At 71.8% G+C, this 55,061-nt stretch carries 56 protein-coding genes and 1 tRNA gene (2 of these 57 running past the window's edge); 28 read left to right on the top strand and 29 right to left on the bottom strand.

Annotation, left to right across the window (positions count from 1 at the left end; translation table 11 throughout):
* The 6 genes from ACZ45T_RS21110 to ACZ45T_RS21085 all read left to right on the top strand — a co-directional run.
* Window positions 1–729, top strand: partial view of a SulP family inorganic anion transporter gene (locus ACZ45T_RS21110; RefSeq protein ID WP_468443433.1) — the 3' end only. Its footprint begins 1,695 nt before the window's first position; the window shows 729 of its 2,424 coding nt (coding positions 1,696–2,424); its start codon lies off the left edge, out of view; its stop codon occupies window positions 727–729.
* 176 nt (window positions 730–905) lie between these two features.
* Window positions 906–2,906: an acetate--CoA ligase gene (gene acs, locus ACZ45T_RS21105; protein WP_468443431.1), complete on the top strand. Its 2,001-nt coding sequence runs from the start codon at window positions 906–908 to the stop codon at window positions 2,904–2,906.
* A gap of 222 nt (window positions 2,907–3,128) precedes the next feature.
* Complete coding sequence (nhaA, locus tag ACZ45T_RS21100) at window positions 3,129–4,562, top strand: Na+/H+ antiporter NhaA (protein WP_468443429.1); 1,434 nt, start codon at window positions 3,129–3,131, stop codon at window positions 4,560–4,562.
* Window positions 4,563–4,617: 55 nt separating this feature from the next.
* Window positions 4,618–5,079, top strand: a complete 462-nt coding sequence (locus ACZ45T_RS21095; RefSeq protein ID WP_468443427.1) for a phage holin family protein — start codon at window positions 4,618–4,620, stop codon at window positions 5,077–5,079.
* Window positions 5,076–6,035, top strand: a complete 960-nt coding sequence (locus ACZ45T_RS21090; protein ID WP_468443425.1) for an alpha/beta fold hydrolase — start codon at window positions 5,076–5,078, stop codon at window positions 6,033–6,035. Before ACZ45T_RS21095 ends, ACZ45T_RS21090 begins: the two co-directional genes overlap by 4 nt.
* Before the next feature lie 174 nt (window positions 6,036–6,209).
* Window positions 6,210–6,383 (top strand): hypothetical protein, encoded by a 174-nt coding sequence (locus tag ACZ45T_RS21085; RefSeq protein ID WP_468443423.1) that lies wholly within the window; start codon window positions 6,210–6,212, stop codon window positions 6,381–6,383.
* A 49-nt stretch (window positions 6,384–6,432) separates the two neighbouring features.
* Here the strand turns inward: ACZ45T_RS21085 and ACZ45T_RS21080 are convergent, their stop codons facing one another.
* From ACZ45T_RS21080 to nth, 3 genes are all read right to left on the bottom strand, one after another.
* Entirely contained in the window at window positions 6,433–7,635 is a 1,203-nt protein-coding gene (locus ACZ45T_RS21080) for a MarP family serine protease (RefSeq protein WP_468443421.1), read from the bottom strand.
* A gap of 13 nt (window positions 7,636–7,648) precedes the next feature.
* Complete coding sequence (locus tag ACZ45T_RS21075) at window positions 7,649–8,365, bottom strand: NUDIX hydrolase (RefSeq protein WP_468443419.1); 717 nt, start codon at window positions 8,363–8,365, stop codon at window positions 7,649–7,651.
* Between the two features lie 105 nt (window positions 8,366–8,470).
* Window positions 8,471–9,352 (bottom strand): endonuclease III, encoded by an 882-nt coding sequence (gene nth, locus ACZ45T_RS21070; RefSeq protein WP_468443417.1) that lies wholly within the window; start codon window positions 9,350–9,352, stop codon window positions 8,471–8,473.
* Between the two features lie 251 nt (window positions 9,353–9,603).
* Here nth and ACZ45T_RS21065 point away from each other — a divergent pair, with 251 nt between their 5' ends.
* Window positions 9,604–10,278 (top strand): Crp/Fnr family transcriptional regulator, encoded by a 675-nt coding sequence (locus ACZ45T_RS21065; RefSeq protein WP_003981529.1) that lies wholly within the window; start codon window positions 9,604–9,606, stop codon window positions 10,276–10,278.
* 143 nt (window positions 10,279–10,421) lie between these two features.
* Window positions 10,422–11,222, top strand: a complete 801-nt coding sequence (locus tag ACZ45T_RS21060) for a nucleotidyltransferase domain-containing protein (RefSeq protein ID WP_468443415.1) — start codon at window positions 10,422–10,424, stop codon at window positions 11,220–11,222.
* Window positions 11,223–11,305: 83 nt separating this feature from the next.
* On the opposite strand, the gene ACZ45T_RS21055 is transcribed toward ACZ45T_RS21060, so the two are convergent.
* From ACZ45T_RS21055 to ACZ45T_RS21035, 5 genes are all read right to left on the bottom strand, one after another.
* Window positions 11,306–11,605: a ribosomal protein L7/L12 gene (locus ACZ45T_RS21055; RefSeq protein ID WP_468443413.1), complete on the bottom strand. Its 300-nt coding sequence runs from the start codon at window positions 11,603–11,605 to the stop codon at window positions 11,306–11,308.
* A complete protein-coding gene (locus tag ACZ45T_RS21050) occupies window positions 11,602–12,447 on the bottom strand; it encodes an MBL fold metallo-hydrolase (RefSeq protein ID WP_468443411.1) in 846 nt (281 codons plus the stop codon). Before ACZ45T_RS21050 ends, ACZ45T_RS21055 begins: the two co-directional genes overlap by 4 nt.
* Window positions 12,444–13,352: an NUDIX hydrolase gene (locus ACZ45T_RS21045; protein ID WP_468443409.1), complete on the bottom strand. Its 909-nt coding sequence runs from the start codon at window positions 13,350–13,352 to the stop codon at window positions 12,444–12,446. The genes ACZ45T_RS21050 and ACZ45T_RS21045 overlap by 4 nt, the downstream gene beginning before the upstream one ends.
* 214 nt (window positions 13,353–13,566) lie before the next feature.
* Window positions 13,567–14,040: a RidA family protein gene (locus ACZ45T_RS21040; protein WP_468443407.1), complete on the bottom strand. Its 474-nt coding sequence runs from the start codon at window positions 14,038–14,040 to the stop codon at window positions 13,567–13,569.
* On the bottom strand, window positions 14,037–14,198 hold the full coding sequence (locus ACZ45T_RS21035) for a DUF4177 domain-containing protein (protein WP_007264966.1): 162 nt from the start codon (window positions 14,196–14,198) through the stop codon (window positions 14,037–14,039). Before ACZ45T_RS21035 ends, ACZ45T_RS21040 begins: the two co-directional genes overlap by 4 nt.
* A gap of 72 nt (window positions 14,199–14,270) precedes the next feature.
* Here ACZ45T_RS21035 and bagA point away from each other — a divergent pair, with 72 nt between their 5' ends.
* Together bagA and bagB are read left to right on the top strand one after the other, a co-directional pair.
* The gene (gene bagA, locus ACZ45T_RS21030; RefSeq protein ID WP_468443405.1) at window positions 14,271–15,254 is read left to right on the top strand and encodes an ATPase BagA; all 984 of its coding nucleotides are present in this window, start codon (window positions 14,271–14,273) and stop codon (window positions 15,252–15,254) included.
* Entirely contained in the window at window positions 15,251–16,555 is a 1,305-nt protein-coding gene (gene bagB / locus ACZ45T_RS21025) for an ATPase BagB (protein WP_468443403.1), read from the top strand. The genes bagA and bagB overlap by 4 nt, the downstream gene beginning before the upstream one ends.
* 29 nt (window positions 16,556–16,584) lie before the next feature.
* Here the strand turns inward: bagB and ACZ45T_RS21020 are convergent, their stop codons facing one another.
* Window positions 16,585–16,935, bottom strand: a complete 351-nt coding sequence (locus ACZ45T_RS21020) for a WhiB family transcriptional regulator (RefSeq protein WP_030648100.1) — start codon at window positions 16,933–16,935, stop codon at window positions 16,585–16,587.
* A 385-nt stretch (window positions 16,936–17,320) separates the two neighbouring features.
* Here ACZ45T_RS21020 and ACZ45T_RS21015 point away from each other — a divergent pair, with 385 nt between their 5' ends.
* Window positions 17,321–19,594, top strand: a complete 2,274-nt coding sequence (locus ACZ45T_RS21015; RefSeq protein WP_468443401.1) for a transglycosylase domain-containing protein — start codon at window positions 17,321–17,323, stop codon at window positions 19,592–19,594.
* A gap of 114 nt (window positions 19,595–19,708) precedes the next feature.
* On the opposite strand, the gene ACZ45T_RS21010 is transcribed toward ACZ45T_RS21015, so the two are convergent.
* Window positions 19,709–20,170 (bottom strand): GatB/YqeY domain-containing protein, encoded by a 462-nt coding sequence (locus tag ACZ45T_RS21010; RefSeq protein WP_468443399.1) that lies wholly within the window; start codon window positions 20,168–20,170, stop codon window positions 19,709–19,711.
* A 68-nt stretch (window positions 20,171–20,238) separates the two neighbouring features.
* On the opposite strand from ACZ45T_RS21010, the gene ACZ45T_RS21005 reads away from it, so the two are divergent.
* The 4 genes from ACZ45T_RS21005 to ACZ45T_RS20990 all read left to right on the top strand — a co-directional run bounded on the left by ACZ45T_RS21005 (window position 20,239) and on the right by ACZ45T_RS20990 (window position 25,227).
* Complete coding sequence (locus ACZ45T_RS21005) at window positions 20,239–21,177, top strand: metallophosphoesterase (protein WP_468443397.1); 939 nt, start codon at window positions 20,239–20,241, stop codon at window positions 21,175–21,177.
* 203 nt (window positions 21,178–21,380) lie between these two features.
* Window positions 21,381–21,454: transfer RNA gene (locus ACZ45T_RS21000), tRNA-Pro, on the top strand.
* A gap of 197 nt (window positions 21,455–21,651) precedes the next feature.
* Window positions 21,652–23,169, top strand: coding sequence for a SulP family inorganic anion transporter (locus ACZ45T_RS20995; protein ID WP_468443395.1), 1,518 nt, complete (start codon window positions 21,652–21,654; stop codon window positions 23,167–23,169).
* A gap of 438 nt (window positions 23,170–23,607) precedes the next feature.
* On the top strand, window positions 23,608–25,227 hold the full coding sequence (locus ACZ45T_RS20990; protein WP_468443393.1) for an MFS transporter: 1,620 nt from the start codon (window positions 23,608–23,610) through the stop codon (window positions 25,225–25,227).
* On the opposite strand, the gene ACZ45T_RS20985 is transcribed toward ACZ45T_RS20990, so the two are convergent.
* Window positions 25,187–25,999 carry a helix-turn-helix domain-containing protein gene (locus ACZ45T_RS20985; RefSeq protein WP_468443391.1) on the bottom strand — a complete coding sequence of 271 codons (813 nt, stop codon included), beginning with the start codon at window positions 25,997–25,999 and terminating at the stop codon, window positions 25,187–25,189. The genes ACZ45T_RS20990 and ACZ45T_RS20985 overlap by 41 nt on opposite strands.
* A gap of 190 nt (window positions 26,000–26,189) precedes the next feature.
* On the opposite strand from ACZ45T_RS20985, the gene ACZ45T_RS20980 reads away from it, so the two are divergent.
* On the top strand, window positions 26,190–27,044 hold the full coding sequence (locus tag ACZ45T_RS20980) for a DUF4365 domain-containing protein (RefSeq protein ID WP_468443389.1): 855 nt from the start codon (window positions 26,190–26,192) through the stop codon (window positions 27,042–27,044).
* A 43-nt stretch (window positions 27,045–27,087) separates the two neighbouring features.
* Here ACZ45T_RS20980 and ACZ45T_RS20975 read toward each other — a convergent pair whose 3' ends face one another.
* Window positions 27,088–28,137, bottom strand: a complete 1,050-nt coding sequence (locus tag ACZ45T_RS20975; protein WP_468443387.1) for a M4 family metallopeptidase — start codon at window positions 28,135–28,137, stop codon at window positions 27,088–27,090.
* A 222-nt stretch (window positions 28,138–28,359) separates the two neighbouring features.
* On the opposite strand from ACZ45T_RS20975, the gene ACZ45T_RS20970 reads away from it, so the two are divergent.
* The 4 genes from ACZ45T_RS20970 (at window position 28,360) to ACZ45T_RS20955 (ending at window position 32,935) form a co-directional block, all read left to right on the top strand.
* A complete protein-coding gene (locus ACZ45T_RS20970) occupies window positions 28,360–28,998 on the top strand; it encodes an RNA polymerase sigma factor (RefSeq protein WP_468443496.1) in 639 nt (212 codons plus the stop codon).
* Window positions 28,995–29,867, top strand: a complete 873-nt coding sequence (locus ACZ45T_RS20965) for a hypothetical protein (protein WP_468443385.1) — start codon at window positions 28,995–28,997, stop codon at window positions 29,865–29,867. The genes ACZ45T_RS20970 and ACZ45T_RS20965 overlap by 4 nt, the downstream gene beginning before the upstream one ends.
* A gap of 176 nt (window positions 29,868–30,043) precedes the next feature.
* On the top strand, window positions 30,044–30,622 hold the full coding sequence (locus ACZ45T_RS20960) for a hypothetical protein (RefSeq protein ID WP_468443383.1): 579 nt from the start codon (window positions 30,044–30,046) through the stop codon (window positions 30,620–30,622).
* A 69-nt stretch (window positions 30,623–30,691) separates the two neighbouring features.
* Window positions 30,692–32,935, top strand: coding sequence for a bifunctional polysaccharide deacetylase/glycosyltransferase family 2 protein (locus ACZ45T_RS20955; protein WP_468443381.1), 2,244 nt, complete (start codon window positions 30,692–30,694; stop codon window positions 32,933–32,935).
* Window positions 32,936–32,938: 3 nt separating this feature from the next.
* On the opposite strand, the gene ACZ45T_RS20950 is transcribed toward ACZ45T_RS20955, so the two are convergent.
* The 7 genes from ACZ45T_RS20950 to ACZ45T_RS20920 all read right to left on the bottom strand — a co-directional run bounded on the left by ACZ45T_RS20950 (window position 32,939) and on the right by ACZ45T_RS20920 (window position 37,714).
* Window positions 32,939–33,214, bottom strand: coding sequence for a hypothetical protein (locus tag ACZ45T_RS20950; RefSeq protein ID WP_468443379.1), 276 nt, complete (start codon window positions 33,212–33,214; stop codon window positions 32,939–32,941).
* A gap of 78 nt (window positions 33,215–33,292) precedes the next feature.
* The gene (locus tag ACZ45T_RS20945; protein WP_468443377.1) at window positions 33,293–33,799 is read right to left on the bottom strand and encodes a DUF5956 family protein; all 507 of its coding nucleotides are present in this window, start codon (window positions 33,797–33,799) and stop codon (window positions 33,293–33,295) included.
* Window positions 33,800–33,808: 9 nt separating this feature from the next.
* Window positions 33,809–34,426, bottom strand: coding sequence for a dihydrofolate reductase family protein (locus ACZ45T_RS20940; RefSeq protein WP_468443375.1), 618 nt, complete (start codon window positions 34,424–34,426; stop codon window positions 33,809–33,811).
* A 64-nt stretch (window positions 34,427–34,490) separates the two neighbouring features.
* Window positions 34,491–35,609: a hypothetical protein gene (locus ACZ45T_RS20935; RefSeq protein WP_468443373.1), complete on the bottom strand. Its 1,119-nt coding sequence runs from the start codon at window positions 35,607–35,609 to the stop codon at window positions 34,491–34,493.
* Between the two features lie 26 nt (window positions 35,610–35,635).
* Window positions 35,636–36,220 carry an HD domain-containing protein gene (locus ACZ45T_RS20930; RefSeq protein WP_468443371.1) on the bottom strand — a complete coding sequence of 195 codons (585 nt, stop codon included), beginning with the start codon at window positions 36,218–36,220 and terminating at the stop codon, window positions 35,636–35,638.
* 6 nt (window positions 36,221–36,226) lie between these two features.
* On the bottom strand, window positions 36,227–37,528 hold the full coding sequence (gene codA / locus ACZ45T_RS20925; protein ID WP_468443369.1) for a cytosine deaminase: 1,302 nt from the start codon (window positions 37,526–37,528) through the stop codon (window positions 36,227–36,229).
* Window positions 37,529–37,546: 18 nt separating this feature from the next.
* On the bottom strand, window positions 37,547–37,714 hold the full coding sequence (locus ACZ45T_RS20920; RefSeq protein WP_468443367.1) for a hypothetical protein: 168 nt from the start codon (window positions 37,712–37,714) through the stop codon (window positions 37,547–37,549).
* A gap of 101 nt (window positions 37,715–37,815) precedes the next feature.
* On the opposite strand from ACZ45T_RS20920, the gene ACZ45T_RS20915 reads away from it, so the two are divergent.
* Both ACZ45T_RS20915 and ACZ45T_RS20910 read left to right on the top strand, forming a co-directional pair.
* On the top strand, window positions 37,816–39,621 hold the full coding sequence (locus ACZ45T_RS20915; protein ID WP_468443365.1) for a S9 family peptidase: 1,806 nt from the start codon (window positions 37,816–37,818) through the stop codon (window positions 39,619–39,621).
* Between the two features lie 34 nt (window positions 39,622–39,655).
* Window positions 39,656–40,429, top strand: a complete 774-nt coding sequence (locus tag ACZ45T_RS20910; RefSeq protein WP_468443363.1) for an SURF1 family protein — start codon at window positions 39,656–39,658, stop codon at window positions 40,427–40,429.
* A 7-nt stretch (window positions 40,430–40,436) separates the two neighbouring features.
* Here the strand turns inward: ACZ45T_RS20910 and ACZ45T_RS20905 are convergent, their stop codons facing one another.
* From ACZ45T_RS20905 to ACZ45T_RS20875, 7 genes are all read right to left on the bottom strand, one after another.
* Complete coding sequence (locus tag ACZ45T_RS20905) at window positions 40,437–41,522, bottom strand: hypothetical protein (protein ID WP_468443361.1); 1,086 nt, start codon at window positions 41,520–41,522, stop codon at window positions 40,437–40,439.
* Window positions 41,519–42,253, bottom strand: a complete 735-nt coding sequence (locus tag ACZ45T_RS20900) for a SigE family RNA polymerase sigma factor (protein WP_468443359.1) — start codon at window positions 42,251–42,253, stop codon at window positions 41,519–41,521. Before ACZ45T_RS20900 ends, ACZ45T_RS20905 begins: the two co-directional genes overlap by 4 nt.
* Window positions 42,254–42,423: 170 nt before the next feature.
* Window positions 42,424–43,497, bottom strand: a complete 1,074-nt coding sequence (locus ACZ45T_RS20895; protein WP_468443357.1) for an aspartate-semialdehyde dehydrogenase — start codon at window positions 43,495–43,497, stop codon at window positions 42,424–42,426.
* Window positions 43,494–44,768, bottom strand: a complete 1,275-nt coding sequence (locus ACZ45T_RS20890) for an aspartate kinase (RefSeq protein ID WP_468443355.1) — start codon at window positions 44,766–44,768, stop codon at window positions 43,494–43,496. Before ACZ45T_RS20890 ends, ACZ45T_RS20895 begins: the two co-directional genes overlap by 4 nt.
* A gap of 189 nt (window positions 44,769–44,957) precedes the next feature.
* Window positions 44,958–45,605, bottom strand: coding sequence for a DUF5063 domain-containing protein (locus ACZ45T_RS20885; RefSeq protein ID WP_468443353.1), 648 nt, complete (start codon window positions 45,603–45,605; stop codon window positions 44,958–44,960).
* A complete protein-coding gene (gene recR, locus ACZ45T_RS20880) occupies window positions 45,598–46,197 on the bottom strand; it encodes a recombination mediator RecR (RefSeq protein ID WP_073917308.1) in 600 nt (199 codons plus the stop codon). The genes ACZ45T_RS20885 and recR overlap by 8 nt, the downstream gene beginning before the upstream one ends.
* 71 nt (window positions 46,198–46,268) lie before the next feature.
* Window positions 46,269–46,613 carry a YbaB/EbfC family nucleoid-associated protein gene (locus ACZ45T_RS20875; RefSeq protein ID WP_468443350.1) on the bottom strand — a complete coding sequence of 115 codons (345 nt, stop codon included), beginning with the start codon at window positions 46,611–46,613 and terminating at the stop codon, window positions 46,269–46,271.
* A gap of 255 nt (window positions 46,614–46,868) precedes the next feature.
* Here ACZ45T_RS20875 and ACZ45T_RS20870 point away from each other — a divergent pair, with 255 nt between their 5' ends.
* Window positions 46,869–47,615: an SLATT domain-containing protein gene (locus ACZ45T_RS20870; protein WP_468443348.1), complete on the top strand. Its 747-nt coding sequence runs from the start codon at window positions 46,869–46,871 to the stop codon at window positions 47,613–47,615.
* Window positions 47,616–47,855: 240 nt separating this feature from the next.
* Here the strand turns inward: ACZ45T_RS20870 and ACZ45T_RS20865 are convergent, their stop codons facing one another.
* The 3 genes from ACZ45T_RS20865 to ACZ45T_RS20855 all read right to left on the bottom strand — a co-directional run bounded on the left by ACZ45T_RS20865 (window position 47,856) and on the right by ACZ45T_RS20855 (window position 50,864).
* Entirely contained in the window at window positions 47,856–48,506 is a 651-nt protein-coding gene (locus ACZ45T_RS20865; RefSeq protein WP_468443346.1) for a hypothetical protein, read from the bottom strand.
* A gap of 124 nt (window positions 48,507–48,630) precedes the next feature.
* Window positions 48,631–49,296, bottom strand: a complete 666-nt coding sequence (locus ACZ45T_RS20860; protein ID WP_468443344.1) for a GntR family transcriptional regulator — start codon at window positions 49,294–49,296, stop codon at window positions 48,631–48,633.
* Between the two features lie 206 nt (window positions 49,297–49,502).
* Window positions 49,503–50,864 (bottom strand): aminotransferase class III-fold pyridoxal phosphate-dependent enzyme, encoded by a 1,362-nt coding sequence (locus tag ACZ45T_RS20855; RefSeq protein ID WP_468443342.1) that lies wholly within the window; start codon window positions 50,862–50,864, stop codon window positions 49,503–49,505.
* A gap of 255 nt (window positions 50,865–51,119) precedes the next feature.
* On the opposite strand from ACZ45T_RS20855, the gene ACZ45T_RS20850 reads away from it, so the two are divergent.
* The 5 genes from ACZ45T_RS20850 to ACZ45T_RS20830 all read left to right on the top strand — a co-directional run.
* Entirely contained in the window at window positions 51,120–51,749 is a 630-nt protein-coding gene (locus tag ACZ45T_RS20850; RefSeq protein WP_468443340.1) for a DJ-1/PfpI family protein, read from the top strand.
* The gene (locus ACZ45T_RS20845; protein WP_468443338.1) at window positions 51,742–52,224 is read left to right on the top strand and encodes a MarR family winged helix-turn-helix transcriptional regulator; all 483 of its coding nucleotides are present in this window, start codon (window positions 51,742–51,744) and stop codon (window positions 52,222–52,224) included. The genes ACZ45T_RS20850 and ACZ45T_RS20845 overlap by 8 nt, the downstream gene beginning before the upstream one ends.
* A gap of 575 nt (window positions 52,225–52,799) precedes the next feature.
* A complete protein-coding gene (locus ACZ45T_RS20840) occupies window positions 52,800–54,389 on the top strand; it encodes a serine/threonine-protein kinase (RefSeq protein WP_468443336.1) in 1,590 nt (529 codons plus the stop codon).
* A gap of 80 nt (window positions 54,390–54,469) precedes the next feature.
* Window positions 54,470–54,859, top strand: coding sequence for a nuclear transport factor 2 family protein (locus ACZ45T_RS20835; protein WP_468443334.1), 390 nt, complete (start codon window positions 54,470–54,472; stop codon window positions 54,857–54,859).
* 71 nt (window positions 54,860–54,930) lie between these two features.
* Window positions 54,931–55,061 carry the start of a LysE family translocator gene (locus tag ACZ45T_RS20830; RefSeq protein WP_468443494.1) on the top strand. 451 nt of this gene lie beyond the right edge of the window, so 131 of the gene's 582 nt are visible here — the first part of the coding sequence; it begins with the start codon at window positions 54,931–54,933; the stop codon falls past the right edge of the window.

The following is a 55,061-nucleotide window of genomic DNA, read 5'->3' as shown; positions in this document are numbered from 1 at the left end:
GCAGCCACGGCCATGGACGCCGGCGCGGTGGAGGCCCCCACGGTCACGCCCCGACGGCGGGGCGCCGGCCAACTGGCCAATGGGATCAGCGCCTTCCAGCGCGATACCGCACCCCACGTACGGGACGAGCTGGCCCGGCTGGCCCGCGAGGGGCAGCGGCCCTCCCAGCTCTTCCTCACCTGCGCGGACTCCCGCCTGGTGACCAGCATGATCACGGCCAGTGGCCCGGGCGACCTGTTCACGGTCCGCAATGTCGGCAATCTGGTCCCGCTGCCCGGAGCGGAGTCCACGGACGACTCCGTCGCGGCGGCCATCGAGTACGCCGTGGACGTGCTGAAGGTGGACAGCATCACGGTGTGCGGGCACTCGGGCTGCGGGGCCATGCAGGCCCTGCTCAGCTCCGCGCCCGGGGTCCCGATGACCCCGCTGCGCCGCTGGCTGCGGCACGGGCTGCCCAGCCTTGAGCGGATGGCCAGCCGCCACCACGCCTGGGCCCGGATCTCGGGGCGGCTCCCGGCGGACGCGGTGGAGCAGCTGTGCCTGACCAATGTGGTGCAGCAGCTGGAGCACCTGCGGGCCCACGAGTCGGTGGCCCGGCGGCTCGCCGAGGGCACCCTGGAGCTGCACGGGATGTACTTCCACGTGGGCGAGGCGCAGGCGTATCTCCTGTCCGAGGGCGAGGACTTCTTCGACTGCCGGGTTTTCGACACCGTCGGCCAGAACGCCTGAAGTGCGGCGCGCATGAACCGCTAGCCTCCCGTATCCGTGCAATCGTGTGGCCTCTTCCCGCCCCCCTGCAGCGGGAAGGGGCCCTCGCACGCCGTTCCCGGGTGGCCCGCATCGTGATATAGGTCTAAACCAATTCTCGGCTACCCCTTGTCACCCGGGCCGCCGACTGATGAGCTATGCCCGGGGACACAACGGACACCCTGGGATTGGGAGATGTCGTGAGCAATGAAAGCCTGGCCAATCTGCTCAAGGAGGAGCGGCGGTTCGAACCGCCTGCCGATCTGGCCGCCGCCGCCAACGTGACACAGGCTGCGTACGCACAGGCCGACGCGGACCGGCTGGGCTTCTGGGCCGAGCAGGCCCGGCGGCTGACCTGGGTCACCGAGCCGACGGAGACGCTCGACTGGACGAACCCGCCCTTCGCGAAGTGGTTCGCGGACGGCAAGCTGAACGTCGCCTACAACTGCGTGGACCGCCACGTCGAGGCCGGCAACGGCGACCGCGTCGCCATCCACTTCGAGGGCGAGCCCGGCGACAGCCGCGCGATCACCTACGCCGAACTCAAGGACGAGGTCTCCAAGGCCGCCAACGCCCTGACCGAGCTGGGCGTCCAGGCCGGCGACCGCGTCGCCGTCTACCTGCCGATGATCCCCGAGGCGGTCGTCGCGATGCTCGCGTGCGCCCGCGTCGGCGCCGCGCACTCCGTGGTCTTCGGCGGCTTCTCCGCCGACGCCGTCGCCTCCCGCATCCAGGACGCCGACGCCAAGCTGGTCATCACCGCCGACGGCGGCTACCGCCGCGGCAAGCCGACCGCCCTGAAGCCCGCCATCGACGAGGCCGTCGCCAAGTGTCCGCAGGTCGAGCACGTGCTCGTCGTGCAGCGCACCGGCCAGGACACCGCCTTCACCGAGGGCCGCGACGTCTGGTGGCACGAGGTCGTCGGCCGCCAGTCCGCCGAGCACACCCCGCAGGCCTTCGACGCCGAGCACCCGCTCTTCATCCTCTACACCTCGGGGACGACGGGTAAGCCCAAGGGCATCCTGCACACCTCGGGCGGCTACCTCACGCAGGCCGCGTACACCCACCACGCGGTCTTCGACCTGAAGCCGGAGACCGACGTCTACTGGTGCACCGCCGACATCGGCTGGGTGACCGGGCACTCGTACATCGTCTACGGGCCGCTCGCGAACGGCGCCACCCAGGTGATGTACGAGGGCACGCCGGACACCCCGCACCAGGGCCGGTTCTGGGAGATCGTGCAGAAGTACGGCGTCACCATCCTCTACACGGCGCCCACGGCCATCCGGACGTTCATGAAGTGGGGCGATGACATCCCCGCGAAGTTCGACCTGTCGAGCCTGCGCGTGCTGGGCTCGGTCGGCGAGCCGATCAACCCCGAGGCCTGGATCTGGTACCGCAAGCACATCGGCGGCGACCGCTGCCCGATCGTGGACACCTGGTGGCAGACCGAGACCGGCGCGATGATGATCTCCCCGCTGCCGGGTGTCACGTCCACCAAGCCGGGCTCCGCCCAGCGCGCCCTGCCCGGTATCTCCGCCACCGTCGTCGACGACGAGGCGAACGAGGTCCCGAACGGCGGAGGCGGCTACCTGGTCCTCACCGAGCCGTGGCCGTCGATGCTGCGCACCATCTGGGGCGACGACCAGCGGTTCATCGACACCTACTGGTCGCGCTTCGAGGGCAAGTACTTCGCGGGCGACGGCGCCAAGAAGGACGACGACGGCGACATCTGGCTGCTCGGCCGGGTGGACGACGTGATGCTGGTCTCCGGCCACAACATCTCGACCACCGAGGTCGAGTCGGCGCTCGTCTCGCACCCGTCGGTCGCCGAGGCGGCCGTGGTCGGAGCGGCCGACGAGACCACCGGCCAGGCCATCGTGGCCTTCGTCATCCTGCGGGGCAGCGCCTCCGAGACCGAGAGCCTGGTCGCGGACCTGCGCAACCACGTGGGCGCCACACTGGGCCCGATCGCCAAGCCGAAGCGGATCCTGCCGGTCCAGGAGCTCCCGAAGACCCGTTCGGGCAAGATCATGCGCCGCCTGCTGCGCGACGTGGCGGAGAACCGCGCGGTCGGTGACGTCACCACGCTGGCCGACTCCTCGGTCATGGACCTGATCCAGAGCAAGCTTCCGGCCGCCGCCGGCAGCGAGGACTGATCACGGGCTGAGCAAGGACCGGGCGAGACACCCCCGGAAGGGGCATCCGGCGCGCCGTGCCGGGTGCCCCTTTCGCACATAAAGTGACGATCACCGGATACGTCCTCGCGTGCACCCTGTAAAATATTGAAAGCGTTAATAAAGACCACAGGGTGCGCCGGGAAGTCTGGTCGGCAACGAGCTTCGCCATGCCGTCCATCCGACCCCCGGAGGTGTCCCCTCGTGGCCGCGCCCAGCCCCACCGACCACCAGAGCCGCAAGTTCCTCGGACGGCTCTCGCTGCCCGAGCGCCGCTTCGTCGCCGATGCCCTGCGTGCCGAGACGGTCGGCGGTGTGCTGCTGCTCGTGGCCGCGATCGCCGCCCTGTTGTGGGCGAACATCCCCGGCGTCTCGGGCAGCTTCGACAGCGTCCGGTCCTTCCACATCGGCCCCGCCTCCCTCGGCCTGGACCTCTCGCTCCAGCACTGGGCGGCCGACGGGCTCCTCGCCGTCTTCTTCTTCGTCGCGGGCATCGAGCTCAAGCGCGAGCTCGTCGCGGGCGATCTGCGCGACGCCAAGGCGGCCGCCCTCCCGGTGATCGCCGCCGTGTGCGGCATGGCCGTACCCGCGCTGGTCTACGTACTGGTCAACACCTTCGGCGACGGCTCGATGGCCGGCTGGGCGGTTCCGACCGCCACCGACATCGCCTTCGCGCTGGCCGTCCTCGCCGTCATCGGCACCTCCCTGCCGTCGGCCCTGCGCGCCTTCCTGCTGACCCTCGCGGTGGTCGACGACCTCTTCGCCATCATGATCATCGCGGTGTTCTTCACCAGCGAGATCAACTTCCTGGCGCTCGGCGGCGCGGTCGTGGGCCTGGTCCTCTTCTGGTTCCTGCTCCGCCGGGGCGTCCGCGGCTGGTACGTCTACCTTCCGCTCGCCCTGGCCATCTGGGGCCTGATGTACAACAGCGGCGTCCACGCCACCATCGCCGGTGTCGCCATGGGCCTGATGCTGCGCTGTACCCGCAGGGACGGCGAGCAGCACTCTCCCGGCGAGCGCATCGAGCACCTGGTCCGTCCCGTCTCGGCCGGTCTCGCCGTGCCCCTCTTCGCACTGTTCTCCGCCGGGGTCTCGCTCTCCGACGAGTCCATCAGGCAGGTCTTCACCCGGCCCGAGACGCTCGGTGTGGTCCTCGGCCTGGTCGTCGGCAAGACGGTGGGCATCTTCGGCGGCACCTGGCTGGCCGCCCGCTTCACCAAGGCGGAACTGAACGAGGACCTCGCCTGGCCGGACGTGCTCGCCGTGGCCTCGCTCGCCGGCATCGGCTTCACCGTCTCCCTGCTGATCGGCGAACTCGCCTTCACCGGCGACGCGGTCCTCACCGACGAGGTCAAGGCCGCCGTCCTGATCGGCTCACTCATCGCGGCCGTGATCGCGAGCGTCATGCTCAAGCTCCGCAACCGCAAGTACCGGGCGCTCACCGACGCGGAGGAGCGCGACGAGGACCGCGACGGCATCCCGGACATCTACGAGGAGCACAACCCGGAGTACCACCTGCGGATGGCGAAGATCTACGAGGACAGGGCCGCGGAACACCGCCGCAAGGCCGAGAACACGGGAGCGACGGCCCTCGAAAACACGGCCGGGTCCAACGCCCGGGGCGACCGTCCGGCATGATCTGACTGAGGACGCAGGACAGCCGCCCGGCAGCAGACGACAAAGGGAGAGAGCGATGAGCGCAGTGGACGACGACGCGGCGCGGGGAGCCGAGCGCACGCTCGGCCAACTGGTCGCCTCGGCCACCGCCGAGATGTCCGCCCTGGTGCACGACGAGATCGCCCTCGCCAAGGCGGAGATCCGCCAGGACGTCAAGCGCGTGGGCAGTGGTACCGCCTCCATCGCGGCCGCGGTCGCGCTCGCGCTCTTCTCCCTCCCGGCGCTGACCATCGCCGCGGCCTACGGGATCCACAACCTCGGGCTCGGGCTCGCGTGGTCCTTCCTGATCGTCGGCGGCTCGTTCCTGCTGATCGCGGGCCTGCTGGTGCTGATCGCCGTACGGAAGTTCAAGAAGGTCAAGCCGCCGGAGAAGTCCATCGCCTCCGTCAAGCAGACCGCCGCGCTGGTCGGGACCGTCAAGCCGCACCAGCGGCCGGTGAGTGACAAGGCTGTGGGTGTGGCACGCTCGTCCTCATGACAGCGCCCACGCCGGAACCCAGCATTCCCCCCACAGCTGCCACGGCGGTACGGCTCGACCTCCCCGGCGGGCAAGCGGTCACGCACCGGGATGTCGCCGCCAATGGCGCCCGCTTCCACGTCGCCGAGCTCGGTGACGGGCCGCTGGTGCTGCTGCTCCACGGCTTCCCGCAGTTCTGGTGGACCTGGCGGCACCAGCTGGTCGCGCTCGCCGACGCCGGATACCGGGCGGTCGCGATGGACCTGCGCGGGGTGGGCGGCAGCGACCGCACCCCGCGCGGCTACGACCCGGCCAATCTGGCGCTCGACATCACCGGGGTCGTACGGTCCCTCGGCGAGCCGGACGCCGCCCTGGTCGGGCACGACCTGGGCGGGTACCTCGCCTGGACGGCGGCGGTGATGCGGCCCAAGCTGGTGCGCCGGCTCGTCGTCTCGTCCATGCCGCACCCGCGCCGCTGGCGCTCGGCGATGCTGTCGGACTTCGGACAGACACGGGCGAGTTCACACATCTGGGGCTTCCAGCGGCCGTTCGTGCCCGAGCGTCAGCTCGTCGCCGACGGCGGGGCGCTCGTAGGGGACCTGATCCGGGACTGGTCCGGGCCGCGGCTGCCCGAGGAAGAGGATCTCGCCGTCTACCGGCGGGCCATGTGCATCCCGTCCACCGCGCACTGCTCGATCGAGCCGTACCGCTGGATGATGCGTTCGATGGCGCGGCCCGACGGGCTCCAGTTCAACCGGCGGATGAAGCGCCCGGTGCGGGTGCCCACGCTGCATCTGCACGGCTCGCTCGACCCGGTGATGCGGACGCGGAGTGCGGCCGGATCCGGTGAGTACGTCGAAGCCCCGTACCGGTGGCGGCTGTTCGACGGCCTCGGGCACTTCCCGCACGAGGAGGACCCCGTCGCCTTCTCGACGGAGCTGGTGAACTGGCTGAAGGATCCGGAGCCGGACCGCTGACCGGACCGGCAACCGGGCTGCTGACCGGGCCGCCGACCGGCCGGTGACCAGACCCTGAACGGCGGGCAGTTCGCTCATCCGATCGCCTTACGAGCATTCAATTGCCCGGCGCATAGGCCAATTGGCCGCCGCTGACGGGGTTACCGACCTTGGGGCACGGGCAGAGCTCGGAGTATGAGCTGGACGCACGACCACGGTGACACCGCGCACGAACGCCGCTCGGCAGCCATGCCGGGCCCCCACGAGAGGGCCGGCCGGCACGGCCACGACCTCCGCCTCGGGATTCCGCGCATCCTGCGCCGCCGCGCCCGCTGGGTCTCGGCGCGCCTGCGCCATCCACGGACGTAGAGACCAGGCGGGAGCCGCCGCCCCCCGGCGGCGCCCCCGGCGGCGGCCCTCAGAGCGCGCAGCCCTGGCTCTCGACCCGTCGTTCGGCGACCTTGCCGATCCGGATGTCCTCGCGGATCTCGTCCACCGTCAGCGCGTAACCGGTGTTCGGGTCGTCGAGGGACTTCGCGAAGACGACCCCGTACACCTTGCCGTCGGGCGTCAGCAGCGGGCCGCCGGAGTTGCCCTGACGGACCGTCGCGAAGAGCGAGTAGACGTCGCGCCGGACGGTACCGCGGTGGTAGATGTCCGGGCCGTTGGCGTTGATCCGCCCGCGGACACGGGCCGAGCGGACGTCGTACGCGCCGTTCTCCGGGAAGCCGGCGACGATCGCGTCGCTGCCGCTCACCGCGTCCTTGTCGGTGAACTCCAGCGGCGGGGCCTTCAGCTTGGGCACGTCCAGGACCGCGATGTCGCGCTCCCAGTCGTAGAGCACGACCTTGCCGTCGTACAGCTTGCCCTCGCCGCCGATCTGTACGGTCGGCTCGCCGACCCCGCCGACGACGTGCGCGTTCGTCATCACCTTGCCCGGCGCGAAGACGAAGCCGGTGCCCTCCAGCACCTTGCTGCAGCTGGGAGCGGTGCCGACGACCTTCACGATCGAGCGCTTGGCCACATCGGCGACGGGGCTGGCGGCGAGGTCCGGGTCCGGTGCCTGCACCTCGGTGATGGGCTCGTTCGAGAACGGGGTGAACACCTGCGGGAAGCCGTTGCGCGCGAGGGTGGAGCTGAAGTCGGAGAACCAGGTGTTCGCCTGGTCGGGCAGCACCCGGGACACGCCGAGGAGCACCTTGGAATTGCGGACCTCCTTGCCCAGCGTGGGCAGCGAGGTCCCGGCGAGCGCCGAACCGATCAGCCAGGCCACCAGCAGCATCGCGACCACGTTGACCAGGGCCCCGCCGGTCGCGTCGAGGGCGCGCGCCGGTGACCAGGTGATCTGGCGGCGGACCCGGTTCCCCAAGTGGGTGGTCAGGGCCTGGCCGATCGAGGCGCAGACGATGATCACGACGACGGCGACGACCACGACCGTGGTGGACACCTGGGTGCCGTTGTCCGTCACCCGGTCCCAGATCAGCGGGAGCAGGGACACGGCGACGAGGCCACCGCCGAGGAATCCGATCACCGACAGGATGCCGACGACGAACCCCTGGCGGTAGCCGACGATCGCGAACCACACGGCGGCGAGCAACAACAGGATGTCCAGCACGTTCACGTGGGTCACCGTCTCATGCGCGCCAGTCGAGCGGGACCTGCCGCGAGCGGTCCCAGGGGCGCTCCCAGCCCGCGAAGTGCAGGATCCGGTCGATCACTCCGGCGGTGAAACCCCAGACCAGAGCCGATTCGACGGTGAATCCCGGCCCTTGGTGGCCGCCCGGGTGGACGGCCATGACCCGGTGCTCGGGGTCCGTGAGATCGGCCACGGGAACCGTGAAGACGCGGGCCGTCTCGGCCGGGTCCACGGCGCCGACCGGGCTGGGGGTGCGCCACCAGCCGAGGACCGGGGTCACGACGAACTCGCTGACCGGGATGTACAGCCGTGGCAGCACCCCGAAGAGCTGGACACCGGAGGGGTCGAGTCCGGTCTCCTCCTCGGCCTCGCGCAGGGCGGCGCGCAGCGGGCCGGTGGTGTGCGGATCGCCGTCCTCCGGGTCGAGGGCGCCGCCGGGGAAGGAGGGCTGGCCCGCGTGCGAGCGGAGGGTGCCGGCGCGCTCCATGAGCAGCAGCTCGGGGCCGCGGGGGCCCTCGCCGAACAGGACGAGCACGGCCGACTGCCGCCCGCGGCCGTCCTCGGGCGGCAGGAACCGGCTCAGCTGCTGCGGCTCGACCGTCTGCGCGGCCGCGACGACGGGGTCCAGCCACGCGGGCAGCCCGTCGGTGGTGACGGCGATCTCGCCGGCCTCCTGGGCTCCCGTGGTCGTCTCGTCCCGCGTACCGCGCGTCATAGGCACCCCTGTCCGTGTTCTCCCACACCGCCAACGCGGTCCGGGTACCGATTCGTTCCTACGGCTGCGGCGCCGCTGCCGGGGCTCCGCCCCGGACCCCGCGCCTCAATCGCCGGCGAGGGTTGATCTGGCCGGGGCCGGGAGGCCCGGGTAGTCCGGGGGCGGGGTCAGGCGCTGGCCCGGCTGGCCGCCCTTCTCGTACTTGAGGAGCTTCCGCGCCTTCTCCGGGTCCGTCTCGCCCTCCCCGTACGCCGGGCAGAGCGGGGCGATCGGGCAGGCCCCGCAGGCGGGCCTGCGGGCGTGGCAGATCCGCCGGCCGTGGAAGACGACCCGGTGCGAGAGCATCGTCCACTCGCTCTTCGGGAAGATCGCGCAGATCTCCGCCTCGACCTTCTCCGGGTCCTCCTGCTCGGTCCACTTCCAGCGGCGCACCAGCCGGCCGAAGTGGGTGTCCACCGTGATCCCCGGGACACCGAACGCATTGCCGAGGACCACGTTCGCGGTCTTGCGGCCCACCCCGGGCAGGGTCACCAGGTCCTCGATCCGGCCCGGCACCTCCCCGCCGAAGTTGTCCCGCAGGGCTTGGGAGAGGCCGAGCAGGGACCTGGACTTGGCCCGGAAGAACCCGGTCGGCCGGATGAGCTCCTCCAGATCCTCGGGGGCGGCCGCGGCCATGTCCTCGGGGGTCGGGTAGGCGGCGAAGAGGGCCGGTGTCGTCTGGTTCACCCGCAGGTCGGTGGTCTGCGCGGACAGCACCGTCGCGACGAGCAGCTCGAAGGGATTGCGGAAATCGAGCTCCGGATGGGCGTACGGATAGATCTCGGCCAGCTCGCGGTTGATGCGGCGCGCCCTGCGCACCATGGCCAGGCGGGATTCGGCCCGCTGCGGCGGTCCGGGCTGCGCCGTCTTCGGTTTCTTGGCCGAAACTTTGCCCTGAGGGGTGGCCGCGACCTCCGCGGACGCCTTCAATGGGGCTTGTTCGCCCACGGCTGAATTGTGGGCGTCCGTCACTCCTGCGGACCCCTTGGCCTGTGCTCTCACCGGCTTATTGGACACCCAGCCAGCCTAAGGCCGACCGCTGACACCCGTCCGGACCTCAGGTAACACCACCCCGATTGGCTTCTCGCCGCACAGCACGCCCGTCCGTCCGGCATCCTTGTGATTGATCGCACTGTTTGAGCCGTCCGGCAAAATGGGGAGCACGGTCCCCTGAGCTGGTCGACATAGGAGAGAGACTCGTGGACGACGTTCTGCGGCGCGCCCCGCTCTTCGCGGCGCTCGATGACGAGCAGGCCGCGGAGCTCCGCGCCTCCATGGGCGAGGTGACCCTCGCACGCGGTGACGCCCTGTTCCACGAGGGCGACCCCGGCGACCGGCTGTATGTCGTGACCGAGGGCAAGGTGAAGCTGCACCGCACCTCCCCCGACGGCCGCGAGAACATGCTGGCCGTCCTCGGCCCCGGCGAGCTGATCGGCGAGCTGTCGCTCTTCGACCCGGGCCCGCGCACCGCCACCGCCACCGCGCTGACCGAGGTCAAGCTGCTCGGCCTCGGGCACGGCGACCTCCAGCCCTGGCTCAACGCCCGGCCCGAGGTCGCGACCGCGCTGCTGCGCGCCGTCGCCCGGCGCCTGCGCAAGACCAACGACCAGATGTCCGACCTGGTCTTCTCCGACGTTCCCGGCCGTGTGGCGCGGGCGCTCCTCGACCTGTCGCGCCGGTTCGGCGTGCAGTCGGAGGAGGGCATCCACGTGGTGCACGACCTCACGCAGGAGGAGCTCGCGCAGCTCGTCGGCGCCTCGCGCGAGACCGTGAACAAGGCCCTGGCCGACTTCGCGGGCCGCGGCTGGCTCCGCCTGGAGGCCCGCGCCGTGATCCTGCTGGACGTGGAGCGCCTCGCGAAGCGGTCCCGCTGACGCCCGTCCCAGCCGTTCGAGGGGTCCCGCCCGGTGGGGTGGGGCCCCTTTCGGCGTATCCGGGTGCGGCGCCGTTGCGGGGTGGCTGCCCCGCACCCCCGCGCCTCGAACGCCCACGAGGCCGAGCGCTGCACAGTGGATGCATGGAGCACAGAGGTCTGGACGCGCACGGATACATCGAGCGGGAGGGGTCCCTCGGCCTGGTCCAGAGCGAGTTCAGGGCCGTCGTCGCGGCCGCGCGGGAGCAGATCGCGCAGGCGTACGGGCGCCGGCTGCACAGCGCCTACCTGTACGGGTCCGTGCCGCGCGGAACGGCCCGGCCCGGGCGGTCCGACCTCGACCTGCTGCTCGCCCTGCACCACGAGCCCACCGAGGAGGACCGGGACACCGCCGAGGTGCTGGCGCGCGGGCTCGACGAGGAGTTCCCGGAGGTCGACGGGGTCGCCATCCTGCTTTACGGCAAGGACACCCTGCTGAGCGAGCCCGAGCGGTACGACCTCGGCTGGTTCCTCGCCTGCCTGTGCACCCCGCTGCTGGGCGCGGACCTGGCCGAGCACCTGCCGCGGTACCGCCCGGACGCCGTGCTCGCGCGGGAGACCAACGGCGGCCTGGCCGACGTACTGCCCCGGTGGCGCACGCGGGTACGGGAGGCGTCGACACCGGAGGAGTACCGGAAGCTGAGCCGCGGCTTCGCGCGGCACCTGGTACGCACCGGGTTCACGCTGGTCATGCCGAGGTGGGGCGGCTGGACCAGCGATCTCGCCGAGTCCGCGGAGATCTTCGGCATGTACTACCCGCAGCGCGCGGCCCAGATGGCGGCCGCGGCCTCCGTGGCGCTGGATCCGGTCACGGACCCGGCCGTGCTGCGCACGTACGTCGAGGACCTCGGACCGTGGCTCGCGGACGAGTACACGGCCAGGCACGGCACGAAGACGCCCCGATAGGCCCGCCAGGCCCGCGCCGGCTCAGACCCTGCCCAGTGCCTGCTCGCGGCTGCCCGGGGCCCTCCAAGGGCTTGCTACGGCTGCTACGGCTGCTGGGCGAGCTCGAGGGCCTCCACGGCCAGCTTGGCCTCCGCCAGGCCCGCACCGGTGATGCGGCGGTACTCCTTGATCGCCGAGATCTTCCGGTCGGCCTTGAGCAGGGCGCGTACCTCGTCCATCCCGGCGGGCTCCGGCTCCTCGATGCCGAAGTGGTCCAGCACCAGGGCCAGGCGGCGCTCCGTCCGGTCCGCCTTCTGCTGGAGGCTCTGCACCCGGAGGGTCACCGTAGAGGTGATCCATCCGGCCGTGGCAACCAGCATGACCAGCAGAAACACGGTGTTCATTCGGGCCCTCCAGGGATCAGTCCGTGATCTTGAAGGTACTCCAGCTGCGCCCGGACGGACCATTCCGCGGCCAGCCACAGGGAGCGGTCCACGTCCGCGTAGACCTGGGCGACGACCGCCTCGGGGGTCACGAAGCCGTTCTCGACGGCGGTCTCGACCTGCGCGAGCCGGTGCGCACGGTGGGCCAGGTAGAACTCGACGGCACCCTGGGCGTCCTCCAGGACCGGGCCGTGGCCCGGCAGGACGGTGTGCACCCCGTCGTCCACGGTGAGCGAGCGCAGGCGGCGCAGGGAGTCCAGGTAGTCCCCGAGGCGGCCGTCGGGGTGGGCGACGACGGTGGTGCCACGGCCGAGGATGGTGTCGCCGGTGAGCACGGCCCGGTCGGCGGGCAGGTGGAAGCAGAGCGAGTCGCTGGTGTGGCCGGGGGTGGGCACCACGCGCAGCTCCAGCCCGCCGGTCCGGATCACGTCCCCGGCGGCCAGCCCCTCGTCCCCGAGGCGCAGTGCCGGGTCCAGGGCGCGCACGTGGGTGCCGGTGAGCTCGGCGAAGCGGCCCGCGCCCTCGGCGTGGTCGGGGTGGCCGTGGGTGAGCAGGGTGAGGGCGATCCGCTTGCCGGCCCGTTCGGCGGTGGCGATGACCGCCCGCAGGTGTGCGTCGTCCAGCGGTCCGGGGTCGATCACGACGGCGAGGTCGGAGTCGGGCTCGGAGATCAGCCAGGTGTTGGTGCCGTCCAGGGTCATCGCGGAGGCGTTGGGAGCCAGGATGTTCACCGCGCGGGCGGTCGCGGGCCCGGAGGTGACGACTCCGCGGGGCTGTCCGGGAAGTGCGGCGGCGTCGGTCATGCGGGGCCTCCGGGGCGCCCGAGCCGGACGCGCTTGGTGAACTCGTCGTGGCCCGGCCAGCTGAGCACCAGCTGGCCGTCCTCCAGCGCGGCCTGGGCCAGGACCGGGGTGAGGTCCTGGGCGGCGGCCGCGGTGAGCGCGTCGGCGGCGCTCCCGTACGGCTCCAGGGAGCGCAGGGTGGAGATGGTGGGCGGCATCATCAGCAGCTCGCCCTTGTCATAGCCGGCGGCCGCGTCGGCCGGGCGGATCCAGACGGTCCGGTCGGCCTCGGTGGAGGCGTTGCGGGTGCGCTGACCCTCGGGGAGGGCGGCGACGAAGAACCAGGTGTCGTAGCGCCGCGGCTCGAACTCGGGGGTGATCCAGCGCGCCCACGCCCCCAGCAGATCGGAGCGCAGCCGCAGGCCGCGGCGGTCGAGGAACTCGGCGAAGGACAGCTCCCGCGCCACGAGGGACTCCCGGTCGGCCTCCCAGTCGTCGCCGGTGGTGTCGCCCACGACCGTGTCCGGGGTCGGCCCGGCGAGCAGCACGCCCGCCTCCTCGAAGGTCTCCCGTACGGCGCCGCAGACGATGGCCTGGGCGGTACGGGTGTCCGTGCCGAGGCGATCGGCCCAGTCCTGCCGCGTCGGCCCGGCCCAGCCGACCTGGTGCTCCTCGTCGCGCGGGTCGACCCCGCCGCCCGGATAGGCGTAGGCGCCCCCGGCGAAGGCCATGGAGGCCCGTCTGCGCAGCATGTGCACGGCGGGGCCTTCGGGGGTGTCGCGCAGGAGCATGACGGTGGCGGCGCGCCTCGGTTCCACCGGGGTGAGCGAGCCGTCCGCGAGCGCGCGGATGCGGTCGGGCCACTCCGGCGGGTACCACTGGCCTCCGGCGGGAGGCTGCTGCTGACCGTGCTGACCATTCGGCATGGCCGGATGCTACGGCCATCCGGCCCGATGTTCGAGTGTCTCCCGGTGCCGTGGGCGGCGCGGGCGGGGCTGGACTTGGCCGATGCCGTCCGCCCGGCAAGGCTGGATGCCCGGAGGGCAATTCCAGCCTCGCCGGCGTTTGAGGCGCGGGGGTTCGGGGGCAGGGCCCCCGACCACGGCGCCGGCCCGACCAGCGGAACCCGCCCCGGAGGGGTCAGGCTCCGGGGACCAGCTCGACCTGGAACTCGACCTCGACCGGCGCGTCCAGCGGCAGGACCGCCACGCCGACCGCGCTGCGGGCGTGGACGCCCTTGTCGCCGAGGACGGCGCCCAGGAGCTCACTCGCACCGTTCAGCACGCCCGGCTGGGCCGTGAAGTCCGGGGCCGAGGCGATGAAGCCGACGACCTTGACGACACGCGCGATCTTGTCGAGGTCACCGATGACCGACTTGACGGCGGCCAGGGCGTTCAGCGCGCACGTGGCGGCCAGCTCCTTGGCCTGCTCCGGCGAGACCTCGGCGCCGACCTTGCCGGTGACCGGCAGGTTGCCCTTGATCATCGGGAGCTGGCCCGCGGTGTACACGTACGAGCCCGAGCGCACGGCCGGCTGGTACGTGGCCAGCGGCGGGACCACCTCGGGCAGGGTCAGGCCGAGTTCGGCCAGCTTCGCCTCGACGACGCCGCTCATGCCTTCTCCCGCTTGAGGTAGGCCACGAGCTGCTCGGGGTTGTTCGGGCCGGGCACGACCTGGACGAGCTCCCAGCCGTCCTCGCCCCAGGTGTCCAGGATCTGCTTGGTGGCGTGTACCAGCAGCGGAACCGTCGCGTATTCGAACTTCTTGGTCATGGGAGCGAGGGTAGTGCCTGTGGTGCGGGGCTCATGCGCGCCCCGGAAGTCGAGTGGTTAGGCTCGGACGCTGTGAGCAGGCTCCAGGTGGTCAGCGGCAAGGGCGGCACCGGCAAGACCACGGTCGCCGCGGCACTCGCGCTTGCCCTCGCACGCGAGGGCAAGCGGACTCTTCTGGTGGAGGTCGAGGGCAGGCAGGGGCTCGCGCAGCTCTTCGGCGCCGAGGCGCTCCCCTACGAGGAGCGGAAGATCGCGGTCGCGCCCGGCGGGAGCGGCGAGGTCTTCGCGCTCGCCATCGACGCCGAACGGGCGCTGCTGGACTACCTCCAGATGTTCTACAAGCTCGGCTCGGCCGGCCGCGCGCTCAAGAAGCTCGGCGCGATCGACTTCGCGACGACCATCGCCCCCGGGCTGCGCGACGTGCTGCTGACGGGCAAGGCGTGCGAGGCGGTGCGGCGCAAGGACAAGGCCGGCCGGTACGTCTACGACCACGTGATCATGGACGCGCCACCGACCGGGCGGATCACCCGGTTCCTGAACGTCAACGACGAGGTGGCGGGCCTGGCCCGGTTCGGGCCGATCCACAACCAGGCGCAGGCCGTCATGAAGGTGCTCAAGTCCCCCGAGACGGCCGTGCACCTGGTCACCCTCCTGGAGGAGATGCCCGTCCAGGAGACCGCGGACGGCATCGCCGAGCTCAAGGAGGCCGGGCTGCCCGTCGGCCGGGTCGTCGTCAACATGGTGCGGCCGCACCACCTGGACGAGGACACCCTGCGCACCGCGGCCGGCGACCACCGCGCCGAGGTCGCCCGGGCGCTCTCCCGGGCGGGCCTGGGCGGCGCGCGCCGCGGCGGGCTGGCCGAGCGGCTGGTGGACCCGCTGCTCGCGCAGGCCGCCGAGCACGCGGGCCGGGTGGAGCTGGAGCGCGCGCAGCGCGCCGTACTGGCGGGGCTGGACCTGCCGACGTACGAACTCCCGCTGCTCGGGGCGGGGATGGATCTGGCCGGGTTGTACGAGCTGGCCAAGGAACTGCGCAAGCAGTCGGTGGCCGAATGAGCGAGGGGGTGGACACCGTGGGCCTCGACACTCCGCCGAAGCTGGCGGTCGACGGGCTGCTGGACGACCCGGAGACCCGGATCATCGTGTGCTGCGGCGCGGGCGGGGTCGGCAAGACCACCACGGCCGCGGCGCTCGGCGTGCGGGCGGCCGAGCGCGGGCGCAAGGCGGTCGTGCTGACGATCGACCCGGCGCGGCGGCTCGCGCAGTCGATGGGGATCGACTCGCTGGACAACACCCCGCGCAAGGTGGCGACCGTAGGGGCGGGGGCCGAGGCGGGCGGCGGTGAACTGCACGCCATGATGCTGGACATGAAGCGGACCTTCGACGAGATCGTCGAGGCGCACGCGGACGGCGAGCGGGCCCAGGCCATCCTCGCGAACCCCTTCTACCAGTCGCTGTCGGCCGGCTTCGCGGGCACGCAGGAGTACATGGCGATGGAGAAGCTGGGGCAGTTGCGGGCCCGGGACGACTGGGACCTGATCATCGTGGACACCCCGCCGAGCCGGTCCGCGCTGGACTTCCTGGACGCGCCGACGCGTCTCGGGTCCTTCCTGGACGGGAAGTTCATCCGGGTGCTGATGGCTCCCGCGAAGGTGGGCGGCCGGGCCGGCATGAAGTTCCTGAATGTCGGCATGTCGATGATGACGGGCACGCTCAGCAAGCTGATGGGGGCCTCGCTGCTGAAGGACGTGCAGACCTTCGTGGCCGCGATGGACACGATGTTCGGCGGTTTCCGCACGCGCGCGGACGCGACCTTCCGACTGCTCCAGGCTCCCGGCACGGCCTTCCTCGTGGTCGCTGCGCCCGAACCGGACGCCTTGCGCGAGGCGGCGTACTTCGTGGAGCGGCTGGCCGCGGAGCGCATGCCGCTGGCCGGACTGGTGCTGAACCGGGTGCACGGCAGTGGCGCCGACCAGCTGTCCGCCGAACGGGCGTTGGCCGCCGCAGAGAATCTTGAGGAGGGCGGCATTGTCGATCAGGAGTCCGGGAAAGCTGGACTTCGTGACTCGGCCGACGACTCCCCGGACCACTCACCGGATCACTCGCCCGACCATCCGTCCGACCACTCCCCCGACGATTCACCCGATGTGGACGAGATCACCGCAGGACTGCTGCGTCTGCATGCCGAACGGATGCAGATGATCGCGCGCGAACGGCGCACACGCGATCGCTTCACCTCACTGCACCCCGAGGTGCCGGTGGCCGAAGTGGCCGCCCTGCCCGGCGATGTACACGACCTCGCCGGGCTGCGGGCCATCGGAGAGCGACTCGCGGCCGGGGTTCCGGCCGGAGCGTAGGCGTTCGTACGACGTGGTGGCCGTGTGGTCTACCCGGCTGCCGCGTACGTCTCGTACGGAACGTCGATCTCCGCGTCTGCATCCATGGTGAGGATGCCTGTGCTGCGCTCGTACTCCGTACGTGCGGTTTCGAGCAGCCGTCGCCACGAGGTGACGGTGGGACGCCGGCGCAGCAGCGCACGTCGTTCCCGCTCGGTCATTCCGCCCCACACGCCGAACTCGACACGGTTGTCGAGCGCGTCGGCCAGGCATTCGGTCCGCACCGGACATCCGGTGCACACCGCCTTGGCCCTGTTCTGTGCCGCTCCTTGAACGAACAGTTCATCCGGATCGGTAGTGCGGCAGGCTGCCTGCGCACTCCAGTCGGTAACCCAGCCCATCCCGGCGCCGTCCTCTCCCGAATCGAGGCTCCCCCACGGCGGTAGCGGCATATTCACCGCTGCCAGTTGAGGACGTTACGGAAGGAGGGCACAGTGCAACACCCCCGACGGGCCCAATCTTGAATGGTCCGAACGGACTATGGGTAAGCGGCAGATCACCCGACGGAGTGATCCGGCGACATGCCCGGCCATTCCGGCAATTCGGGTGTAATCGGCGGCTCGACTTCAGCAGAGGGGCGAGATTCGGACATGAGTCCACCCCATTCGGGAAGGGTGAAAATCAAGCCGAGGGGTTGATGTCGCACCACACTGCTGTGACAGTTGGGGACAGCTTAGGCCAAGGCATTCGCGCATGTCCGGCGAATCAGAACGTAGGCTGCCCTCCATGGGAAAGAAGCGCTCGGGCGGCGGGCTCACGGGGAGCCAGCAGGCCGCCAAGTTCCTCGGTGTGTCCGTTCTCTCCGGAGTTGTGCTGGCCGGTATGGCGATCCCGGCCGCGGGCGCCCTGGGGCTGGCCGCCAAGGGCACGGTCGAGGGATTCGATGAGATCCCGGCCAATCTCAAGACTCCGCCACTGAGCCAGCGGACCACGATTCTGGACGCGGAAGGTGGCTTGATCGCCACCATCTATTCACGCGACCGTCAGGTGGTCCCGCTCACGGCGATCTCCCCGTACATGCAGAAGGCGATCGTCGCGATCGAGGACTCCCGTTTCTACGAGCACGGTGCGGTCGACCTCAAGGGCATCCTGCGCGCGGTCAACCGCAACGCGCAGGAGGGCGGCGCGGCGCAGGGCGCCTCCACGCTCACCCAGCAGTACGTGAAGAACGTGTTCGTCGAAGAGGCCGGCGACGACGAGACCAAGGTGCGCGAGGCCCAGGAGAAGAGCCTCGGGCGAAAGATCCGCGAGCTGAAGTACTCGATCCAGGTCGAGGAGGAGCTCGGGAAGAAGAAGATCCTCGAGAACTACCTCAACATCACGTACTTCGGCCAGCAGGCTTACGGAATCGAATCCGCCGCCCAGCGCTACTTCAGCAAGCCGGCCAAGGACCTGACGTTGGAGGAGTCCGCGCTGCTGGCGGGCGTCGTGCAGTCGCCGAGCCGGTACGACCCGGTGAACGACACGCAGGAGGCGACGAAGCGCCGCAACATCGTCCTCCAGCGGATGGCCGACACCAAGGACGTCTCGCAGGCGGAGGCGGACGCGGCGAAGGCGAAGCCGGTCACCCTGAAGGTGACCAAGCCGAAGAACGGCTGCATCACCGCGGTCAAGGGCGCGGGCTTCTTCTGCGACTACGTGCGCAACTCCTTCCTGACCGACCCGGTCTTCGGCAAGACGCGCGAGGAGCGGGCGAAGGTCTGGAACCAGGGCGGCCTGACCGTACGCACCACCCTGGACCCGCAGTCGCAGGACGCGGCCAACGAGTCGATCAAGGACCACGTCTACCAGGAGGACTCGATCGCGACGGCTGTGACCATGGTCCAGCCGGGCACCGGCCGGGTGCTGGCGATGGGTCAGTCCAAGCCGTACGGCTTCGGGAAGAACGAGACGCAGATCAACTACTCCGTGGACAAGCGGATGGGCGGCTCGAACTTCGGCTTCCAGGTCGGCTCGACCTTCAAGCCGTTCATCGCGGCCGCGGCGCTGGAGCGGGGTGTGCCGCCGACGAAGGTGTACGCGGCGCCGAACAAGATGGACTACCCGAGCGGGATCTCCCGCTGCGACGGCACGCAGTACGTCAACAACGCCAAGGAGTCGGCGGAGAACGAGACCGAGGACGAGATCGGCCCCTATGCGCTGAAGACGGCCATGGAGAAGTCGATCAACACCTACTTCGTCGAGATGATCTCCGAGATCGGCCTGTGCCCGGTGTCGGAGATGACGCAGAAGCTCGGTGTGGTCCCGGCGAGCGGGGCGAAGCTGGCCGACGGTCCCGCCATCGCGCTCGGCGCGGAGGAGATGTCCCCGCTGACGATGGCCAACGCGTACGCGACCTTCGCCAACCGCGGGGTCTACTGCACCCCGGTCGCCATCGAGTCGATCACCGACTCGCACGGCAAGGCGCTCTCGGTGCCGAAGAGCAAGTGCGACCGGGCGATGTCGCAGACGACCGCCGACACCATCAACACCCTGCTGAGCGGAGTGGTCGACTCCGGTACCGGTGAGCGGGCCGGTCTGACCGACCGGGACAGCGCGGGCAAGACCGGTACGACGGACTCCCGCTACAACGCCTGGTTCGTCGGCTACACCCCGAACATCTCCGGCGCGGTGTGGGTCGGCTCGGGCGGCGCGAAGAAGATCACGATGGAGAACATCGTGATCGGCGGCAAGCCCTTCGAAAAGGTCTTCGGTGGCGGCCTGCCCGGCCCCATCTGGAAGGACGCGGTCACGGGCGCGCTGTCCGGTCGTGAGGCCCTGCGCTTCACCACGGTCAGCATCCCGGAACCGAACGTCCCCTCCGGCGGCGCCCGCGGCAACAAGCCGCCCACCAACCCGAACAAGCCCGGCAAGCCGGGCGGTGACGGCAAGCCCGGCGGGCGGCCCGGCGGGCAGACCGCCGGAGCCACCGGCGGTACGGGCGGCACCGATCCGGAGACCCCCTTCCCCGGGATCACGATCTCCCCGGGCGGCCTGATCGGCGGCCGCGACGACCAGTAGCGGTCGGCGCGCGCACAGCAGAAAGGGAGGGCCCCGGCCGAAACGGCCGGGGCCCTCCCTTTGGCGCTGCTACGGGCGCTTCTACGGGTGCTTCTCCTCCCGCTGCTACGAGAGCTACGAGAGCTGCTGCTTGACGACGGCGGCGACGCGCCCGCCCTCCGCCAGCCCCGCGACCTTCGGGTTCACGATCTTCATGACGGCGCCCATGGCCCGCGGCCCCTCGGCACCCGCCGCCTTGGCCTCCGCCACGGCCTGCGTCACGATCGCGACGAGCTCGTCGTCGCTGAGCTGCTTGGGCAGGTACGTGTCGAGGAACTCGCCCTCCGCGGTCTCCCGGGCGGCCTGCTCGGGACGGCCGCCCTGGGCGAAGGCCTCCGCCGCCTCGCGGCGCTTCTTCGCCTCCTTGGCGATCACCTTGAGGACTTCCTCGTCGGAGAGCACGCGTGCTTCCTTGCCCGCGACCTCCTGGTTGGTGATGGCGGAGAGGGTCAGTCGGAGCGTGGACGAGTGCAGCTCGTTCCGCTCCCTGATGGCGGTCGTGAGGTCTTCCTGGAGCTTGGCCTTGAGCGTGGTCATGCACCTGAGTCTGCCAGGTGCGGGGCCGGTGGCGCCCATCGGTTTTCCGCGTCTGCGACGATGGGTCCATGCGTGCGCGTTACGGAGTACCCCTGAAGGCGGCTGCCGGAATCGCGGCGGTGGGGGCCGCAGGTGTGGCCTATGCCGCCGGTTTCGAGGCGCGGTCTTTCCGCCTGCGCCGGATCACGGTGCCGGTCCTTCCCCCGGGGATGCGCCCGCTGCGCGTGCTCCAGGTCTCCGACATCCACATGGTCGGCGGGCAGCGCAAGAAGCGCGCCTGGCTCCAGTCGCTGGCAGGCCTGCGCCCGGACTTCGTCGTGAACACCGGCGACAACCTCTCCGACACCGAGGGCATCCCCGAGGTGCTCGACGCCCTGGGCCCGCTGATGTCCTTCCCGGGCGTGTACGTCTTCGGGTCGAACGATTACTACGGGCCGCGGCTGCGCAACCCGGGGCGCTACCTGATCGAGAAGGTCCAGGGCCGGCACGGGCTGAACGGCAACAAGCCGGTCGTCGGCGCCGTCCACAACCCGTGGGAGGAGATGCGGGACGCCTTCGACGCGGCGGGCTGGCAGAACCTCACGAACACCAGGGCGCGACTGAAGGTGGACGGCCTGGAGCTGGCCTTCACCGGGCTCGACGACCCGCACATCAAGCGGGACCGCTACGAGAGGGTCGCCGGCGGACCGGAGTCGGACGCGGACTTCTCGATGGCCGTGGTGCACGCCCCGTACCTGCGCGTCCTCGAAGCCTTCACCGCCGACCGGTACCCGCTGATCCTCGCGGGCCACACCCACGGCGGGCAGTTGTGCATCCCCTTCTACGGGGCGCTGGTCACCAACTGCGACCTGGACACCAAGCGGGTGAAGGGCCTGTCCACGCACGAGGCGGGCGGCCACCGCGCGTACCTGCACGTCTCGGCGGGCTGCGGCACGAACCGGTTCACCCCGGTGCGCTTCGCGTGTCCGCCGGAGGCGACACTCCTCACTCTCACCCCGAAGGCGTAGGGGCTGCGCCACCCTCCCCCAGTACGTCGATGTGCTGACCTCGCCGACGTACGCCGTCCCGGCGCTTTCCCGCTGGCGCCCGGCCGCTCCCCTCGCCCCGCGACCGCCTCGCGACCGCTCCGCGAAAACCGGATTTCGTCTCCGGCGAGAGGTCCGCTAAAGTAATCGATGTCGCCAGGGCAGCAGCGCTGCAAGGCGGCGATCGGGGTGTAGCGCAGCTTGGCAGCGCGCTTCGTTCGGGACGAAGAGGTCGTGGGTTCAAATCCCGCCACCCCGACTTCGTAAGACCAGGTCAAGGGCTTGATCCATTCAGTGGATCAGGCCCTTCCTGCGTCTCCGGAGATTGTTCGGGAGGCATCTGGGAGAAGGTCTTGGTCGGCTTCTCCCCGCCGTCCTGAGCGACCTCGCCCTTCGTGTCTTCTCCGCGCGCCCGCCTGCCGGTTCGGGTGTGCCCGAGCCCGAGGTCTGCGCCCCGTGCCTTCTTCCCCCGAACCCATATCCGCACGGCTGCTGCCCGGCTTCCGCCGTCCGGCGCGACCGGCCTGGCTCTCGCCGAAGGTCTTCCGGACCGAGGTCCTCGCCGGTCTGGTCGTCGCACTGGCCCTGATCCCCGAGGCGATCTCGTTCTCGATCATCGCCGGAGTGGATCCGGCGATCGGACTGTTCGCCTCGTTCACGATGGCCGTCGTGATCTCGGTCGTCGGCGGGCGTCCGGCGATGATCTCCGCCGCGACGGGCGCCGTGGCCCTCGTGATCGCTCCGCTGAACCGGCAGCACGGGCTGGGCTACCTGGTCGCCGCGGTGATCCTGGCCGGCGTCTTCCAGATCGTGCTCGGCGCGCTCGGCGTGGCGAAGCTGATGCGGTTCATCCCGCGCTCGGTGATGGTCGGCTTCGTCAACTCCCTCGCCATCCTGGTCTTCATGGCCCAGGTCCCCGAACTGCTCGGCGTTCCCTGGCCCGTCTACCCGCTCATGGCGGCCGGGCTGGCGCTGATGGTGTTCTTCCCGAAGGTCACCAAGGCGGTCCCGGCCCCGCTCGTGTCCATCGTCATCCTCACCGCGATCACCGTGGCCGCGGGCATCGCGGTCCCCACCGTCGGCGACAAGGGCGCGCTGCCGTCCGCACTTCCGGTGCCGGGCCTGCCGGACGTACCGCTCACCCTGGACACGCTGGCCCTCGTCGCGCCGTACGCGCTGGCCATGGCGCTCGTCGGGCTGATGGAGTCGCTCATGACGGCGAAGCTGGTCGACGAGATCACCGACACGCGGTCCTCGAAGACGCGGGAGTCCATCGGCCAGGGCATCGCGAACATCGTCACCGGGTTCTTCGGCGGCATGGGCGGCTGCGCGATGATCGGCCAGACGATGATCAACGTGAAGGTGTCGGGCGCCCGTACGCGCCTGTCGACCTTCCTCGCCGGCGCATTCCTGATGGTGCTGTGCATCGCCTTCGGGCCGGTGGTCTCCGACATTCCGATGGCGGCCCTCGTCGCCGTCATGGTGATGGTCTGCTTCGCGACCTTCGACTGGCACTCCATCGCGCCGAAGACCCTCAAGCGGATGCCCGCCGGCGAGATCGCCGTCATGGCCGTCACCGTCGCGTGCGTCGTCGTCAGCCACAACCTGGCCGTGGGCGTCGTCGTGGGCTCCGTCACCGCGATGGTCATCTTCGCCCGGCGCGTCGCTCACCTGGCGAACGTCACCTCCGTCCGCGATCCGGACGGCGGCCAAGTCCTCCACTGCGTGACCGGCGAGCTGTTCTTCGCCTCCTCGAACGACCTGGTCGAGCAGTTCGACTACGCCGGCGACCCGGACAAGGTGGTCATCGACCTCTCCGCCGCCCACATCTGGGACGCCTCCTCGGTGGCCGCCCTCGACGCGATCGAGCACCGGTACGCCGGGCACGGCAAGACCGTGGAGATCACCGGCCTGAACGCACCCAGCGCCCACCTGCACGCGAAGCTCAGCGGCGAACTCACCGTCGGGAGCTGAGGAGCCCCGCGTCGGCTTCGGGGCGAGCCTGCCCGGTCGTACGGCGGGAGTTGGCGTCCCCGCTGAACCGCCCCCACGCGGCGCAGTCGTCCAGGCGTCTGGACAGACTCCCGGACCGTGGATACAACTCTCTCTGCCGAACTCCAGCGCCAGCGTCGATCTTCACGGAGCGACTGCCCTGCGGGCACATGAGCCCCGGACTCTCCCCCACCGCGAAGGCGGGAGCGGCGGCTCGGCCGCTGCGCGCAGCCGCGTGTCCGCTACGCGCAATCGGGCAGGTAGGGCGGGTCAAAGTTGTCCGCTGCGCGACATTGGTCGTCCTCGTACGTCGTTCCCCTCCACCCGGTGGGCCCATAGCGTGAACGAGTGCGGCAGCGACCGCATATGGGGGTCTTCACTCCGCAACTGACACCAACGTTCAATCATCAGGGAGCACTCATGTCCTCGACTGCGACGACGACAAGCACCGCACCACCGGGCGACCAGCAACGCCGGCCTGGGCTGGTGCTGTTCATGGTCTGCGTCGCGATCTTCATGCTGATGCTCGACGCGACCGTCGTCTCCGCCGCCCTCGCCGACATCCGCAAGGACTTCGACGCCTCCATCGACGGGCTGCAGTGGGTCATCGACGCCTACTCGATCCCGCTGGCCGGTGTCCTGCTGACCTTCGCCACGCTCGGCGACCGGTTCGGGCGCAGGCGGATGTTCATCATCGGCATGGCCGGGTTCACCGCCTCGTCGCTGGCGTTGGCGTTCGCGAACACCATTGTGGTGCTCGACATCCTGCGCGCGGTGCAGGGCTTCGCCGCCGCCATGCTGTTCGCCACCGCGCTGCCGCTGCTGTCGGTCGCGTACCCCGAGAAGGCGGCCCGAGCCAAGGCGATCGGCATCTACGGCGCCGTGATGGCCCTCGCGACCGTCGCCGGCCCGGTCTTCGGCGGCGCGCTCGTCACCCAGTTCGGCTGGCGCTCGATCTTCACCATCAACGTGCCGATCGGCATCGGCATCATGGTGCTGGCCGCGCTGAAGATGCCCGAGTCGGCGAGCAGCCCCGAGCGCCGCGCCGACCTGCTGGGCTCGGTGCTGCTCACCGGTGGCCTCGTGGCCGGCGTGTTCGCCCTGACCCGGAGCAACGCGCTCGGCTGGACGTCGGGGACGGTCATCGGCCTGCTCGTCACCGCGGTCGTGCTGCTGATCGCCTTCCTGGCCTGGCAGGTGCGGGCCAAGCACCCGCTGTTCGACCTCGCGATGGCGAAGAAGCCCGGGTTCTCCGGCACCGCGATCGTGTCGGTCGCCCACATGGCCACGCTGATGGCCGCGTCCAACTACATCGCGCTGTTCCTCATCGGCACGCTCGGCTACTCGCCGCTGCAGATGGGCCTGCGGCTGCTGCCGATCAGCGTCGGCGCGATGATCGCCGCGCCGCTGACCGCGATCTTCGCCAGGCGCGTGTCGCTCGCGATCTCGCTTCCGCTCACCATGACGCTGGTCACCGTGGGCATGTACCTGATGGGCAACTTCGGCTCCGACAGCGAGTGGACCCACTTCGTGCCGGGCATGCTCATCGGCGGCCTCGGCCTCGGCGCGATCACCGCGGTCACCCAGGCCGCGTCCCTGACCTTCGCCTCGCAGGAGAACGCGGGCATGGCCAGCGCCACGTTCGGCACCCTGCGGCAGATCGGCATGGCCATGGGCATCGCCGGCCTCGGCGCGATGTTCAGCCGCGTCGCCGAGGACAAGACGGAGTCCGGGCTCGCGGCGCTCCCCGGGGCCGGCGCGGTGCCGGAGGACCTGAAGGAGCAGTTCATCGAGGGGATCGGCTCCGGAGCCGGTCACCAGGTGATCGAGGGGGTGCCGTCACAGTTCCACGACAGCGTGCCCGCGCTGACCCAGGTCGCCGACAACGCGTCGATCGACGCGATGAACGCCTTGGCGAACCTGGGCGCGGTCATCGGTGCGGTCGCCGTGGTCCTCGCGATCATCACCTTCGCGATCGACAGCCGCCGGTCCGGCAAGGTCAGCGAGCAGACGCGGGAACCAGAGCCGGCGTCGGTGTGACCTCGGAATCGGCACCGCTCCCGCCGAAGTAAGCGGCGGGGGTGGTGCCGATTTCTCGTCGGAACGCGGTGATGAAGGCGCTCGCGGTCTTGTAGCCGACCGCGCGGGCGACCCGGGCGATCGGGTGCCCGGCGCCCAGCATGGGGAGCGCCGCGTTGAGCCGTTCGAAGGTCCGCCAGCTGCCGAAGCTGACCCCGGTCTCGGCACGGAACCGGCGCGAGAGGGTGCGCGGCGACGCGCCGACCTCCCGGCCCCAGTCCGCGAGGTCCCGGGGATCGGCCGGGTCCTGTCTGATGGCGAGCGCGATCCGCAGGGCCAGCGGGTCGGTGGGGAGGATGGTCGGGATGATGGTGACCGACATGGGCGTCATCAGGTCCCACAGCACGTCCACGGCCCGGGCACGGCGGTCCGCGGCGCGGCCTCCGAGCTCCACGATGTAGGACAGCAGCGGCCCGACCACCCCGGTGGCGTCGATGACGGTCGGGGTGTCCCAGTCCAGCGGGCAGTCGTCCGGTTCGAAGTACAGCGAGTGCATCGCACAGGACGAGTTGGGGATGACGGCATGGTCCACGCCGCCGGGGATCCAGAGGGCGCGCGAGCGCTGCACCACCCAGCGGAAGTTGTCCACCGTCATCGTCAGCAGCCCGGTCGGCGCCCAGGTCAGCTGGTGCTGTGGGTGGTTGTGTGTGGGCACATCGGTCCCGGCCTCAAGCGGGATGACGATGCTCGAATAGGCCGCATAATCGATCGTGGGGTGCATCTCACTGATCACAGGCTCCAATTCTACTGCCACCCAACCCCGTTAAGGCGGCTCCACGAAGTGTAAGAGTCGGCCGGCGGCGAGGACCCGCTCTTTCATCGAGGCCCAGGTTCAAGACCTGGGCCTCGTTCGTCGTCCCCGGCCGAGTGTCAGAGGGGCATGGCACCGTGGGCGGACGTTCTCACGTGGCGAGGGAGAGGGCATGACGACGATTCCCCAGGGTCGACGGATGGAGCAGGCGGCCGTGAACGCCCTGCGCACCCTCCTGCAGAGTCATGACCACGTGGTGGAGGAGATCTCGGGACAGAACGACTACGGCGAGGATCTGTTCGTCACCTTCGCCGACGCCGGGCGCGTGACCAACGACGTCATCAAGGTGCAGGTCAAGGGCGGTGCCTCGTGGCGGCGGTCCTACGGATACGCCGTACCGGTGCGACAGCACGGCGAGACCTGGGCGAAGGGCAACGTGCCGGTGTTCTGCGTCGTCTTCGATCCGGACACGGCGCGACTGCACTGGGCGAACGCAACCGAGCAGCTCCGTCGCGGGGTCCGCGAGGGCCGCCGGCCTCGCACCGTCAGGTTGCCCGCCACGGCGGTGCTCGACGACACGACCCTGGCGGCCTTCGTGGACACGGCCCGCGCTTATGTGGGCGGGTACCGGGGCCGGAACGCCGTTCTGGCCCACCTCGGCGAGATGGCGGGGGTCACCTTCGGCGCCTCCGACCATGTCCTGCACTGGGTCAACGAGTTCGACGAGCAGTTGATCTTCTGGCAGCGCCCCGGGGAGTGGCACGCGACCCTCCTCCACAGCGACCTCGACTGGAACCCGGTCCCGATCACACCCGGCGGACTGCACATCCCGGGCAGCTCGCTCCCGGGGCGCGAGTTCGGCGGTGAGTTCGGCGGTGAGTTCGGCAGCGACTTCCCCGAGGACCTCCGGCGGAGCATGCCCTTCCCGTTCGTCAGCGGGATCATCCTGAACATGCCCGAGGCCCTGTGGCTCGCCTCCTGCTTCTCCGCCACGGAGTGGGCGAGGCGAGCCGCGGATGCGGGATAGGGGTCCCCGCGTCCGTCCCGGGCCGGACCGGATCCGACGCCGGTCAGATCCCCGGGATCTGGCGGGCCTTGAACGCGGCGCGGACCGCGTCCGCCGCGGGCTGGCCGTACATGCGCTGCGCGGTCGCGATCGTCGTCCGGGCGGCTGCCTCGAAGCTCGTGTCCGGGGCGAAGCCGAACTGCGCGTTCACGATGATGCGGTCGGCCGTACGGGCTCCCAGGGCGCCCCGGATGTCGAAGAGGGCGCGGGACCAGATCTCGCCGTCGGCGTGCACCTCGCCCACCCGGTCCGCGTAGACCTTGTTCCCGTCGATGCGGCGCAGGCAGTGCGGGGCCGCGCTGTAGGAGATCGAGTCCCAGTCGGCGACGCACGCCAGGTCCGCCTTCTGCGGCCAGCCGTAGACGGCGTCCGCGTGGGCGCCGACCTCGACGGCCAGGTAATCGCCGAAGGCCTCGCCTATCGCGCCGGCTTCGGGCGAGGTGCCGAAGCCGGGGACCTGGGCGTTGTGCACCGCGTGCCCGTACTCGTGGACGATCACCTCGGCGTCCTCGGCGTCGTCGACGCTTCCCTTGCCGAAGCGGATCTCGGCCTTCTTGTCGGTGAAGAAGGAGTTGTCGGCGCCGTACTGGTTGATGCGGACCGGCTGAACCCGGTCGTTGGCACCGGGGAGTTCGACGCCGAAGCCCAGGCCCTGGAGGTACTCCTGTGCCTCGTTGACCCAGAAGTAGGCCATGACCTGCTCGAACTGGTCGTCGGCGCGGTTGTACCGGGTGGCGTCCGCGACCTTCGCGGCGGCGCCGGTCTCCGACCTGACGTACGCCCACTTCCCGGACAGTCCGCCGCTGCCGTCGAGGTTGCGCAGGGCGGCCGTGGTGTAGGCGGAGGCGGGCACGGCGCCGGCGGAGTCCTTGCCGTCGACGAGCGTCTGATCGCCCGAGGACTGCACGGGGTTGACCATGAAGATGCTGCCCTGGGGCAGGGCTGCGGCGGGCGCCGGTGCGGGCGCGGACGCCGAGGCCGGTCCGGCCAGGGTGAAGAGTGCCACGGCGGCGGTGGCCGCGGCGGTCAGTCCGCGAGGGGAACGGCGGGGCATGGACATCCTCCTGTGATGGATGTGTTGTGCCGGAGATTCACGGGTGGCGGGGTGCGGACGCGATCTTTGCTCAACCGGGCCTCCTTTGGCCAGACCTCGTACCCCCATCCGTTCCGGGAAGTGCCGCATCATGTCCGCGTGCACAGTGCGGAGGAGTTCGGCGAGGCCGACAGCGGAGCGGGAGAGCCGGGAGCGGCGCGGGACCCGGGGACCGCGGAAGACATGTCCGACGTGGTCGCGGCGGCGCGGCAGGGGGACGAGGCGGCCTTCCTGGCGCTGTTCCGGGCGGTGCAGCCGGGCCTGCTGCGCTACCTGACCGTGCTGGTCGGCGAGGAGGCCGATGACGTGGCGTCCGAGACGTGGCTGCAGGTCGCCCGCGACCTCGGGTCGTTCAGGGGGGACTACGACGGCTTCCGCGGCTGGGTGTCGACCATCGGCCGCAACCGGGCGATGGACCTGCTGCGCCGTCGGCGCCGGCGTCCGACGGCCGGCCTGCCGGTCGAGTACCTGCTCGACCGACCGGGGCCCGAGGACACCGAGGGCACGGCGCTGGCGTCGGTCACCACCGCCGAGGCGCTCGCCCTGATAGCCGGGCTGCCCCGCGATCAGGCGGAGGCCGTGCTCCTGCGGGTGGTGATGGACCTGGACGCGCAGAGCGCGGCCCGGGTGCTGGGCAAGCGGGCCGGCGCGGTGCGGATGGCGGCGCACCGCGGCCTGCGCAAGCTCGCCCAGCTGCTCGAACAGCAGGAGGCGGGTCCGTCGGGGGGTGCGGGCGGAGCGGGTGCTTCCCGGCCGCGTGGAAAAAGTTTCCGGCGAGGAGTGACATCGGCCGTGGCTTCGACGCTGAAGGACACGAGATGAGCACCGACCGATCCCGCCGCATCGACCACGACACGGCCGAGCAGCTGCTCGGCGGTGCACGGGGCGACCTCGCACCCGGCCACGAGGCCTTGGCGGGACTGCTCGCCTCGGTCTCCGCTCCGGCGGCGGACGGCGAGCTGGCGGGCGAGGAGCGGGCCGTGGCCATGTTCCGGACCGCTCGTCTCCACCACGCCCACGCCCACGCCGCCGCCCGTGTCCCGGGATCCCGCCGCAGGCGATCCGTGCGTACGCCGGCGATGCTCCTGAGCGCGAAGGTCGCGGCCGCGGCACTGGCCGCCGCCGCTGTCGGCGGTGTCGCCGTCGCGGCCGGCACGGGTCATCTGCCCGCCGCCCTGGGCGGCGGGCCCGCGAGCGCCGGCCCGGCGCCCTCCGCCTCCGCCACGGCCACCGCCGGGGAGCCGGGGGGAGCCTCCCCGGGGCTCCTGAGTCGTCCCTCGACTCCGATTCCGCCCGATCTGGCCGAGCTCTGCCGCGCCTACGCCGAGGCCGCCGGCCCGCGGCCCGCCGAGGTGCTGGCCGAGCACCGGTTCGCCCCGCTGGTCGAGGCAGCCGGCGGGCAGGCCGCCGTACCGGACTACTGCGCCCCCGTCGTCGGCGGCCCGGGCGACGGACCCGACGGCTCGCCGGCCCCGCACCCGACGGACGGCCCGCACGGCGCCGACCCGACGAAGCACGGCGGACGGGACGAGAGCAAGCGGCGCGAGAGCCGGAGCCCGAGCCCGGAGGCCACCCGCACCCCGGACACCAAGGGCGGCCGCCCGACCGGCACCCCGACCACCGACCCGTCCCCGCCCCGCAATCCCGCCCCGACCGGCCGCCCCACCGGCGTGACCGGGGCGGCTCCCTAGTGCTGTGGCCGGAAAGGTTTGCCGGGTCGCGGCGTCCGGTGCGGGGCATCGCAAGGCGGAGGGCCGCGGCTCGTACTGGACGTACCAGCACGGGCCGACAACGCGGCGAGGTGCCGTGCCGGGGGCCGCGACCCGGTGAACCTTTCCAGTCACAGCACTAGGAGCCTGGCCCACCGATGCAACCACCACCCGGTTACGCCGACGACGACACACTGCCGCTTCCCCGCCTCTACGCGGCCTCCCCGGGCCCGGCGGAACCGCACCCCGGGCACGCACCCGAGCACGCACCCGCCCCCGCTGCTGGGCACGCCCCCGCGCCCGCGCCGGTCTTCGTGGACTCCTCGGGCCGACGCCAGCGGCGGGTCCGCCGCCTGGGGTGGCTGCTGGTCGTACCCGCCGCCGCCTACGTCGTCCTCCTGATCAGTTCGCTGTTCGGCGGTCCCACCGTCCGCTCGCCGTTCCTCCCCGCACCGCGCACTCCGGACGCCGCCCCGAGCCGGCCCCCCGCCGCCGAGGCCGAGCCGGGCGCCTCCGCCTCACCGAAGCGCGCCGCCTCCCCGACCGGCGGCGCACCGCAGGCCTCCCCCACCGGCCCCGGCGGTCCCACCGCTCCGCCCGGTGCGGCCACCACCCGCGGGCCGGCCACCGCCGCCCCCACCACGGGGTCCGGCCCCACCCAGGCGGGCGGCCAGAACGGCCGCGGCAAGCCGACGTCGGCACCCGGCCAAGGCGGCAAACCCACCGTCCACCCCTGACCCTCCCGGCCCCCTCGCCCCCTTGCCCCCTGACCTTCCCGGATCACCACAGGCAGAAAGCTCGTCCCCTTGTCGAAGAACCGACGCCGCCTCCCCCGCGGCCGGCACGGCACCGTGCGCAACGTCCCGCTGCGCACCCACTGGCTGCTGCTGACCGTGCTCGTCGTCACCCTCTCGGCCGCGCTGGTGCTCCAGGGCTACGCCAAGCACATGTTCGACACCACCGCCGACGGCGCGGCCCCCCGTACGGCCGGTTCCTCCGCGTCCGTACCGGAGGCCATCCGGTACGGCGGGCCGGTCGTCGAGGGCGCCGCCGGGCGGACGGCCGCTCCCGCGCCCCGCACGATCGCGCTGACCTTCGACGACGGGCCCGACCCCGTCTGGACCCCGAAGATCCTGGACGTCCTGCGCCGCAACCAGGTGCGCGCCACGTTCTTCACCGTCGGCGCCCAGGTGTCCGCCCATCCCGACCTGGCCCGGCGGATCGTCGCGGACGGCCACCAGATCGGCGTCCACACCTTCACCCACACCGACCTCGGCGCCGCCTCCGACTGGCGGCGCTCCCTGGAGCTGCGCGAGAGCCAGCTCGTCATCGCCGGCGCCACCGGGATCACCACCCCGCTGCTGCGCCCGCCCTACTCCTCGACCAACGAGGCGCTGAACGACGCCGACTGGAACACGGTCGTCCAGGCGGGACTGGAGGGCTATCTCACCGTCCTCACCACGCAGGACAGCGAGGACTGGCGCCGCCCGGGCGTCGCCGGGATCGTCGCCAACTCGACTCCGCAGGGCACGGACGGCCAGATCCTGCTGATGCACGACGCGGGCGGCGACCGCTCGCAGACCGTCGCGGCCCTGGAGCAGCTCATCCCCCGCCTCAAGGCGGGCGGCTTCCGTTTCACCACGGTCAGCGAGGCGGTCGGCCTTCCCGCGCCCACCCGGCCCGCCTCGACCGTCGACCGGTGGCAGGGAATCGCCCTGATCAACGCGCTGCGCGCCAGCGACTGGGTCCTCGAAGCGCTCTCCTGGCTGCTGTGGGCGGCCGGCGCGATCAGCGTGCTGCGCGCCGTGGCGGTGTTCGTCGCCGCCCGCCGGCACGTGCGGACGCGCCGCAAGCCGTGGGGCCGGGTGGTCACCGAACCGGTCAGCATCATCGTCCCCGCCTACAACGAGAGCGCCGGCATCGAGGCCGCCGTCCGCTCCCTGCTCGCGTCGGACCATCCGGTGGAGGTCATCGTGGTCGACGACGGCTCCACCGACGGCACCGCCGACATCGTCGAGTCCCTCCGGCTGCCCGGCGTACGCGTCATCCGCCAGCAGAACGCCGGGAAGCCCGCCGCGCTCAACACCGGCATCGCCGCGGCCTCGTACGACCTGCTCGTCATGGTCGACGGCGACACCGTCTTCGAGCCGGACGCCGTACGCATGATCGTCCAGCCCTTCGCCCAGCGGCGCGTCGGCGCCGTCTCGGGCAATGCCAAGGTCGTCAACCGCGGCGGTCTGCTCGGCCGCTGGCAGCACATCGAATACGTCGTCGGCTTCAACCTGGACCGGCGCCTCTTCGACCTCGCCGAATGCATGCCCACCGTGCCCGGCGCGGTCGGGGCGTTCCGCCGCGAGGCCCTGCTGCGCGTCGGGGGCGTCAGCGACACCACCCTCGCCGAGGACACCGACCTCACCATGGCGCTGTGCCGCGACGGCTGGCGCGTGGTCTACGAGGAGCGGGCCATCGCCTGGACCGAGGCCCCCGCCTCGCTCGGCGCCCTGTGGAAGCAGCGCTACCGCTGGTGCTACGGAACCCTCCAGGCCATGTGGAAGCACCGCGGCGCCCTCGCCCAGCGGGGCCAGGCCGGAAAGCTCGGCCGCCGCGGACTGCTCTACCTGCTCATGTTCCAGGTGCTGCTGCCGCTGCTCGCGCCGGTCGTGGACATCATCGCCGTCTTCGGGCTGATCTTCCTCGACCCGGTCCGCATCCTCGGCCTGTGGTGCGCCTTCCTCCTGCTCCAGGTCCTGATGGGGCTCTACGCCTTCCACCTCGACAAGGAACGGCCCGGGGCGCTGTGGAGCCTGCCGCTCCAGCAGTTCGTGTACCGCCAGCTGATGTACCTGGTCGTCATCCAGTCCGTGTTCACCGCCATCGCCGGATCGCGCCTGCGCTGGCAGCGCATGGAGCGCTACGGCAGCCTCCGGATGCCCGCCGCGGCGCCCGCGCTCGCGCCCGTACCCGTACCGGCGCCCCTGGCCTACGAACCCGTCGGGCCCTGGCTGCCGCAGGAGTCCCACGACGTGGCGCCGTGGCCGCCGCGGCACTGATCGTCAGTACGGGCGCGGCGCCATGACCTGCGGCTCGGCCGTCGGGCTCTCGAAGACGCAGCCGGGCTCCGGGCCGGGTGTCGCGCGGACGGACACCGGCGTCGGCGGGTCCGTCGGCAGCTCGACGCGGACGGTCACGGGGTGGTCGTCGCGCGTCGTGGCGTAGCCGGTCTCCTTGCCGTCGACCAGTACCTCCACGACGGCGGTGTGGCCGGTCTGGACCGTGGCACTGACCGAATGCCCGGCGTGTTCGATGTGGAAGTGATGGCGCCGCCTCATGAGACCGCCTCCCGCCGGTACCCCCTCACGACAAGCGTAGCCATGTGGGCACCGAAGCCGCCGCTTCACGACCTGCGTCTACGCGGTGCCGAGCGCGGCGAGTTCGGTCCGCACCAGGGTGAGGAAGTCCGGGGAGGGCCCGGCCTCCACGGCGCGTTCGGCGGCCACCGCGTCGAGGTGGCCGAGTACCGCCTCGACGGTCGGGAAGGTGCCGACCGGGCGGAGCAGCCAGAGGCGGCCCCGGGGCCGGGGCGGGAGGCCGAGCCCGGCGAGGGCCGCGTCGGCCTCGTGGTCGAGTTCGCGCAGGTCGGGCTCGGGGAGCGGGGCGCACTCCACGCCGGTGATGTGGCCGTGGCCGTCGAGCGAGGTGTCCACCGCCCAGTGGGTGGAGCGGTCCGGGATCCAGGTCCGGGCCGCCGGGGGCCAGACGTACGGGAGGAACACCCAGCGCAGGTCCTCGGGCGCGGGCTCCCAGCCGAGCACTTCCAGCTCGCGGATCTCGGGCAGCCGGTCCGGCTCCAGCTCGCTGCGGCCGGTGCGGCGCAGTGCGAGCGGGTGCGGTGATCCGTCCTCGTCCCACGACATGCGGGCACGCTATCCGACGCGGTAGCGGATGTGCGTGACCTGCGGGGTGGCGACCGTACGGTCCGGGGTGAGGTGCAGGGACGGGTCGACGCCGTCGAAGAGGCGGGTGCCGGAGCCGAGGAGGATCGGGGCGAGGTGGATCTCCAACTCCTCGGCCAGGCCCGCGGCGAGGTACGCGCGGACGGTCTCGGCGCCGCCCGAGATCTGCACGTCCTTGCCGCCGGCCGCCTCGCGGGCCGCCGCGAGGGCGGCTTCCGGGCCGTCGGTGACGAAGTGGAAGGTCGTGCCTCCCTCGCGGACCCACGGTTCGCGCGGCGTGTGGGTGAGGACGAAGACCGGGGCGCGGAAGGGCGGCGGGTCGGGCCAGCCGAGCTCGCCCTCCGCGAACATCCGGCGGCCCATGACGTAGGCCCCGGTCCGGTCGAAGTTCTCCTCGACGACCTCGGCCGAGGCGTTGCGCTCACCGCCGCCGGGCAGCAGGCTCTGGCGTTCGCGCCAGGCGTCGATGGCGAACACCCACTGGTGGATCTTCAGACCGCCGTCCCCGAGGGGATTGCCGGGGCGGGCGTTTGGTCCGGCGACGAAGCCGTCCAGGGTCATGCCGATGGACGCGAATACCGTGCTCATACGAGGACCTCCCTCTGCTCTTCCAGGATGCGGTGGCGAACCGTCGCCGGCAGTTCGGGCACCGCTACGAGCGCTCCAGGAGCTCGCGCCACAGACTCAGTTTCGGCGCCTCGGGCTTGTACGGCCCGCCGCCCGGGCGGATCGCACGGTAGCGGGACACCAGACGCTCGGCAGCGGCCGCCGTCGCGGCGGGCAGGCGGGAGGAGATGGCCTCGTCCCACCAGTACGCCGACTTGGGATCGTGGAGTTCGGTGAGCGGAAGCCCCCGGCAGGCCTCCCAGCACATCAGGGCGGAGGCGTAGGAGATGAGATGGCCGTGGCCCTGCTTGAGACGTGTGGGCAGGGTGTTCAGCGTGTCCTGCGCGCGCTGCCAGGCCTCGACCGCACGCACGACCCCGACCGGAGTCATGGCCTCATGGAAGAGGCTCTCGTACAGCGGGGAGGACATGTCGCTCCACAGCGCGTCCCGGCCCTCGGGGGTGGCCGCCAGGTTCGCGGCCTCCGGGAGGGGCAGGTGCGAGAGGCAGGCCAGGGCCTGGGTCACTTCGGCCATCGTGTAGTGCTCGCCCACCGGGCCGGTGGTGACCCCCCGCCGGGGGTCGAAGCGCCCCTTCTCCCAGTCGGCGTTCATCAGCCGGAAGATGTGCGGGCAGCGGATCAGGCGGTCCTGCCCCGTCGAGGGGTTCAGGTAGCTGTCGGCGGCGTCGTACAAGACCCGCGCCTGCCGGCGCGCCTGGCCGCAGAGGATCTCGATCCGGACGATCGCCTGGTCGAGGTTGGCGCTCGGCACTCGTCCGTAGCTGTGCGAGATGACGCTCAGGCGTTGCATGCCGTCGATGCACTCGGGCCCGATGAGCTGGATGAAGTCGGCGAAGCCACCGGGCTCCGGGATCCATTCCAGATTATCGGCTCCCAGCACGATCTGCCCGACGGCTCCGAATTCCTCGGGACGGTGCATGAGCATCGCGGCGAGCCGCAGGTTGGGTTCCGTGTCGGGCAAGTACCCGCGCTTGGCCCACAACCGGCGTGCGGCCTCCACGGAAGCCGCGAGCGGCACCAGGTCGGCCGCTCTGACATCCGCGACGTAGCCGCGGGTGAGCTGCGCGAATTTCAGTGGTCGAAACCCCAGAACCGGCGCGGATGCCAGAGGGTGCTCCGCCGAAGAGGAATTGATGTTCACCATTCCTCAACGCGGCAGTATCCGATGTGTCACGCATCCAGCGGGTTCGCCGCGATGCGGGTGGCCGCGCCGCCCGCGACATAGGCGGCCGCCGCGCACTCGGGCTTGCGGGCGGCCTGGTCCTCGACCAGGGCCAGGAAGGACGGGCCGAAGCCCGCCCGCGGGTGGGCCTTCAGCAGGGCCTCGGTGAAGGCAGGGTCGAATTCGGCCACGCGCAGGCCCGAGACGTCGGCGCTCGTGCCGACCTGGAGCAGGTGGCTCTCCACGTCCTCGGCCGCCGTCACGTCGTCCCGCATGTGCAGGACGATCACCTCTGCGGCGCGGGCCCGGCGGGCCGTCGGCCAGCCCAGGCCCGCCGTCAGGACGCGCGCGACATGGCCGCCCGCCTCCTCGAAGGGCAGGGTGTGGCTGTCGAAGGGCGCGGTCAGGCCCAGGTCGTGGAGCAGCGCGCTGACATAGAAGAGCTCTGCGTCGTAATCCAGGCCGTGCCGGGCGGCGTACTGCGCCCCGAAGGCGTAGGAGCGGACCGAGTGGTTCAGGAGCGCGGCGTCCGCGTACTCCGAGGCGATCTCGTAGGCAGCCAGGGCTGATGGTGAGTCAAGAGTCCACGTCATGGGGCGTCAGCGTAGGCGGCGTCCGAAGTCCACCTCGGACGGGGGCTCCCCCGGCCAGTTCAGCCGGGTCGGAGCCGGGGCCGTCTCGGCGAGGACCGACCCGCGCGAGACGACGTACCGGGGCCGGACCTGACGGCGGACGGCCTCCTCGGGCGACGGCACGGGGAGCAGGACGAAGGAGGCGGGCGCGCCCGCGGTGATGCCGTACTCCGCCCCGGACAGGCCCAGCACGCGCGCCGCACGGTCCGTCACCATCGAGAAGGCCACCGGGATCTCGTCCGCCCCGGTGAGCTGGGCGGCGTACAGCCCGACGAGGGCGGTCTGGAGCGGGTTGGCGGTGCCCAGCGCGTTCCAGGGGTCCATCACGTCGTCGTGGCCGAACGCCACGTTGACCCCGGCCGCCAGCATCTCCTTGACCTGGGTGAGGCCGCGCCGCTTGGGGTAGGCGTCGAAGCGCCCCTGGAGGCCCAGGTTGGCGAAGGGGTTGGAGACCAGGTTGATTCCGGAACGGGCCAGCAGCCGCTGGAGTTTGAAGCTGTACGCGCCGTTGTAGGAGCCCATGGCCGTCGTGTGCGAGGCCGTGGCCCGCTCGCGCAGGCCCGAGCGCAGGGCCAGGGTGGCCAGCACCTCCACGAAACGGGACTGCTCGTCGTCGATCTCGTCGCAGTGCGCGTCCACCCGCAGCCCGTGCTCCTCGGCCAGCGCGAAGGCCGTCCGCAGCGAGGCCACCCCGTCCTCGCGGGTGTCCTCGAAGTGCGGGATCGCGCCGACCACGTCCGCCCCGCGCGCGACCGCCTCGCGCAGCAGCGCCTCGCCCCCGGGGAAGGAGACGATGCCCTCCTGCGGGAAGGCCACGATCTGCAGGGTCATGAAGTCCCGCACCCGGTCGCGCACTTCGAGCAGCGCGTCGAGCGCGGTGAGGGACGGGTCGGTGATGTCGCAGTGGGTACGGACGTGCAGCACGCCCTGGGCGGCCTGCCAGCGCAGCACCTCGTCCGCCCGCTCGATCACGTCCTCGCGGGTCAGGGTCCGCTTGCGCTCGCTCCAGCAGGCGATGCCCTCCCAGAGGGTGCCGGAGGCGTTGGGACGCGGTTCGCCGACGGTCAGCGCCGTGTCGAGATGGATGTGCGGCTCGACGAAGGGGGCGCTGAGCAGGCCACCGTGGGCCTCGATGAGGACGCCGGTGGCCGGTGGTTCCTTCTGGTCGTCGTACGGGATGACGCGCGCGATGCGGCCGTCCTCCCCGACCTCGACGTCGGACAGGCCGGAGGTGTGGAGCAGCCGGGCGCCCCGGACGATCATCCGCATGGCGCCAGCGTACGGTCCCTAACCGCGCTTGGCCTGCGCCTTCTGCTGCATGCCCCGGGTCTTGGCGGAGAGCGACTGCGCGTCCCTGCCCGCGGCCTTCGCGCGGGCTTCGGCGGCCGTGTTCTTCGCGATCGCGCGCTCGGAGTCCTGGTGGAGGTGCCGGCCGGTACGGGCCTTCTTCGCCATGATCACTCCTCCTCGGAGCAGGGTTCAGGCGTACGGGTTCCACTGTGCGCCCATACGGAGCATTCGGCATCCCGGGGGCCGCTGCGGCCACAATGGGGCGCATGACCAGCGACAGCGAGATCACCCCCGAGATGCCCGACTGGGAGAAGCGGTTCCGGGCACCGCGTGTCGGCCTGCCCGAATGGGCCGAGGACGCCCCGGACCGTTCGCTCTTCGTCTCCAACGCGACCGGAACCTTCGAGCTCTACGCCTGGGACCGCACCACCGGCGCGCAGCGGCAGGCCACCGACCGCCCCAACGGCACCACCGACGGCGCCCTCTCCCCCGACGGGGAGTGGATCTGGTGGTTCTCCGACACCGACGGCGACGAGTTCGGCACCTGGGTGCGCCAGCCCTTCGCGGGCGGCCCCGACGAACCGGCCACGCCCGGCCTGGAGCCCTCGTACCCCGCCGGCCTGGCCATCGGCCGCGACGGGACGACGGTCGTCGGCCGCTCCACCGACGAGGACGGCTCGATCGTGCACGTGGTCCGGCCCGACGGGTCCGCGCCCACCGTGATCTACCGGCACCGGGAGTCGGCCGGCGTCGGCGACCTGTCCCACGACGGGACGCTCGTGGCCATCGAGCACACCGAGCACGGTGACGCCATGCACTCGGCCCTGCGCGTGCTCACCCTCGACGGGACGGGCGTCGCCGAGCTGGACGACTCGCGGGGCGGCGCCGAGGAGCTCGGCCTGGAGGTGCTCGGCTTCGCCCCGGTCGCGGGCGACACCCGGCTGCTCGTCGGCCACCAGCGCCGCGGCCGCTGGGAGCCGATGGTCTGGGACGTGGCCACCGGCGCCGAGCAGGAGCTCGCGATCGACCTGCCGGGCGATGTCAGCGCCGAGTGGTATCCCGACGGCTCCGCGCTGCTGGTCGTGCACAGCTTCGAGGCGCGCAGCGAGCTGTGGCGCTACGACCTGGCCGCCCGTGAGCTCGTACGGGTGGACACGCCGCCGGGGACGGTGTCGGGTGCCACCGCGCGGCCCGACGGGTCGGTGGAATACCTGTGGTCCTCGGCCGCCGAGCCCTCGTCCGTACGGTCCACCGCGGGCGGGACCGTCCTGGACCCGCCCGGCTTCCGGCCGCCCGGCTCGCTGCCGGTGCAGGACGTGTGGGTGGACGGCCCGGGCGGGCGGATCCACGCGCTCGCGCAGCGCCCGGTCGGCCACGGCGACGGCCCCTTCCCGACGGTCTTCGAGATCCACGGCGGGCCGACCTGGCACGACAGCGACGCCTTCGCGGCGGCCCCGGCGGCCTGGCTGGACCACGGCTTCGCCGTGGTGCGGGTCAACTACCGCGGCTCGACGGGCTACGGCCGCGAGTGGACGGACGCCCTCAAGCACCGGGTCGGCCTGATCGAGCTGGAGGACATCACCGCGGTCCGCGAGTGGGCCGTCTCCTCCGGCCTCGCGGACCCGGCGCGCCTCGTGCTGTCGGGCGGCTCCTGGGGCGGGTACCTGACGCTGCTGGGCCTGGGCACGCGGCCGGAGGCCTGGGCCGTGGGTCTGGCCGCCGTACCGGTCGCGGACTACGTGACGGCGTACCACGACGAGATGGAGGCGCTGAAGGCCCTGGACCGCACCCTCTTCGGCGGTACCCCGGAGGAGGTCCCGGACCGCTTCGAGGCCTCCTCGCCGCTGACGTACGTGGACGCGGTGAAGGCCCCCGTGCACATCGCCGCGGGCGTCAACGACCCGCGCTGCCCGATCCGGCAGATCGACAACTACGTGGACCGGCTCGCGGCGCGCGGGGCGGTGCACGAGGTGTACCGGTACGACGCCGGGCACGGCTCGCTGGTGGTGGAGGAGCGGATCAAGCAGGTCCGGATGGAGATCGAGTTCGCCCTGAAGCACCTGCCCCGCTAGGGGGCTTCCGGTGCGCCCCCCGTACGGTGGTGGGGTGCACCGGTTTCTCCTGACCCCGCGCTGGTGGGGGATCAACGTCTTCGTCGCGCTCGCCGTTCCCTTCTGCCTGTTCATGGGGTCCTGGCAGCTCGGCCGGTTCGAGGACCGCGTCGCCAGCCACCGGGAGGCGACCGCCGAGCGGCCCACCGACCAGGCGGCCGCGCCCCTGGACTCGCTGCTTCCGGTGGACAAGAAGACCTCCGGACGGCTGGCTGCCACGTCCGGGGAGTACGGCGAACAGCTGCTGGTGCCCGAGCGGCGGCAGGACGGCGCGTCCGGCTTCTACGTCCTGACCCTGCTGAAGACCGACTCCGGCAAGGCCGTCCCGGTGGTCCGGGGCTGGCTGCCGGGGGCGGCCGACCCGGCGAAGGCGCCCGCCCCGCCGACCGGCCGCGTCGAGGTCACCGGGGCCCTGCAGGCCTCCGAGAACTCCGGCACCAAGGGGGTCCACTCCCAGGGCGGCCTCCCGGCCGGGCAGCTCGGGGTGATCGGGGCGGCCTCGCTGGTCAACATCGTCCCGTACGACCTGTACGACGCCTGGCTGACCGTGCAGACCCCGGCGGACGGGATGGTTCCGGTGCCCGCGCAGGCTCCGGTCAACACCGGTCTCGACCTGAAGGCCTTCCAGAACCTCGGCTACACCGGCGAGTGGTTCGTCTTCGTCGCCTTCGTGCTCTTCATGTGGTTCCGGCTCTACCGGCGCGAGGTGGAGACCCTCCGCGACGCGCAGGCGGGCCTGCTGGAGCCCGAGCCCGAGCCCGCCTCCTGACCGGGGCCTACTCGGCCACCGGGATCGCGCCCGTGCGGTAGACCGTGCCGCCGCAGGCCTGCGGGATCGTCGTCTGCGTCGTGTGGGAACCCGTCGGCGGGGTGTGCGAGACCTCGACCCCGCTCGGGGCGGCCGGGGGCGTGGCCCCCTTCTGCGTTTCGGCGCCCGACCCGCTGCCCTCCGGCGCCGTGCCCGTCGCCGCGTCGGCAGGAGGCTTCGGGTCGCCGCCCGAGGTCGCCGCGGGACAGGGGTCCCCCGACGGCACCCACGCGAAGCGGACCTCGTACGCGGTGTTCGGCGACAGCATCAGGACCGGATCCTGGACCCGCGGATCCGGCAGCAGACCGCTCGCCGCATCTCCCGCAGTATGGCCGACCACCGGGACCCCGGCGGCGCCCTGGCCCGTCGCGACGCCGACCGCCGTCACGCTGTCCTGGCCGGTGACGGCGCAGCCCTGCGCCGAGACGTTGGTGACCTTGAAACTGCCGTACACCTTGCCGTCGGGCTCCGGGGCGCGGGCCGAGCCCACCACCCCCAGCTGCGCGGCGCCGCACACCGGCACTCCCGGCGCGGCCACCGGCGGCATTGGCCCGGAGCCCAGGGCCGGACCGGACGAGCCGGCGGAACCGCCCGAGGTCGCGGTGCCCGCCCCGCCCGCCGTCAGACCGCCGGCCGGGGAACCGCCCGCGGCGGCGTCCGGCTGCCCGGTGACACCGCCCGCGGCCGGGTCGCCGCCGAGGGAACCGCTGGACTTCGGCTGGGCCCCCGCTCCGTTCTGATGCGGGTCGGACGGGACCGCGCCCGGCTTGTCACCGGAGTGCGCGCCGTGCCCCGCCATGGCCGGGTGGTCCGTGGGCGTGCCCTCGCCCCCCGTCAGGTGCAGGGCGGCCGGGATCCCGGCCCCGGCGAGCAGCGCCACCGCGGCGGCGCCCACGAAGGCCTGGCGCCGCAGGGTCCGGCGCGCGGGGACGGCGTACCGCAGTCGCTCCAGCGCGCCCGCGGAGGGCTCCAGTCCCTCGACGGCCCCGTGCAGCAGGCCCCGCAGGGCCTCTTCCTCGCTCGCCCCGCCCGGCGGAGTGTGGTCGTCCCTCATGACTGCGCAGCCTCCATCGCCACCCTCAGCGCGGCAATGCCCCGCGATCCGTACGCCTTCACCGAGCCGAGCGATATCCCGAGCGTCTCGGCGACCTGGGCTTCCGTCATGTCCGCGAAGTAGCGCAGTACCAGCACCTCGCGCTGGCGGCGCTGGAGTCCGCGCATCGCCTTGATCAGATCGTCCCGCTCCAGCTGGTCGTACGCGCCCTCTTCGGCGCTCGCCATGTCCGGCATCGGCTTCGACAGCAGCTTCAGGCCGAGGATGCGCCGGCGCAGGGCGGAGCGCGAGAGGTTCACGACGGTCTGGCGCAGGTACGCCAGGGTCTTCTCCCGGTCGCGGACCCGGCTCCGCGCCGAGTGCACGCGGATGAAGGCCTCCTGGACCACGTCCTCGCAGGAGGCGGTGTCGTCGAGGAGCAGTGCGGCCAGGCCGAGCAGTGAGCGGTAGTGCGCCTGGTAGGTGGCCGTGAGGTGGTCGACGGTGGTGCCGGCCACCACCTCGGCCGTCTCGCCCTTGCCGCTCCCGCCCGCTTCAGCGCTTTCGCGCGGTGCGGGCACGAGACCGCCCCGGATCGGCACGGCGGTCCGTACGGGCGCCTCGGACGTCCCCGTCGGCGGGACGGGCACGATCACGGGAAGACCGCCGCCGGGCGCACGCAGGCCCCGGCGCGACGGGATGATCCCGGTGCGCGCCGGTAGGACGGCCCATTCGAGAAGTGCCTCTGCCACGCCTGTAGGACACGCGTCCCCCCGTCAGGGTTGTACGCGCGAGGCACCCTCACCAGAAAGATCCCCATTGCCCTCATGCGTACCCGCTCTTCCCGATTGCCCCGTCTTATCGAGACGGCGGTCGGGCCATCACCTTGATCAAGGGATCAGCACCGATCCTACAAAGCGAATTACGCAAATTCACCCGCGATCAGTTCCGCGATCTGCGTGGCATTCAGGGCAGCGCCCTTGCGGAGATTGTCGGCGCACACGAAGAACTCCAGGGCGTGGCGGTCGTCGAGCGAGGCCCGCACCCGCCCCACCCAGGCCGGATCCGTCCCGGCGGCGTCCACGGGGGTGGGGAACTCCCCCGCGGCGGGGTCGTCCACGAGCACCACACCGGGTGCGGCCTCCAGGATCTCGCGGGCGTGCGGGGCCTCCACCTCGCGGTCGAACCGGGCCCGCACGGTCAGCGAGTGCCCGGTCAGCACCGGCACCTGTACGCAGGTCACCGCCACCGGGAGCTCCTCCAGCTGGAGGATCCGGCGCGTCTCCCCCCGTACCGCCAGCTCGTGCGAGGACCAGCCGTCGGCGCGCAGCTCGCCGGACCACGGCACGACGTTGAGGGCGAGCGGAGCCGCGAAGGGGCCGGTGTCCTCGCCCACGGCACGGCGTACGTCACCGGTCTGCTCGCCGAGGGAGGTCCCGGCGACCAGCGACAGCTGGCGGCGCAGCGCCTCGGATCCGGCCCGGCCCGCGGCGCTCGCGGCCTGGTACGAGGACACCACCAGCCCGGAGAGGGAGTACTCGGCGTGCAGCGCGCCCAGGGCCGCGATCATGGCGGCGGTCACGCAGTCCGGGCCGGCGACGATCCCGCGCGGCCGGATCCGTACGGCGTGCCCGTTGACCTCGGGCACCACCAGCGGGACCTCGGGGTCCTCCCGGAAGGCGGCGGACTGGTCGACGACGGCGGCGCCGCGCGCGGTGACGACGGGAGCCCACCGGGCCGAGACCTCGGCCGGGGTCAGGAAGAGTGCGACGTCGCCCGGACCGAGGCCGTCGAAGGCGTCCTCGGTGAGGGCGAGCACCTCGACCTCCTCCGCGCGGACGGCCAGCACGCGGCCGGCCGAGCGCGCGGAGGCGATCAGGCGGATGTCGCCCCAGACGTCCGCCCGCTGGGACAGGATCTGGAGCAGGACACTGCCCACCGCTCCGGTCGCCCCGACCACGGCGAGCGCCGGGGCGGAGGACCGGGCCCGGGTCATCGTCCGGTGCCTCCGTAGACGACGGCCTCGTCGCTGTCGGAGTCGAGGCCGAAGGCCGTGTGCACGGCGCGGACGGCCTCGTTGACGTCGTCCTGGCGGGTCACGACCGAGATGCGGATCTCCGAGGTGGAGATCAGCTCGATGTTGACGCCCGCGTCGGACAGCGCCTGGAAGAACGAGGCGGTGACGCCCGGGTTCGTCTTCATGCCCGCGCCGACCAGGGAGATCTTGCCGATCTGGTCGTCGTAGCGCAGGGAGTCGAAGCCGATCGCGCCCTTCGCCTTCTCCAGGGCGTCGATGGCCTTGTGGCCTTCGGTCTTCGGGAGCGTGAAGGAGATGTCGGTGAGGCCCGTCGAGGCCGCAGAGACGTTCTGCACGATCATGTCGATGTTGATCTCGGCGTCCGCGATGGCGCGGAAGATCGCCGCGGCCTCACCCGGCTTGTCCGGGACGCCGACGACCGTGATCTTCGCTTCGGAGACGTCGTGAGCGACTCCGGAGATGATGGCGTGCTCCACCTGCTCGTCCCCTTGAGGCTGTTCGTTGCTGACCCAGGTTCCGCGCAGCCCCGAGAAGGACGAGCGGACGTGGATCGGGATGTTGTATCGGCGTGCGTACTCGACACAGCGGTGCAGCAGCACCTTGGAACCGGAGGCCGCGAGCTCCAGCATGTCCTCGGAGGAGATCCAGTCGATCTTCTTGGCCTTCTTCACGACGCGGGGATCCGCGGTGAAGACGCCGTCGACGTCGGTGTAGATCTCGCAGACCTCGGCGTCCAGCGCCGCGGCCAGCGCCACGGCGGTGGTGTCCGAGCCGCCGCGGCCGAGGGTGGTGATGTCCTTGGAGTCCGCGGACACGCCCTGGAAGCCGGCGACGATGGCGATGTTGCCCTCGTCCAGCGCGGTGCGGATACGGCCCGGCGTGACATCGATGATGCGCGCTTTGTTGTGGACCGAGTCGGTGATCACGCCTGCCTGGCTACCGGTGAACGACTGGGCCTCGTGGCCCAGGTTTTTGATCGCCATGGCCAGCAGGGCCATGGAGATCCGCTCTCCGGCGGTCAGCAGCATGTCGAATTCGCGCCCGGCAGGCATCGGGGAAACCTGCTCGGCGAGATCGATCAGCTCGTCCGTCGTGTCGCCCATCGCGGACACCACGACGACCACTTGGTGGCCGTTCTTCTTGGCATCCACGATCCGCTTGGCGACACGCTTGATGCCTTCGGCATCGGCTACGGAGGAGCCTCCGTACTTCTGCACGACAAGGCCCACGTGCGCTCCTCGCTCAGTCCGTCTCATTGCTGGTGCAGTCTAACGAGCGACCGCGATCCGACCGCTTCGTACCACATCATGAGACGAAAGGATCAAAGAATGGGTTCCCGATCCTGGCGGCCACTTGCGGCGCGCGGCGGTCACCACGGTCGTCTGCGGTCACTCACGACTACTCACGATGACTCACGGTCACTTGCGGCCGAGGCCGCCGAGCTCCTCGGCCATCACCTGTCCGGCCTGCTCCGCCAGGTCGTCCTCGGCCAGGTCCTCGTCCGTGTCCAGGCCGTCGAGCGCGGCCAGCGGCTGGTCCAGGCGTACGTGCGCGATCAGCGACTGGAGGGCGCGCAGGGTGGCCGAGGCCGTCGGGCCCCAGTTGGTGAAGTACGAGAACTGCCACCACCACAGCGCCTCGGTGATCCGGCCCGCCTGGTGGTGGATGAGCCCGTGCCGCAGGTCCGCGACCACGTCGGCCAGGTCGTCGGAGATCCGGTGGGCCACCGGGGCCTTGCGCGGCTCGTACGGGTCGAAGACCTCGGAGTAGACGTCGACCGGCTCCAGCATCAGCGCGAACCGCTCGCGCAGGTCGTCCACGTCCGGCTCCGGGCCGAGGTCGGGCTCGTACCGCTCGTCGGGCAGCACGTCCTGGTACGCGCCCAGCCGGCCGCCCGCCAGCAGCAGCTGGGAGACCTCCAGGAGGAGGAAGGGCACGGCGCTGTCCGGGTCCTCGCCCTTGGCCACCTCGGTGACCGCGACGATGAACGACTCGATCTGGTCCGCGATCGACGCGGCGAAGTCGTCCGGATCCTGTCCCAGGGCGTGCAGCGTTGCGTCAGACATCGAGAAGTCGCCTTCCTTCAAAGGCCCGCCCGAGCGTGACCTCGTCCGCGTACTCCAGATCTCCCCCGACGGGGAGCCCGCTGGCCAGGCGGGTGACCTTCAGGCCCATGGGCTTGATCATGCGGGCGAGGTAGGTGGCGGTCGCCTCGCCCTCCAGGTTCGGGTCGGTGGCGAGGATCAGCTCGGTCACCTCGCCGTCCGCCAGGCGCGTCAGCAGCTCGCGGATGCGCAGGTCATCGGGGCCGACGCCCTCGATCGGGCTGATGGCCCCGCCGAGGACGTGGTACTTGCCCCGGAACTCGCGGGTCCGCTCGATCGCGACGACGTCCTTCGGCTCCTCGACGACACAGATGACCGTCGTGTCCCGGCGCGGGTCGCGGCAGATGCCGCACCGCTCCTCCTGCGCCACGTTCCCGCACACCGCGCAGAACCGGACCTTGTCCTTGACCTCCAGCAGCGCGTGCGCGAGGCGGCGGACGTCGGTGGGCTCGGCCTGCAGGATGTGGAAGGCGATCCGCTGCGCGCTCTTGGGCCCGACGCCGGGCAGCCTGCCCAGTTCGTCGATCAGGTCCTGAACCACGCCTTCGTACAACGGACTGCCTTCTCTCGTTTTTCGTTCGGGTGCGGGTGCGGGTGGGGGCTCGCGGGCGGGTGGGGGTGGGACTAGAAGGGAAGGCCGGGGATACCGCTGCCGCCGCCCAGGCCCTGGGCCAGGGGGCCCAGCTTCTGCTGCTGGAGTGCTTGGGCATTCTCGTTGGCCGCCTGGACCGCCGCGACCACCAGGTCGGCGAGCGTTTCCGTGTCGTCGGGGTCCACTGCCTTGGGGTCGATCACCAGTGCGCGCAGCTCACCGGAGCCGGTGACGGTCGCCTTGACCAGACCGCCGCCGGCCTGGCCCTCGACCTCGGTCCGCGCGAGCTCCTCCTGGGCAGCCGCGAGATCCTGCTGCATCTTCTGTGCCTGCTGGAGCAGCTGCTGCATGTTGGGCTGGCCACCACCGGGAATCACAGGGCACTCACTCCATACTGTCGGGACGCTTGGTCAATCCGAGCCTACGTGCTCCTCGGGCGCCGCGCCCTACGCCGAGAGGACCAACTCTTTCGAGTGAGAGACGGGGCGTGCGCGTACCTGATGGAGACCTCCTTGCGGGCGGAAATCCTGGGAATCGTTGCCCATCGCGCGTCATTCGAAGGTAGGAAGAGCATGCGCATCATTGCGCACACGCGCACCACCACACGTCAGCGCAGGCAGAGGGAGTGCCGGGTGAGCCAGCCGGAGATGCAGCCCGAGGGGCCACCCCGGGATCCCCGGGAGGAAGCGGGCGGACCGATGGCGGCGGGCGATCTGACCGGCCGGCCGTTCCCCCTCGGGGACTGGGGCGAGCCCGCCGAGCGGCTCGACGAGCTCTACCGGCGGGTCGAGGCCGATGCGCTGCGCACCGCCGAGTGGTACCTGTCCGACCGGGCGTGGAAGCGTAGGGGCGCGCGCGTGCTGCGCGTCGGCGCGGCCGCGGGCGCCGTCGTGGGCGCCGCGATGCCGCTGCTGGAACTGACGGGCTCGGCGCCGGGCGCGTCGACGTACGGCTACCTGTCCCTGCTGCTGGGCGCGGCCTGCCTGGCCTGCGACCGGTTCTTCGGGCTGACCTCGGGCTGGATGCGCGACGTCGCCACCGCCCAGGCGGTGCAGCGCCGCCTCCAGACGCTCCAGTTCGACTGGGCGTCGGAGAACGTACGGGAGGTGCTCGGCCCGACGGAGGGTACGGCGAGCGAGGCGGCGGAGCGCTGCCTCACCGTCCTGCGGCGCTTCTCGGAGGACGTGACGGAGCTCGTACGCTCCGAGACCGCGGAGTGGATGGTGGAGTTCAGCTCGGGCCCCGCACCGCTGGTCATGCAGTCCCTGGGCGCGGCCGGTGCCCGCTCGGACGCGTACGTCCCCCCGGCCCGCTTCCCCCTCCCCCCGGGCACCCGCCCGAACATGCCCCGCCAACGCCCCCCGGAACAACCCCGCTGACGACCCCGCCGACGCCCTCCTTCAGCCCCGCCGGCACCTCTTCAGCCCCGCCGGCGTTTGAGGCGCGAGGTCCGGGGCGGAGCCCGACATTCCAGCCCCGCCGGCGTTTGAGGCGCGGGGTCCGGGGCGGAGCCCCGGGATACGGAGAAAGGGCGGGGCGGGGAGAGGCTCCGCGCAGCGGCACCCCGCACCCGCCCCAGGCCCCGGCACGGCACGGCCCAGCCCGGCCACGGCACGGCGTCAGCTGAAGATGATCATCGACCCCTGCCCCAGACTCCGCGTAGCAGCCGCATGCAGCCCCAGCCACACATGCCGCTCCCGCGCGAACGGACTCTCGTCATGAGGCATCGGCCCCGCCGGCTCCTCCAGCAACGTCGGCCGCCCGGGCGGCGCCGGCGCCGCCGGCGGATTCCCCGGGTCTATCCCGATCGCCGGCGCCACGAACGCCAGCTCCCGCAGCAGCCCCTGCGCGGACCCCAGCGGCCCGCCCCCGGCCAGCAGCTCCTCGTTCGCCAGCGGAGCCACGAAGTCCACCGGGACGTACGCCCCCGCGTGGTCGTAGTGCCACACCAGGTGCGACTGCTGCGCCGTGGGCTCGAACATCTCCAGCAGCTGCTCGTAGTCCCCGCCCAGCTCGTCCACCGGGGTCACCGGCAGCCCGCAGATCTGGAGCAGGTACGCCCGCCTCAGGAAATGCAGGGCGTCGTAGTCGAAGCCGGCGACCGGGGCGACGTCCCCGCTCAGGCCCGGCATGTACGCGAACACGGGCACGGACGGCAGCCCGGCCTCGCCCAGCGCCTTGTCGTACGAGGCGATCTCTTCCGCGAAGGGGTTGTCGGGGCTGTGGCACAGCACGTCGACAAGGGGGACCAGCCACAGGTCACAGGCCACGCGGGCTCCGATCAGTCGTTGCCGCCGATCGAGCCAGCGTAGTGTGCCGAACACCCTCCGCGAAGGGGTGCGCAGAACCTCGGGCCCGCCTGATCCGCGGGACGGCCCTTGAAGGACGCAGGCCCTAAATCCGCGCGGCCCACTCCAGCGCGTGCTGGTTGTACCCCGCCACGATCCGCCGTACCTCGTCGGCGTCCGCCAGCGTCACCGCGTCCACCAGGTCGCTGTGCCCGTCCCACAGGTCCGCCCGCAGCCGCGGCTCGCGCTGGAGGTGGGGTACGGCGAAGACCCAGCACTGCACGCGGATGCGGTGCAGGAATTCGGAGATGTAGGTGTTGGCGACGAGCCCGCTCAGCTCGCGCCAGAAGCGCAGGTCGTAGCCGATCAGCACTTCGAGCGAACCGCTCTGCGCGGCCCGCCGCGCCTCCTCGGCCCGGCGGCGCACCGACACCAGCATCTCGCCGGAGCCGGGGGCGGTGCCGCGCTCGGACAGCCGGCGGAAGATCCCGTCCACGACCAGCGAGCGGGCCTCGATCATTCCCCGGAAGTCGTCCACGGTGAAGATCCGCACGCGGAAGCCGCGGTGCTGGACCAGTTCGAGCAGCCCCTGGGCCGAGAGGTCCACCAGCGCCTCGCGCACGGGGGTCGCGGAGACCTCGTACTGCTCGGCGATCTGCTTGACGGTGAACTCGGTCCCCGGCGGCAGACGTCCCGCGAGCACCTCGTCACGCAGCGCGTCCGCGATCTGCTGGCGAAGTGTGTTGCGGGTGACAGCGCCGCTGCCTGGCATAGGGGTCCGTCTCCTGTCGTAGAGCTTCGGACACCATAGGCCAGACAGCGAGGCCGAAACCGAGCGGTTGGTGATCGGTATGCGGATTTACGCCCCGTTATGCGGACGTGAACCGGCCATGCGGGCCGGGTGCCGCGGTGCGGGCGGTGGGCCCGCCCGGCCGCGGGCCCACCGGCCCGCGGCCAGGCGGGCCTCGGGACCGCGGCCTAGCCGGCCGTGGTGTGCCGGTCGGCGACCGTCAGCGCCTCGTCCAGCAGGGCCAGCCCCTCCTTGGCCTCCGCCTCCGAGATGTTGCACGGGGGGACGACGTGGGTGCGGTTCATGTTGACGAAGGGCCACAGACCGGACGCCTTGCAGGCGGCCGCGAATTCGGCCATCGGCGCGTTGTCCGCCCCGGCCGCGTTGTACGGGACCAGCGGCTCGCGCGTCTCCTTGTCCCGTACGAGCTCCAGCGCCCAGAAGGTGCCCAGACCGCGGACCTCACCGACCGACGGGTGCCGCTCGGCGATCTCGGCGAGCGCCGGGCCGATCACGTTCCCGCCGAGGTGGGCGGCGTGCTCGACGATGCCCTCCTCCTCCATCGCGTTGATCGTCGCGACGGCCGCGGCGCAGGCCAGGGGGTGACCGGAGTACGTCAGTCCGCCCGGGTAGGGGCGCGTGGCGAAGGTCTCGGCGATGGCGGCGGAGATGGCGACGCCGCCGAGCGGGACGTAGCCGCTGTTCACGCCCTTGGCGAAGGTGATCAGGTCGGGGGTGACGCCCCAGTGGTCGGCGGCGAACCACTTGCCGGTGCGGCCGAAGCCGGACATGACCTCGTCCAGGATGAAGACGATGCCGTGGCGGTCGCAGAGCTCGCGCACTCCCGCGAGGTAGCCGGGCGGCGGGGTCATGATCCCGGCGGTGCCGGGCACGCTCTCCAGGATGATCGCCGCGATGGTCTGCGGCCCCTCGAAGGCGATGGTGTCGGCGAGGTGGGCGAGGGCGCGGGCGCACTCCTCGGCCTCGGTGGTGGCGTGGAAGGCCGAGCGGTAGAGGTACGGGCCCCAGAAGTGCACGACGCCGGCGGAGGCCGTGTCGGAGGGCCAGCGGCGCGGGTCGCCGGTCAGGTTGATCGCGGCGGCGGTGGCCCCGTGGTACGAGCGGTAGGTGGAGAGCACCTTGGCGCGGCCGGTGTGCAGACGGGCCATGCGGACGGCGTTCTCGACGGCCTCGGCGCCGCCGTTGGTGAAGAAGATCTTGTCCAGGTCGCCGGGGGTGCGCTCGGCGATGAGGCGTGCGGCCTCGGAGCGGACGTCGACGGCGAAGCCGGGCGCGAGGGTGCAGAGCCGGGCGGCCTGCTCCTGGATGGCCGCGGTGACCTTGGGGTGCTGGTGGCCGATGTTGGTGTTGACCAGCTGGGAGGAGAAGTCGAGGAAGCGGTTGCCTTCGTAGTCCCAGAAGTACGACCCCTCGGCCCCGGCGACGGCGAGCGGGTCGATCAGGGCCTGGGCGGACCAGGAGTGGAAGACATGCTTCCGGTCTGCGTCCTTCACTGCGGCAAGAGTGTGCGAGGTGACATGAGGGGTCATGTCGTCACGCTAGAAGTGCGCAGGTGGGGAGGGATATCGGCGGACTGTATGGGGGTGGGGGGCCGGTCTCGGCAGTCTGTCTGCGCACGGACGCCTGTTCAGTCCATTGACAGCATACTGTCGACATGACAGTCTCTTGTCATAAGGCGCTCCGTGAACCACTCGCTGGACCACCCCTGGACCACCCCCTGAACCACCCTCTGGACCAGCCCCTGGAGCCCTCACCGAGCCGGATCGACGCTGGAGGCGAACACCATGAGCGAGACCCCGCGCAAGCCCGTCCACCTCGCGGTCTACGACACGTACGCGGACTGGGAGACCGGCCACACCACCGCCCACCTCACCCAGCGCGGCCACGTCGTCCGTACCGTCGGCTTCGCCGCCGAGCAGCCGGTCACCACGATGGGCGGCGTCCGCGTCCTGCCCGACATTGCCCTGGCCGATCTGCGGCCGGCGGACTCCACCCTGCTGATCCTCACCGGCGCCTCGCTGTGGGACACGAGCGAGGAGCTGGCGCCCTTCGCGGCGAAGGCGAGGGAGTTCCTGGAGGCCGGGGTACCGGTCGCGGCCATCTGCGGGGCCACCGCCGGCCTCGCCCGCGAAGGCCTGCTGGACGGCCGTGCCCACACCAGCGCGGCCTCCTTCTACCTGGCGCCGCAGCCGGGCTACGCAGGCGCCGAGAGCTACGTCGAGGCCGACGCGGTCACCGACGGCGACCTGATCACGGCGGGGCCGACGGAACCGGTGGCCTTCGCCCGCGAGGTCTTCACCCGCCTGGACGTCTACAAGCCGGACGTCGTGGACGCGTGGTACCGGCTCTTCCACGACTCGGACGCGAGCGCGTACCCGGTCCTGATGGCGGCGGCGGAGGCGGGCGATGCCTGAGTCGCAGCCGCCCGGGTCCACCCGGGCCCGGCAGGACCTGCTGAGCCGCACGGCGCTCGGGGTGTTCCGGCTGAACGGCCAGTTCCTCTCCGTCTCGGAGGAGCTGGCCCGGCCGGCCGGGCTGACGGCGGCCTGGTGGCAGGTGCTCGGCGCGGTGCTGCGGGAGCCGCTGCCCGTCGCGGGCATCGCCCGGACCATGGGGATCACCCGGCAGAGCGTCCAGCGCATCGCGGACCTGCTGGTCGCCAAGGGCCTGGCCGAGTACGCCCCGAACCCGGCCCACCGCCGGGCGAAGCTGCTGCGCCCGACGGAAGAGGGCCGCGCGGCGGTGTCCCGCATCGGCCCGGGCCACGCAAACCTGGCCACCCGCCTCGCGGCGGAACTGGGCGACCCCGCCTTCGCCGAAACGGTCCGCGTCCTGGAACGCCTGGCAACGGCCCTGGACACCCTGACGACCCCGCCCGACACCCCCTGAGCGCAAGCCCAGCCCCTAAGCCCCAACCCGGCTCCGCCGGACCAAATCCAGCCCAGCGGCACCCCCTCCAACCCCGCCGGCGCTTGAGGGTGCGGGCCCGGGGCGGAGCCCCAATCCTTCAGCCCCGCGGCACCCTCCAGTCCCCGCCGCACCCCCCACCGCACCCTCCAGCCCCACCGCACCCTCCAGCCCCGCCGCACCTTCCAGCCCCGCCGGCGTTTGAGGCGCGGGGCCCGGGGCGGAGCCCCAATCCTTCAGCCGCGCGGCACCCTTCAGCCCCGTGGCACCCTCCAGTCCCACTGCACCCTCCACCCCCGCCGCACCCTTCAGCCCCGCCGGCGTTTGAGGCGCGGGGCCCGGGGCGGAGCCCCGATCTTTCAGCCTCGCCGACATATGGGGGCGCGGGGCCCGGGGCGGAGCCCCGATCATCCAGCCCCGCCGGCGCTTGAGGCGCGGGGGCCCGCAGCGAAGCCCAGCGGCGGCGACGCCCCCGCGAGCAACCGCCCGGCTCCCCCAACCGTCCTTCCCTGCTGAGCCGTTCGGCCAGCGCTCCGCAGGGGAGGGGACCACCCGGCATGGAACAACTGCACCCGCACGACCCCCACCACATCGGCCCCTACCGCCTCCTCTCCCGCCTCGGCTCCGGCGGCATGGGCCGGGTCTACCTCGCCCGCTCCGACCGCGGCCGAACCGTCGCCGTGAAGCTCATCCACCACGACCTCGCCACCCGCGAGGAGTTCCGCATCCGCTTCCGCCACGAGGTCGCCGCCGCCGCCCGCGTCGGCGGCGAATGGACCGCCCCGGTCCTCGACGCCGACACCGAGGCCGAGACCCCCTGGTTCGCCACGGGCTACGTCGCCGGTCCGAGCCTCCGCCAAGTCGTGGCCCACGACTTCGGCCCGTTGCCCGGCGGTTGCGTACGGATCCTGGCCGCGGGCCTCGCGTACGCCCTCCAGGACATCCACCGCGCCGGCATCGTCCACCGCGACCTGAAGCCCTCGAACGTCCTGATCACCCTCGACGGCCCCCGCGTCATCGACTTCGGCATAGCCCGCGCCCCAACCGGCCCCGACGCCGGCAGCCACGCCGGCCTGACCCACACCGGCCTGACCCGCGCCGGCGAACTCATCGGCTCCCCCGGCTTCATGGCCCCCGAGCAGATCCGCGGCCAGCCGGTCACCGCCGCCTGCGACGTCTTCTGCCTCGGCGCGGTCCTCGCGTACGCGGCCACCGGGCGACTTCCCTTCGGCGACGCGGAACAACCCGGCGGCCTGGCCGCGCTCCTGCTTCGCAGCACCGAAGCGGAACCGGACCTGGCCGGCGTACCGGCCGAGCTGCACGGCCTCGTACGGGACTGCCTGCACCGGGATCCCGCGGCCCGCCCGGGACCCGCCGAGGTGCTGGCCCGGGTCGGCGCGGGCGACACCGTGGCCGACGGGAGGCCCCTGGAGCCGTGGCTTCCGGCCCCGTTGGTGGCGCAGCTCGGGCGGCACGCCGTACGGCTGCTGGACCGTGAGGACGCCGGTCCGGACCGCCCGCCACCCGCGCCGCCCCCGGCCCCGCCGCTCCCGCCGCCCGCCTACTCCGCGTACACCCCGTCCTCCCCGTACGCGCCGCCGGAACCGGAACCGCCGCCCCGCCCCCGGACCGCGTCCACCGCGTTCCTCCTCGCGGTGGCCACCGTCGTCGCCGTCCTGTCCGCCGGCACGGTGTACGCGGTGATGAGCGGAGCCGAGGACCCCCGACCGCCCGCCGCCGGTTCCCGTACGCCGACCACCGCGGCAACCCCCCTCACGACCCCCACCACCCTCGCCACCCTCGCCACCCCCAACACCCCCACCACCGCGAGCCTGCCGGAGGCGTACCTCGGCACCTGGCAGGCCACCCAAGGCAGCCGGACCTGGCGGCTCACCCTCACCCGCGGGGCGGTCGGCGACCCGGTGATGTCCCTCGCCGTCCAGGACCCCGGCTTCGCCTGCGCCTGGACGGCGCCCCTGCGCACCGCCCCCGATCCCGTGGAGCTCGGCGCCTCCACCGTCACCTCCGGCACCCCGCCGACCTGCACACCGGGCGGCTGGAGCGTGCTCCGGCTGCTGCCCGACGGCACCCTCCGTCGGGAGCTGGCGGGCGGCGACGATCCCCCGCTCGTGTACCGCAGACCGTGACGGGAGCCGTTTGTGTCGAAGTCAATAAGCCTGCAAGCAAAGCTTGTTGCGTGTAACGGCGCTGTCGGACACTGCGGCACATGGAGCCGTTGAAGGTAGTGGCACAACTGTGGGAGCGAATCGAGGCACGCGACTGGGACGGCGTGGCCGGGCTCATCGCCGAGGACGCGGTCATCGAATGGCCCGTGAGCGGTGAGCGCATCGTGGGGCGCGCCAACTTCATAGCCGTGAACAGCGACGACGGCTACGCGGACGAGAGATCCGTGGAACTCCTGCGGATCCTGGCGGACGGGGACCTCGTCGTCACCGAGGTGGAGATACCTCAGGACCACGTGGTCTACCGGGCCGTCTCCCTGTGGACCGTACGGGACGGGGAGATCGTGGAGGCGAGGGAGTACTGGACCAGCCCCGGCCAGGACCCGGCTCCCCGCTGGCGGTCGGGCTACGTCGAGCGCCTGGTGGCAGACTGAGCCGCGTGCTCACCGCTCTGCTCGGCGCGACCGGCGTCCTGGCGCTCCTCACCGTCGTTCCCGGAGCCGACATGGCGATCGTCACGCGGCGGGCCGTCACCCGGGGGCGCGGCGACGGGCTGCGCACGGTCGCCGGGATCGCCGTCGGGCTGCTGATCTGGGGCGCCCTGACCGTGGCGGGGCTCGCGGCGCTGCTCGCCGC

The organism is Streptomyces sp. NPDC030995, assembly GCF_055571215.1.
Note: the sequence above shows the minus strand (reverse complement) of the source record. Positions and strands in the feature narration are given on the sequence as shown.

Excerpts from the sequence above, each read along its gene's own strand:
- ACZ45T_RS20960 (WP_468443383.1), top strand. The coding sequence starts at position 30,044 with ATGCAACCACCACCCGGTTACGCCGACGACGACACACTGCCGCTTCCC.
- ACZ45T_RS21005 (WP_468443397.1), top strand. The coding sequence starts at position 20,239 with ATGCGTGCGCGTTACGGAGTACCCCTGAAGGCGGCTGCCGGAATCGCG.
- ACZ45T_RS21055 (WP_468443413.1), bottom strand. The coding sequence starts at position 11,605 with ATGAACACCGTGTTTCTGCTGGTCATGCTGGTTGCCACGGCCGGATGG.
- ACZ45T_RS21060 (WP_468443415.1), top strand. The coding sequence starts at position 10,422 with ATGGAGCACAGAGGTCTGGACGCGCACGGATACATCGAGCGGGAGGGG.
- ACZ45T_RS20990 (WP_468443393.1), top strand. The coding sequence starts at position 23,608 with ATGTCCTCGACTGCGACGACGACAAGCACCGCACCACCGGGCGACCAG.
- ACZ45T_RS20935 (WP_468443373.1), bottom strand. The coding sequence starts at position 35,609 with ATGGTGAACATCAATTCCTCTTCGGCGGAGCACCCTCTGGCATCCGCG.
- ACZ45T_RS20905 (WP_468443361.1), bottom strand. The coding sequence starts at position 41,522 with ATGAGGGACGACCACACTCCGCCGGGCGGGGCGAGCGAGGAAGAGGCC.
- ACZ45T_RS20850 (WP_468443340.1), top strand. The coding sequence starts at position 51,120 with ATGAGCGAGACCCCGCGCAAGCCCGTCCACCTCGCGGTCTACGACACG.
- ACZ45T_RS20980 (WP_468443389.1), top strand. The coding sequence starts at position 26,190 with ATGACGACGATTCCCCAGGGTCGACGGATGGAGCAGGCGGCCGTGAAC.
- ACZ45T_RS20860 (WP_468443344.1), bottom strand. The coding sequence starts at position 49,296 with ATGCCAGGCAGCGGCGCTGTCACCCGCAACACACTTCGCCAGCAGATC.
- ACZ45T_RS21020 (WP_030648100.1), bottom strand. The coding sequence starts at position 16,935 with ATGGGCTGGGTTACCGACTGGAGTGCGCAGGCAGCCTGCCGCACTACC.
- codA (WP_468443369.1), bottom strand. The coding sequence starts at position 37,528 with ATGCGGATGATCGTCCGGGGCGCCCGGCTGCTCCACACCTCCGGCCTG.
- ACZ45T_RS20975 (WP_468443387.1), bottom strand. The coding sequence starts at position 28,137 with ATGCCCCGCCGTTCCCCTCGCGGACTGACCGCCGCGGCCACCGCCGCC.
- ACZ45T_RS20920 (WP_468443367.1), bottom strand. The coding sequence starts at position 37,714 with ATGGCGAAGAAGGCCCGTACCGGCCGGCACCTCCACCAGGACTCCGAG.
- bagB (WP_468443403.1), top strand. The coding sequence starts at position 15,251 with ATGAGCGAGGGGGTGGACACCGTGGGCCTCGACACTCCGCCGAAGCTG.
- ACZ45T_RS20970 (WP_468443496.1), top strand. The coding sequence starts at position 28,360 with ATGTCCGACGTGGTCGCGGCGGCGCGGCAGGGGGACGAGGCGGCCTTC.
- ACZ45T_RS20840 (WP_468443336.1), top strand. The coding sequence starts at position 52,800 with ATGGAACAACTGCACCCGCACGACCCCCACCACATCGGCCCCTACCGC.
- acs (WP_468443431.1), top strand. The coding sequence starts at position 906 with ATGCCCGGGGACACAACGGACACCCTGGGATTGGGAGATGTCGTGAGC.
- ACZ45T_RS21090 (WP_468443425.1), top strand. The coding sequence starts at position 5,076 with ATGACAGCGCCCACGCCGGAACCCAGCATTCCCCCCACAGCTGCCACG.
- ACZ45T_RS21035 (WP_007264966.1), bottom strand. The coding sequence starts at position 14,198 with ATGACCAAGAAGTTCGAATACGCGACGGTTCCGCTGCTGGTACACGCC.
- ACZ45T_RS20915 (WP_468443365.1), top strand. The coding sequence starts at position 37,816 with ATGACCAGCGACAGCGAGATCACCCCCGAGATGCCCGACTGGGAGAAG.
- ACZ45T_RS20930 (WP_468443371.1), bottom strand. The coding sequence starts at position 36,220 with ATGACGTGGACTCTTGACTCACCATCAGCCCTGGCTGCCTACGAGATC.
- ACZ45T_RS20950 (WP_468443379.1), bottom strand. The coding sequence starts at position 33,214 with ATGAGGCGGCGCCATCACTTCCACATCGAACACGCCGGGCATTCGGTC.
- ACZ45T_RS21095 (WP_468443427.1), top strand. The coding sequence starts at position 4,618 with ATGAGCGCAGTGGACGACGACGCGGCGCGGGGAGCCGAGCGCACGCTC.
- ACZ45T_RS21085 (WP_468443423.1), top strand. The coding sequence starts at position 6,210 with ATGAGCTGGACGCACGACCACGGTGACACCGCGCACGAACGCCGCTCG.
- ACZ45T_RS20940 (WP_468443375.1), bottom strand. The coding sequence starts at position 34,426 with ATGAGCACGGTATTCGCGTCCATCGGCATGACCCTGGACGGCTTCGTC.
- ACZ45T_RS21050 (WP_468443411.1), bottom strand. The coding sequence starts at position 12,447 with ATGACCGACGCCGCCGCACTTCCCGGACAGCCCCGCGGAGTCGTCACC.
- ACZ45T_RS20965 (WP_468443385.1), top strand. The coding sequence starts at position 28,995 with ATGAGCACCGACCGATCCCGCCGCATCGACCACGACACGGCCGAGCAG.
- ACZ45T_RS20855 (WP_468443342.1), bottom strand. The coding sequence starts at position 50,864 with ATGACCCCTCATGTCACCTCGCACACTCTTGCCGCAGTGAAGGACGCA.
- ACZ45T_RS20845 (WP_468443338.1), top strand. The coding sequence starts at position 51,742 with ATGCCTGAGTCGCAGCCGCCCGGGTCCACCCGGGCCCGGCAGGACCTG.
- ACZ45T_RS21075 (WP_468443419.1), bottom strand. The coding sequence starts at position 8,365 with ATGACGCGCGGTACGCGGGACGAGACGACCACGGGAGCCCAGGAGGCC.
- ACZ45T_RS20835 (WP_468443334.1), top strand. The coding sequence starts at position 54,470 with ATGGAGCCGTTGAAGGTAGTGGCACAACTGTGGGAGCGAATCGAGGCA.
- ACZ45T_RS20885 (WP_468443353.1), bottom strand. The coding sequence starts at position 45,605 with ATGTCTGACGCAACGCTGCACGCCCTGGGACAGGATCCGGACGACTTC.
- ACZ45T_RS21045 (WP_468443409.1), bottom strand. The coding sequence starts at position 13,352 with ATGCCGAATGGTCAGCACGGTCAGCAGCAGCCTCCCGCCGGAGGCCAG.
- ACZ45T_RS21010 (WP_468443399.1), bottom strand. The coding sequence starts at position 20,170 with ATGACCACGCTCAAGGCCAAGCTCCAGGAAGACCTCACGACCGCCATC.
- ACZ45T_RS21040 (WP_468443407.1), bottom strand. The coding sequence starts at position 14,040 with ATGAGCGGCGTCGTCGAGGCGAAGCTGGCCGAACTCGGCCTGACCCTG.
- ACZ45T_RS21015 (WP_468443401.1), top strand. The coding sequence starts at position 17,321 with ATGGGAAAGAAGCGCTCGGGCGGCGGGCTCACGGGGAGCCAGCAGGCC.
- ACZ45T_RS20895 (WP_468443357.1), bottom strand. The coding sequence starts at position 43,497 with ATGACCCGGGCCCGGTCCTCCGCCCCGGCGCTCGCCGTGGTCGGGGCG.
- ACZ45T_RS20945 (WP_468443377.1), bottom strand. The coding sequence starts at position 33,799 with ATGTCGTGGGACGAGGACGGATCACCGCACCCGCTCGCACTGCGCCGC.